This is a genomic window from Actinosynnema sp. NPDC023794, from assembly GCF_040639675.1.
Taxonomy (GTDB): Bacteria; Actinomycetota; Actinomycetes; order Mycobacteriales; family Pseudonocardiaceae; genus Actinosynnema; species Actinosynnema luteola.
Genome location: NZ_JBFAFR010000040.1, coordinates 1 through 55,307, shown reverse-complemented (window position 1 = coordinate 55,307; position 55,307 = coordinate 1). Strand labels below are relative to the sequence as shown.

The following is a 55,307-nucleotide window of genomic DNA, read 5'->3' as shown; positions in this document are numbered from 1 at the left end:
GGCCGGTCGGCTGGTCCTCCTGAGGGGCCTGGTCACCTCCGGGTCCGGGGCCGCCACGGCGGGGCTCGTCGGGCACCCGGTCTCCCTTCAGCTTCGGTCATTAGTCGGTCGTCATCACGAGTTGACGACAGCAAGGACACATTGGTTGCACCAACGGCGTGTCACTTGCCTTGGCGATACTACGGATGACGGCCAGTCCTGACGACCACTCCCGGTGATACAGGGGGCGGCAGTACTCGGTTGCGCGCAGCAGACTACGTCCGAAAGGGTGAGTGACGGTCAGGTGTCAGTAACCGGCGACCCGCGATTCGGCTATACCTCGTCGCCCGGAAGCGGCACCCGCCAGGAGGACGCGGCCGTTCTCGCGGTAGGCGACGGCGTTCCGTCCTGACTGCTTGGCGGTGTAGAGCAAGCTGTCCGCGCGCAGGAGTTGCTGCTCCGGGGCGACCGGCGGACGGCTCGGCGCGCCGGCCGGTGTCGGCTCATAGGCCAATCCGATGCTGACGGTCACTCGCAAACCGGGCGCGAGGGAAGCCCAGGCGTGACGCTCGACACGCAGCCGGGCCGACTCGGCGATCTCCACGGCCGGCGCGGGCTCGACGTCGGGCAGCACGAGGACGAACTCCTCGCCGCCGTAGCGGGCGCAGAAACCGCCCTCCGGCAGCTCCTCCTGCAACAGCTCGACCACGCGCTGCAACACCCGATCACCCAAGAGGTGCCCGAACGTGTCATTCACCTGCTTGAACCAGTCCAGGTCGATCAACGCGATGGCGAGGCCCGCCGCGGTGGAGCCGCGCTCGGCGACCATGTGGAGCAGTCGCTCGTCCAGGTACCTGCGGTTGTAGCTGTCGGTGAGGCTGTCGCGCAGGCTCTGCTCGCGCGCCTCGGCGTGCTCGCGGCGCAGCCGGTCGACCTCCCGGCGCAGCTGCTCGGGCACCTGCGGCGGGTCGTCCTGGTCGGCGTAGACCAGGTCGAACGCGGAGCGCAGGTGCTGGTAGGCCTGCCGCCACTGGCCTCGGGAGGCGAGCAGCGCGGCGATCGACTCGTGCAGTTGCACCAGGCCGGTGCCCTCGCTCTCGGACGCGGGCATGCCTCCTCCGGTCCGGCCGTCGCAGTCGGACTCCGCGACTTCAGGTCGTAGTGCGGTCATCGCGCTCACCTCCCTCCTTGCCAAGGTGTCGTCTGATCCGAGGCGACGCTTGAGCGGGCGGGACACGTCATAGAGGGATTTCCCTCGACTGGCTGACCGTGCACTGCTCCGAACTAGTGGCATTCGGTGATCGAAAGGCCGCGAAGTTCACCGAGCGTGGTCAACCGGGTCGGCGTCACCTCAATTGACGCACGGGGCGAAGCCGTAGGCCTTGCCGTTGAGCAGCACGACGTGCTGCGAGCCGATCTGGCTGCCGATCTCGGAGCCGTCCTGCACGACGGTCAGCGTGACCGCGACGACCAGCACCACGCCGCGCGGGTGCTCGTCCTCGCCGGGCGGCGCCCACGCCGGGTCCAGGCGCAGCGTCGACATGGTCGGCTGCACCTTGATCGTGCCCGCGGGCAGCTCGCAGTCCTCGTCGCGGAAGTCCGGGTGCTGGGTGTCCTTGAGCAGGTCGCGCTGCTCGGTCGTGCCCTGCCCGCCCGCCTCGTTGAGGTCGGCGAAGTAGCCGGACACGAGTTCCCGCTCCACGTCGGTGACCTGGAGCGGGCGGGCGGCGCCGGTGATCGCCGAACCGCAACCGGCCAGCAGGAGGGCACACGCCAGCGCCGTCGCGGCGCGCGCCACGTCAGCCACCCGAGTGCAGTTCGTCGGCGCCGACGGGCACGGTGGCGTCCTCGGGGTCGTCCAGCCAGCCCTCGGGCAGCACGACCTTGCCGGGCGAGCCCTGCCTGCCGCGCGGCTCGTCGGCGTTGTCCGGGAACTCCAGCGCCGGGTCGAGCCTGCCGACCAGGTCGTCCAGCTCGGCGAGGGTGGAGACCATGGCGAGGTTGCGCCGCAGCTCCGCGCCGACCGGGAAGCCCTTCAGGTACCAGGCCACGTGCTTGCGCAGGTCGCGCAGGCCCTTGTCCTCGCCGAGGAAGTCCGCGAGCAGCACGCCGTGCCGGCGCAGGATGTCGGCGACCTGGCCGAGCCGCGGCCCCGGTGGGACGGGTTCGCCCCGGAACGCCGCCTGCAACTCGCCGAACAGCCACGGCCGGCCGAGGCAGCCGCGGCCGACGACGACGCCGTCGCAACCGGTCCGGGCGACCATGTCCAGGGCGTCCCGAGCGCTGAAGATGTCGCCGTTGCCGAGCACGGGGATGCTGGTCACGGCCTCCTTCAGGCGGGCGATGGCGGACCAGTCGGCCTTGCCGGAGTAGCGCTGGGACGCGGTGCGCGCGTGCAGGGCGACCGCCTGCGCGCCCTCGTCCTCGGCGATGCGGCCCGCGTCGAGGTAGGTGAGGTGCTCGTCGTCGATGCCGATGCGGAACTTGACCGTCACCGGCACGCCGGCGGGCTCGGCGGCGCGCACCGCGGCGCGCACGATCTGCCGGAACAGCTGCCGCTTGTACGGCAGGGCCGCGCCGCCGCCCTTGCGCGTCACCTTGGGCACCGGGCAGCCGAAGTTCATGTCGATGTGGTCGGCCCGGTCCTCGTCCACGATGATCCTCGCGGCTTCGGACATCGACTTCGGGTCGACGCCGTAGAGCTGCATCGAGCGGGGGCTCTCGCCCTCGCCGAACGTGATCATCTGCATCGTCTTGGCGTCGCGTTCGACGATCGCCCGTGCGGTGATCATCTCGCAGACGTAGAGCGACGTGGGACTGCCGAACTCGCGGCACAACTGGCGGAAGGCCACGTTGGTGATGCCCGCCATGGGTGCGAGCACGACGGCGGGATCGACCGGGTAGCGGCCGATCTTCAGGGGCTTGGTGGCGTGCAAGGCGGTGGACATCGCCGTCCATTGTCGCCCAGCGCTGGTAGTGGTGGGTGCCACATCACCGAATCGCCCTCACCCGCCACGCCTGCTCCAGCGCCAGGACGTGCCCGGTCGTGGAGGTGATGTCGGCGTCCGCGCCGGCACGGGCACGCAGTCCGGGCACCTCGGCGGTGTACCGGCGGTGGGTCGACGCGTCGGGCCAGAACGTGGCGACGAGGTGGCGGTTCGCGGACAGTCGCGCGACCACGCCGCCGAGCACGCCCGCCGTCGCCATCGCCGGCGCCCACACCTCCCGCTGGACGTCGGTGAAGTGCTCCTCCGCGCCCGCGGCGAGCAGGCAGTCCGCGACGCGCAGCACCGGGCCGTCGATCGCCTCGGCCACGGTCGCCGCCGTGCCGGGCAGGGTGAGGACCGTCTCACCGACCGCGACCGCGATGCCCCGGTAGCCGCTCGCGTCGGCGATCGCGTCGTGCCGGTCGCGCAGGAACACCTCGTGGCTTGCGGCGTCCGCCCAGAGAGCGAGCACGTGCGCGCGGCCCGTTCGCGGGTCCCAGCCGCCGACCTGCCCGAGCAGCCCGGGCTGGTCGCCGATGACCGTCCACCTCGCTTGAGCGGCGCTGAACACGTCGCGCGATGCCGTCGGCACGTCACAGGTGATCCACTTGGCGAGCACGGGCGCCTCCGTCCGTCGAGGTCGTCATCCTGCGACCTCCTCCGCGCTGGAGGTCAAGCTCGCGGGGGCAGCAGCTCCAGCGCCCAGTCGTTGCACCGCATCCACCGGCCCGGCGGGTACTCGAAGTCGGCTTCACCGAGCAGGGTGAAGCCCGCCTTGCGGCACACCGCGTTGGACGCCGGGTGGTCCACCGCCGGGAACGCGTGCGCCCACCCGTGCGTGCCTTCCGCCCGTGCGGCCACCACCGTCGCCCGCGCCGCCGCCGAGGCCACCCCGCGCCCCTGGAACTCGGGCAACACGCTCCACCCGACCTCCCAGACCAGGTCGTCCCGCCACGACCTCTGCCAGAACCCGACGCTGCCCGCGGCCACGCCGTCCACCTCGACGCGGAACATCCGACCGTCGCCGACCTCGAGGTAGCGCCGGTGCCGGTCGACGACCCGGGCGTCGGGCTCGGGGCCGCCGAGGTGGCTGGTCAGCTCGGGCGCGTTGAGTCGGCGCAGCAGCGAGAGGTCGCCCTCGGACCACGGCTGGAGCGCGATGTTCGCGGTCATGGGGGCAGGGTGCCGGCGGGGCACGACAGTTCCGCGGGAGTTCGGTCAGAACGGCACGGTGAGGCAGCCGAGCCGGGCGCCCGCCGTGCCGGCGTGACCGGGTCCGGTGTGGGTGTGCTCCTCGTGCAGCACGACCGAGCCCGGCCTACGTTCGCCGAACTGCCACGCGACCCGCGTCATCGCCTCGCCCCGACCGTGCGCGTCGGTGGTGAAGTCGAGCCAGATCTCGTTGCGCGGGTTGGCGAACGCCGGGTCCGTAGCCCCACCCTGGACGTGCTGGTAGTGCGGCCCGGCGTCGGTCGGCATCGGCCCGCAGGGGTTCACGTGCGCGTGCGCGCCGTACTCGCGGTCAGGCAGCAGACCACTGGTGCGCAGCAGCACGACCGTCCCACCATCCCGCGGCACGACCACCACCTCCGCCCGCGCTCCGGCGGGCACGCGGGAGTCGTAGCTGGTCAGTTCCCCGGACGCGGTTATAACCGAGGCCGTGAGCGCGAGTGCCGCAGCGAGGTACATGGCACCTACTTAGCGCCCACCCGGGGCCAACGCCAGCACGATCACCCGTTCCGGTGGAGTCCACCCACATTCGCATTCCGGGGTGAAGTGCAATGGAAATGGTGGGCCGCCAGGGACTCGAACCCTGAACCCGAAGGTTGTGGATCTTACCTACTCGTCGTCTGTCGACAGCTTCCACTACCCGCCACTACCTGCAAGGTTCGCAGCTGCGAACGTCCATTGCAGACGATCGAACGCCATCGCTTGTTGTCGTTTGTCGGGGGTAGCTGAGGGCTTTGACTTGGTCGTCACGCGTGTCGATGAGCTGTGAGCGCGCTCCCTCTGATGGAGTCCACATTGGACGAGCGATGGTGGCCCGCCAGGTCAACACCGCGCTCGCCCGGTCATACCCTATAGGCTTGCGCCGACTTCAAGTCGAGAGCGACACAGGAGGTGTAAAGTGAGCAAAGCTTCACTCGACCCCTCCAACCCGAAGGTCGTTCACCAGATTGCGAACGCTGTCGCCGGCAGTCTGGCACTTCAGGCCGGACACGACATACACGTCTATTGCCATGTGCATGTGACGTCACCCCTCTTCAAAAAACCCACACAGATCGGCATTGGTACACGGTGTGATTATCACCTGACCAGCCGTTGACTAGCGTTGCGACCTGCGCACCACCACAGTCTTGCGTGGGGTGATCTTGCAAATCGTCCGGCATTGGTTCAGTTGGGCCAGCTATCGGTCGGGCGCGCTGCGCCGGCTACGGACCGTCGATCTACCGCACAAGCCACTCCCAGTAGCCCTGAGCGTTGGACACCTTCGTAGCGTCGTCAGGTAGGTAGACCTCGACGGCTCCGGCGTACTTTTTGTCAGGCAGCCAGTCCTCGTCGCCGAACCCCATGCGGCTGCCCTCTGGCGCACACTTCCAATAGGTGGACGGGTTGATCCTTCCGCCGGTGACGCCGTTCGCACTGATGGCCGTGAACTGTGTGAAGAGGCTGGATGGCAGGTCCGAGACATCGTAGGTACTACCCGTCTGCACCTCGATCCACAACAACTTGCGCGTCGTGCCACTGGGCGGGGGATCACCCTCGTAGCCGCCAGTGCAGTCCGACATCTTGCCGATGGTGAATTTCAGAGCACAGTCGGCCGCTGCGCATCCACCGCTTGCTTGCTCGCCGAGTCGGAACAGACTTGTCTTCGGAGTAGTCGACGTGGGTGGTGACGTCGTCACTCGCGTCGTAATGGTAGTACTGGTCGTGGTCGACGTTCCTGTGGACGTATTACTTGAGGTTAGTTCACCTTCGGAACAGCTGGCAAGGACAGCTAGCATCAGACCTGCAAGCGTAAGACGAGTGCGCATAGTGGCAAACCTCCGAGTCAGATCGGAAGTCGTGAACAATCGCCAATCCGTTAGCCGGTCACCACTTGCGTTCGCTTGGTAACAGTGCGTTGCCTCAAGTGTTCAAAGGCCATCATACTGCCGGTAACCAGCAGCCTCGCGACCCTCGACATTGTCGAGGTCGACCCTGATCGCGTGTGGTGCTGACAGGTGCTGCCGGTAGCGGTGGTTGCGGTCAGTCGAGCATAAATTCTCCCGCTTTCCCAGACGCTCTGGCCTGGCTAACTGCCGTCGCAGACCGGTGTAAGGTAACCCCACTCTCCGTTCCGGCCCTCTATCACTGCTTCCTGCGGCGAACCCGGATCTGTGACAGAGAATCCCACCGGCCAGTTCCTATTGGTCGTTTCAACTACATCGATTCGAACTCGTGCGTTGTCGAACACGGTGGGCCCTTTGAAAATTACCCTGTCGAACCTGACGTCCCCCTCGAACGTCGCCCTGCCGAACATGGCGACGCCTTCGAACGTCGTTCCGTCGAACCCGGCGTCCCCCGTGAACATCACCTCGACAAATCCGGCGACCCTCTCGAACGTCACCCCCACGAATCCGGCGAACGCTTCGAATGCCGCCCTACTGAACCCGCCGAATCCTCGAAACGTAGCCCCGTCGAACACGGCGTCCCCAATGAATTTCGCCCCGCCGAACCCCGCGGCCCCCATGAATTTTGCCCCACCGAAGCCGCCGAACCCTTCGAATGTCGCCTCGTCGAATCCGGCGTTTCCCTGAAATGTTGCCCCGTCGAACCCGCCGATTCCGCCGAACGTAGCCCCGCCGAACACGGCATTCTCCTCAAACGTCGCCCCGTCGAATCCGGCGTTTCCCTGAAACGTCGCCCCGTCGAACCCGCCGAACCCGCCGAACGTAGCCCCGCCGAACACGGCATTCTGCTCAAACGTCGCTCCATTGAACCCGGTCAGCCCGCCGAACGTCACCTCGTCGAACCTGGCGACTCTCTTGAACGTCGTTCCGTCGAACCCGGCGTCCCCCATGAACGTCACCTCATCGATCACGGCGATCCCCTCGAACATTACTCCGACGAACGCAGCATCCCCCTCGAACTTCGCCCCGGCGAACATGGCACCTCCCTCAAACGTCATGCCGATGAACCCGGCACCCCTCTCGAACTTCGCCCCGTCGAATTGAGCCGTCCCGACACGGCATCCATGAAGATCAAGCGCGATAAGTGTTGCCCCGGTGAGGTCAAGGTTGATGTGTTCCCAGAAGGTATCCGCCGGGTGGCCAGCGTCATACTGTGGGTGAAGATGCTCCGTGATGATGCGTTGCGCAGTAAGCCGTACCTCACGCTCCTGTATACGCCGTTCATTCTCGTCGCGATCCACGATCGGCTCCGCATTCCCGTCAACTGCTGACGTTTTCCACTGCTGCGGGACTATCAGCGCCTTGGCCGCTGTGGACTCGGCAGGCACGGCATCAAGGGCAATCGGCGACTGGAAAGGCATCCGAAGGTAGGAGCACAACACGTTTACAATGGTCTGGCGCTGGTCTGGCGCATTCTGCGCCAGGCGTTCAAGCGCGTACATCCCACCGAGGCGCACCGGTGCCTTCTCCGAGCCAAGCTGCTCCACCGCCTTGGTGTACAGCTCCGTAACCCGCCGCTCGGCAGCGTCCTGCTCCTGGTGCGCTTGGTCTGCGTCCTTCTGCCGCAGCGCTATCTCTGTGGCCTGCTGCCTCCGGGCCGCCAACCACAAAGCCGCGACTCCTCCAGTGCCCACCACGATGGTTCCGGCGGTCCTGATCGCGTCCAAGCGCGCCTTGTCGGCCTCGGTGCCAGCACCGTAGGACCGCAGTAGAGCCGCCGCCAGACCTGCGCCGACCACCACCAAAAGCACGCCGAACCAGACGATGGTCTTGGTGGACAGGACCTTGTAGGCAGGTCGGTCCCGCTGCTCTCCCATGAGAAGAGGATCGTCGGTCGACTACATGCAGTTACAACGGGGTTCTTGATCCGATAGAGGGGTTTCGCGCCATCCCGTCGACCTGGCGAAGCCCTATCACGGTTGCCGAGGGCCTGCGACATACCGGTCAGCTGGCGGCCGACGTGCCAGGCTCGCAGGCCCTCGGCAACCGTGATAGCCCTCTGGGAGGTCGACGGGATGGCGCGAACCCCGGCCCACGCTGGCACGCATGCGTGCGCTGCCCTCCGGCCATCCTGGAGACCTGCCGCGCGGCGAGCGCATCTTTGATCTTTTGCGGACGCCTTCGGGGGTCGCTGGCCGTTCCTCGGCGACGACGGGACCGGCGCCCTTCCTCGGCGGCGCGCCGGCGGGCCGCCAGGCCCGCTTGGGCGCGTCCGTACTACTGGGGCGTCGGTCCTTCGGCGTCGGCCTAGCACCAACGGCTAGCGGCCCCCGAAGGGGGCCGCCTTGATGAAGAAAAGAAACTCTGAACACGCAGCATGTAGGTGGAGCCCGATAGAGTGTTCACATGGAGCCTAGTGACGCGTTGCGATCTATCGAGACCGCGCTACGACTAGCCATTCGACAAATATTTGATGGCGATGAGTGGCTTGCGGTAACCGGTGCACCTGACAAGGAAAAACTGGTCGAGCGACAACAGGAAGAGCAGCGAAGGCGCGATGGCACGGTAGTTTCGTCCGACCTGCTTGACTACGTTGAGACGTATCACCTCACTGGCCTTGTTTCGAAGAACTGGGAGAAGTTCAAACCTATCTTCGATGACAAAGGTAGGACCGACGCCTTCTTTGGGATTATCATGGATGTGCGAAACTCGGTTGCGCACAGCCGCGACTTGGTGACTCATGAACGAGAACTCATATCAGGTATAGCCGGCATGATCAGGAATCAGGTCTCGCTGTTCCGGAGTAAGGCAAATTCTTCTGCTGTTTATTATCCGCTGATCGAAAGCGTCAAAGATGGCTTCGGTCTCGAAGGAGTGTACGGACATCGCTCACACGGAGGGCCGCGAGTCGAAGTTGGCGACGAACTGACATTCAGTGGTTCAGCATTCGGCGCTCGCGGTAAATCGGTGCGATGGAGGCTTCTGAAGTATCGAAGCTCGTACCTTGTCGATGTCTTGGAGCACGAAGTTCCCGTCGGCGACCAGGTTACATTTAGCTACACGGTAGTGGAAGATGACGTATCCGAACACTTCACCCTGGTCGTCCACATCCTTGCTGAGTCGCGCTTTCACCGTCATCGAGATGACATGGGTGTCCCAAGTCATGACGATTCCCGCATGTTCACTTATGCCGTGAATCCACCGATGGGAGAGTAGGTGGCACTAATTCGGGCGCACCCCCACTGGGGGATAGTTGGACGATGTAATATTAACAAAGTTGCACTATAAAGATTGACTAGCGGAGTGAAATTGTTTGCTGCAGTAGTGTTTGACGTGGGTGAGACGTTGTTGGACGACTCGCGGGAGTGGGGTGCTTGGGCGGACTGGGTTGGGGTGTCTCGGCATACGTTCTCGACGGTGCTGGGTGCGGTGACGGCGGCGGGGCGGGATAACGCGGAGACGTTCCAGTACTTCCGGCCTGGGTTTGATGTGGCCCGTGAGCGGCGGTTGCGGGAGGAGGCTGGGGTTGGGGAGCGCATCGAGGAGAGCGACCTGTACCTGGATGTGCGGGCTGGGTTGGCACGGTTGCAGGAGCTTGGGGTGTGGGTTGGGGTTGCGGGGAACCAGACTGCTCGGGTGGCTGAGTTGCTGCGTGGGTTGAAGTTGCCGGTGGATGGGTTGGCGACGTCTGGTGAGTGGGGTGTGGCCAAGCCTGCGGCGGAGTTCTTCGAGCGGGTGGTGGAGATGACGCCTGCGGCGGTGGCTGGTGAGGTGCTGTACGTCGGTGATCACCGGGACAACGATGTTGTGGCGGCGAAGGCGGCTGGGTTGCGTACCGCGTTGATCCGGCGTGGGCCGTGGGGGTACCTGTGGGCGGATGACCCGTTGGTGCGTCGGGATGCCGATTGGGTGATCGACTCACTGCACGATCTGCCGGAGCTCCTGGCGAGCGGCTGAGACGTAGCCGCTCAGCGAGCGCCCGCCCAAGCGGCCAGGTCGAGTAGGCCGGAGCTGAGTGACGGGTGGGTGCGCAGCAATACCGACAGGGCTTGGCGGACCTGTGGGTGGGCGCGGACGTGTTCGGGTGCGGCTTGGCGGGCGGCCTGCAGGCACAGGTAGGCGTCTTCGTGGCGTCCGAGGTCGAGTTGGGCGCGGGCCAGGTCGATGTAGTAGTGCGAGCGGCGCTCGGCGGGTAGTTCGGCTGGCGGGTGCCAGGTGGACGCTCGTTGGATGCCTGCTGCGTCGCGCAGCTCGGCGGCAACGGCCAGCTCGTGGATGCGGAGAGACGCCGGGCCGAAGGCGGTGCCGTGGTAGATGCCTTCGGGTGTGGCGTGGGCGGCGTAGCGGGCGGTAAGGAGGTGGTCGGCGGCGATGTCGGCTTTGCCTGCTCGGGCGGCGACGACTGCGGCTCGCATGTGGAGTGCGCCGAAGGCGGCTGCGGTAGGTGCCTGTTTCAGGTCGCGGGTGGGGAGTTGGTCCGCGGCGTGGTCGAGGGCGCGGGCGGCGGTGTGGAGGTCGCCGCTGGCGAAGAACGTTTCGGTGCGCACGTAGGCGACTGCTGCGGGCAGTAGCGGGTTGTCGGACTCGTTGGCTGTCGCGCGCATGAGGTCGATGAGGCGGGCCGACAGGTCGAAGTATCGGTACTTGTAGGCCACGCCGTCGGCGGCGCGTAGGGCCAGGGTCAGCAGGGACGCGACGTGACGGCGGTCTGCTGGATCGAGGAGTTGGCGGGCTCGGGCCAGTTCGCCGATCAGGGCGGGTAGGTGGCGGACGAGTTCGCCGTAGCGGGCTTCGAGGCGGTGCTCGTTCATTCGGGCGACGTCGGCGGCCAGCTCGGGAAGGCTTCGGGTGGGGCCGTCGTCGGGTAGGTCGAGGATGTCGAGGGCGCGGCGTAGGCGCGGGATGCCCACTTGCACGATGTCCAGCTCTTGAACGGGCTGGGGTGGTGGCTGGTCTACCGGCGCCCATGACTGGTGAGGCGAGTAGACCGGGCTCGGGTCGACGGTGCGGCTCGCGTACAGGTTGCGGACGTCGTGGACTTCGCGCGCGGTGCCGTCGAACCAGCGGAGATGACGCGGGACGTGGAGGGCGTCGCACCAGCGTTCGAGGCGATCGAGGTCGGTGACCGGGCGGCGGGAGCGTTCGACTTCGCTGATGCGGCCCTGGGTGAGGTCGAGCCAGGCGGCGAGGGTGGCTTGTGGGACGGTCGGGTTCTGGGCTTGGCGGTAGGCGCGGAAGACCTGGCCGATGTTGCGGGACTCGAACGCCTCGCGGATGGTGGGCTTGGCCCAGAACTCCGGCGGCAGCGTCGTGGCGTGGAGTGTAGAAGCCGCGGTGCATCGGCCACAGCGTTCGCCCCGGTTGTCACTGGCCAGCAAGGTGTCACACGTGCGGCAGCGTCGTTTGGACGTGGTCACGTGATCGTTCACCCCCTGGTCGAGCTGTGCTTACTTCGGAGTGTAACTCGCCGATTACCGGGCTGACCTGCGGTTAGTGGTGACGGCGATATCCGATCAGTCATTGGTATGGGATCGGTCTTCCTTCCGCGTGAATCTGGTCGAGCAAGTCCCAGGTGTACACGGAGGTCGAACCGATGGGGATGTACTTGCTCCTCCAGCCGGAGGAGGACGCCGAGTCGGCGTTGGTGGAACGGGCACAGGGGCATCCGTCCCTGGTGATCACGTCCGGTGACGCGCGGCTGACGGTGCAGATCGCCGGACGCGAGGGCGGGGCGCAGCTCGCGATCAGCTTCGCGCGTGAGCTGGCCGAGTCGGCTACGCAGTTCGCCGACCGGTGCGAAGCCCTCACCCAGCTCGCGCCGCTGGACTTCGAGCACTTGAGTGCCTTGGTGGGCACGACGCCCGACGAGGTGAACGCGCTGACGGTTCCCGTCAGCGACGACGCGAAGGAAGCCGGCCGGTGAGTGAGGTCGACGGCTTGAAGCCGTTGTGTGGTGAAGCGGAGTTCGCGGCACTGTTGGAGATGATGGCGGTGACGTCCGCGCCGCGGGTGTTCGCGGTGGTGCAGGAGTTCGGTGAACGCCTGGACGGCTGGGTCGTCGGGTGGGGCTTCGCCTTCGAGGACCGTGCGGAGGTCTTCGCGGTTCACGACCACTCCCGCATGAGTCTGGGCAAGCCGGAGAACGCACTGCACCTGTTCAGCAGCGCGCGCAATGAGTTGAGGGCGCGGCTGGTGTGGCTGCCCGACGTCGGTGAACGTCCGGAGGCGGCGGAGGTGGCTACCTGCTCGGTGTAGCGGTCCGGGTCCGGGGTTCGGCGGGAACGGCGAACTTCGGGCCTCTTCACCACTTTGGACGACCGATTCCGCTGCCGGACTGGTGCGCCGCCATGCTCGTGGAAAGGCGCTCGAAGGCGTTGAGTCTCGGCGGTCCGATCTCCTCCAGTTCGACCGGCACGATCCGTGAAGCAACCAACGTCCGCAATCGTGCATGGAAGCCGTTCATCACCCGAACCGGCTACGAATGGGTGACTTTCCGAACCTTTCGGCGGACGGTCACGACGCTGCTCGATGAGGCCGGCTTGACGGCGAGGCAGATCGCGGACCTGCTCGGTCACTCCCGGCCGTCGATGACGCAGGACGTCTACATGGGCCGCCGGTCACCCGGTCGTGCGGCGGCGGACGCGCTCGGGGCGGTCATCCCGTAAGTGAGGGGTAAATGAGGGCTTCGAAGTAGCTCGGCCTCCGACAGATCGTCGTGACCAGCGAGTCTGGTGGGCCGCCAGGGACTCGAACCCTGAACCCGAAGATTAAAAGTCTCCTGCTCTGCCAATTGAGCTAGCAGCCCGTGGCCGACAGCTTACCGAGACCGGGGCTCCCGGTGAGCCAGGTGGTCGACCGGGTGGTGTGGGTGGCGTCACGTTCCGCCGCGCACCGCGCGCAGAAGTGCTGGTCAGGGGGTTGGCGGTGCGTCCGGGCGCCGCACGCGGACTACGGTGGGGACGTGCGGGTGGCTACGTGGAACGTGAACTCGGTCAAGCAGCGGGTGCCGCGGTTGTTGCCGTGGCTCGACCAGAGGCAGCCCGATGTGGTCTGCCTGCAGGAGACGAAACTCGCGGACGACGCGTTCGCGGCCCTGCTCGGTGACGAGTTGTCCGGCCGAGGGTACGAGGTGGCGGCGCACGGCGAAGGCCGGTGGAACGGTGTCGCGATCCTGTCGCGGGTCGGGTTGGACGACGTGGTCGACGGCCTCGCCGACGGGCCCGGGTTCCCGCACCCCGAAGCGCGGGCGGTGGCGGCCACCTGCGGTGGGGTGCGGGTGCACTCCGTCTACGTGCCCAACGGGCGGACGCCGGACTCCGACCACTACCACTACAAGCTGGCCTGGCTGGCGGCGTTGCGGGACGTGGTGGCGGCCGGGCCGCGGGACGCCCTGGTCTGCGGCGACGTCAACATCGCGCCCGCCGACGCGGACGTGTTCGACCCGGCGGCCTACGTGGGCCACACGCACGTGACCGAGCCCGAACGGGAGGCGCTGGCGGCGCTGCGGGCGATCGGGCTGCACGACGTGGTCCGCGACCGGTGGCCGGACGAGCGGGTCTTCACCTACTGGGACTACCGCGCCGGCATGTTCCACCAGGACCTCGGCATGCGCATCGACCTCGTCCTGGCGTCCGGCCCGGTCGCCGCGCGGGTCGAGGCCGCCTGGGTCGACCGGCACGCCCGCAAGGGCACCGGGCCGAGCGACCACGCCCCCGTGATCGTCGACCTGGACGAAGCGCCCGACGGCGACATCGGCCCGGTCGTGCCGCCACCGTCCGCGCCGCGCACCCGCAAGGCGGTGAAGCTCCCGCAGTCCTAACCCGCGAACGCCAACGCCACCCGCAGACCCGCGTCGCGCACACCGGTGAACCGGCGCATCCGGGCCAGCCGGTTGAGCTGGAGCGACCGCGCGGCCAGCCGTTGCGTCACCCGGCGGCGCTTCGAGTCGTACGACCGCAACCCCGCGTCGACGTCATCACCCGCCAGGCACTCCGCCAGCACCACACCGTCGATGATCGCCTGGCACGCGCCCTGCCCGAGGTCCGGTGTCATGGCGTGCGCGGCGTCGCCGAGCAGCGCCACCCTCCCGGAGGTGTAGCTCGGCAACGGCGACAGGAACAGCAGCTCGTGCCGCAGCACGTCGGTGGCCGAAGCGAGCACGCGCGGGATCGGGTCGTGCCAGTCCGCGAACTGCGAGAGGTCCGACCCCATCGCGTACCAGTTGGTGCGCCCGTCGGCCTGTGGCGTGAGGCCGAACTTGCCGCCACGCCCCCACGTCTCGCCGCCCGCGTCGACCGGGATGTCCACGGTGCCGCGCCAACCGACCGCCCCCGACCGGCGGACCGATGCGTCGAACAGCTCGCCGCGCACCGCGCTGTGGATGCCGTCCGCGCCGACGACCACGTCGTAGCCGGCGCAGTCCGCCAAGCCCGCCGGCGTGCCGAACCGGACCACCCCGTCCGGCAACGCCCCCGCGAGCACGCCCAGCAACGCCGGCCGCGTCAGCAGGTGCACCGAACTCGCCGCGATGGTCCCGATCACCGTCCCGTCCGGCTTCCGCACCACCCCGTCCGCCTGCCGCCGCCCGACGCGCCGGGCCGCGTCGCCCAACCCCAACCGGTCCAACGCCGCCACCGCGTCGGGCCAGATCCCGAGCCCCGTGCCGACGTCCGGCAACGCCGCCGAACGCTCGAACACGTCCACCTCCCACCCGTGCCGCCGCATCCCGATGGCCGCGGCCAGGCCGCCGACCCCTCCACCGATCACCGCTGCGCGCCGAAGTCCCATGCGGCACACCGTACTACAGCTGTAGTGACAAACACTACGGGTGTAGTGTGCTGGTCGATGACCAGGCAACAGCAAGTGCTCGACGCCGCGATCCGCGTCCTCGGCACGGGCGGCATGCGCCAGCTCACCCACCGCGCCGTCGACACCGAAGCCGGCCTGCCGCAGGGCTCCACGTCCAACCACTTCCGCACCCGCGACACGTTGATCGGCGCCGTCCTGGGCCGCCTCCTCGAGCACGAGACCGCGCTGTGGGCGAGCGTGGCCGGCGACGTCGCCACCCCCGAGGCCTTCGCCGACGCCGTCGGCGCGCTGGTCGAGCGCCTGGCCGAGGACCGCGTCCTCACGCTCGCGCGCCACGCGCTGTTCGTCGAAGTCGCCCAACGCCCCGAACTGCGCGGCGACGTGGACAGGGCCCACCGCGAGATCGGGAGCTGGGCCCTGCCCCTGATCGCCGGCCTCGGCGCGGCCGACCCTCCCGCCGACCTGGCCCTGCTCCTGGCCGTGATCGACGGCTTGCTGGCCAACCAGCTCGCGAACCCGAACCCACGCTTCGACCCCGCCGCGGCGCTGCGCACGGTGCTCCGGGGGGTCCTCGCGGGCTGACCGCTCCGCCATCATGTGCGCCGACCCACGACCCGAGGAGCGGCGACGGTGACCGACCACGTGACGCAGGCGTACCTGGACGACGAGAGCCTGCACGGGGTGATGGGCCGGCTCGACCTGCCGCCGCACCTGCGCGCCGCCTACGCGCACCGGCTGGTCGACCGGCCGTTCTTCCTGGAGGAGTACACCGCGCACCGCGTCGCGGCGGACGTGATGGATTTCTTCGAGCTCCTCTTCTCCTTGCCGCGCAAGGTGTTCGACGGCAGCTTCACCCGGTTCGCGGACGCCCTGGGCATCCCGCCCGAGGAAGCCGCGATCATGGGCTCCGACCGCCCGCCGATGCACGGTCGCGCGGACATCCACCGGGTCGGCGACGGGTTCCGGCTGCTGGGGATCAACGCGGGCACGCAGGTCGACGGCCCGGACCTCGGCGAACTGGCCCGCGTCATCCACGAGGACCCCGGTTTCCAGCCGTTCGTGCGCGAGCACGAGCTGGCCTGCTACAACCCGATCGAGAAGCTGCTCGACGCCGTCGGTCGCGACCGCACCGTTGCGTTCCTCGCGGAGGGCGGGATGCCCCTGGGTTTCGCGAGCTTCAAGGAGACGTGCGCCCGGCTGGGCGTCGACGTGCTGCTCGGCGAGCTGCACGAGGTGACCGAGCGCAACGGCTTCCTGCACCTGCGCGGCACGAAGCTGGACGTGGTGGTGCGGTACTTCTCCGCCGCGCAAGCCGTGGGTCACGCGGACGTCCTGGCCAAGGGCCACAAGACCGAGCTCCACACGCCGTTGTCGAGTTGCTACTACGGCAGCAGGTCGACCCTCGCCCTGTTGTCCGAGCACCGCGAGGTGCTGACCGACGACGACAAGGCGCTGGTGGACCGGCTGGTGCCGTGGACGCGTCACGTGCGGGACGTGCCGCGCGACCGGCTGCGCGCGGACCGGGAGAAGCTGACCGTCAAGGCGGTGGGCGTGCACCCCGGCTGGCTCATGACCGACAGGGAATGGGTCGAGCTGCTGGACGACCTGGCCGGACAGCCTTGCGTCGTGCAGGAACGCGTGCGGCCGACGCCCGACGTCGTGCCCGGCGACGACCGGCCGTGGCTGACGACGTGGGGTTGGTTCGTGACCGACCAGGGCTTCGCGGGCATGGGCGTTCGGACTGCGCCGTTCGCCGACGGCGGCGTGGTCGGCCACGCGGGCGACCCGTCGACCAAGGTGTCCGGCCTGCTCGTGTACTGACCGGGGTGGTCCGACCGCGTTGAGTCATTCCCCGCGGTTCCCCGCCGAAAACGGGTTAAGGTCCCGCGAAAGGGGGGTACATGGGGGAGTTCTTCGCGGCGTCGCTGGGATTCCCGGTCGCCCCGCTCAGCGTCCTGCTGGTGATCGTGGTGGCCTTCTGGCTGCTGGTCGCCTTCGGCGCGGCGGACGCGGACTGGGTCGAGCTCGACGTCGGTGGCGTGCCGGCGACCCTCGGCGTCTCCCTGCTGATCGCGGTGTCCTGGTTCGCTTGCCTGTCGGGCGTCGTCGTCCTCGAACCGGCTTCGGTGCTCGCGGGCACCGGCGTGCTCGGCGGGTCGCTCGCCGTCGGCCTGGTGCTGACGCGGCTGGCGATGACGCCGTTGAAGCGGCTGTTCCCGGCCGACCCGCCCGCCTCGCGCCTGGACTTCATCGGCCGCACCTGCGTCATCCGCACGGGCCGCGTCACGCAGACCTTCGGTCAGGCGGAAGTCACCGCCGCGGACGGCTCGTCGGCCGTCGTGCAGGTGCGCCAACCGGGCACGGACGCGCTCACCGCGGGCACCACCGCACTCATCTTCGACTACGACGTGGACGGCGAGTTCTTCTGGGTCGCGTCCCTCGAAATCGGACACGACCCGACTCTCACACGGGGGGACCACTGATGGACGTCATCACCACCGGCTTCGGCATTCTCGTCGCCGTCGTCCTGGTCGTCGTCATCGGCCTGCTGATCCTGATCAGCCGCCTGTTCCGCAAGATCGACCAGGGCAAGGCGCTGATCATCTCCAAGGTGCGCAAGGTGGACGTCACGTTCACCGGCGCCGTGGTGCTGCCGGTGCTGCACCGCGCGGAGATCATGGACATCTCGGTGAAGACCATCGAGATCCGCCGCGCCGGCCAGGAAGGCCTGATCTGCCAGGACAACATCCGCGCCGACATCCGGATCACGTTCTTCGTGCGGGTCAACAAGACCGTCGAGGACGTCATCAAGGTCGCCCAGGCCATCGGCACCGCGCGGGCGAGCGACGAGCAGACGCTCCAGGAGCTGTTCAACGCCAAGTTCTCCGAGGCGTTGAAGACGGTCGGCAAGCAGCTCGACTTCATCGACCTCTACACCAAGCGCGACGAGTTCCGCGACCGGATCATCCAGGTCATCGGCACCGACCTCAACGGCTACAGCCTCGAGGACGCGGCGATCGACTACCTCGAGCAGACGCCGATGGCGCAGCTCAACCCGTCGAACATCCTCGACGCGCAGGGCATCCGCAAGATCACCGAGCTGACCGCGATCGAGCACGTCCGGACGAACGAGTTCACCCGGCACGAGGAGAAGGAGATCACGCGCCAGAACGTCGAGGCGCGCGAGGCGATCCTGGAGCTGGAGCGCCGCCAGGCGGACGCGGAGATCAAGCAGAAGCGCGAGGTCGAGACGATGCGGGCCCGCGAGGAGGCGGAGATCGCCAAGGTGCAGGCCGAGGAACGCCTCAAGTCGAACACCGCGCACATCCGCACGGACGAGCAGCTGGGCATCCAGAGCGAGAACAAGGCGCGCGAGATCGCGGTGGCGGAGAAGAACCGCGAACGCGTGATCGCGATCGAGACCGAGCGCATCGAGAAGGACCGGATGCTGGAGGTCATCGGCCGGGAGCGGGAGACCGAGCTGTCCCGCATCGCCGCGGACAAGGAGCTGGAGGCCGAGAAGCGGTCCATCGCCGAGGTGGTGCGCGAGCGCATCGCGGTGGAGAAGACCGTGGCCGAGCAGGAGGAGATCATCAAGCGGCTGCGCGTGGTCGAGGAGGCCGAGCGGCACCGCCAGACCGTGGTGATCAGGGCCGAGGCCGAGGCGCAGGAAGGCCTGGTCAAGGACATCAAGGCGGCCGAGGCCGCGGAGCAGGCCGCGAAGTTCAAGGCACGCGAGGAACTGCTGCTCGCCGAGACGCGGCAGCAGGCCGCCGAGCTGGACACCCGCGCCATGATCCGGCTCGCCGAGGGCAAGCAGGCGGAGGCGGCGGCGGCCGGTCTCGCCGACGTGCAGGTGCGCGAGCGCGACGCGGAGGCGATCGAGAAGGTCGGCCGCGCCGAGGCCGTGGTGGAGAAGGAGAAGGCGCTCGTCGAGGCGCTCGCGATCCGCGAGAAGCTGAAGGGCGAGGCCGAGGGCCTGGCCGACAAGGCGGGCGCTATGGCCGCGCTGGACGACGCCACCCGCGAGCACGAGGAGTACCGGCTGCGGCTGGAGGCCGACAAGGAGGTCCGGCTGGCCGGGCTCGGCGTGCAGCGGCAGGTGGCCGAGTCGCAGGCGCTGGTGCTCGCCGCGGGCCTGGAGAAGGCCGACATCGACATCGTCGGCGGCGACAGCGTGTTCTTCGACCGGATCGTCGGCGCCATCACGATGGGCAAGCAGGTCGACGGGTTCGTCGGGCACTCCGAGGTCGCGCAGACCCTCGCCGGGCCGTGGCTGAACGGGTCGGCGAGCTTCACCGACGACATCGGCAGGCTGCTCGGCTCGATCAGCACCGGTGACGTGAAGAACCTGACGGTGTCCGCCCTGCTGCTCAAGCTGATCAACTCCGGTGGGCCGGACGAGGGCAAGCTGCGCGAGCTGCTGGCCGCCGCGCAGCGCCTCGGCGTGGCCGAGCGGCCGGTCGCCTCGCTGTCGTGACGGCGCCAGTGGAGGCGGCGCCCGCGGCGACGTTGGAAGCGGGCACCTACGAGGTGCTGCGGGCCCGGCTGGCCGAGCAGGCCGCCGGGCTCGCCCGCCGGGCGGAAGCGCTCAACGCGCGCCGGCTGGAGGCGTTCGGCAGTGCCGAGCTGACGTTGCTGGGCACCGAGCGCATCCGCACCGAGCACAACTGCGTGCCGCGTGACGTGGTGCAGGTCGCCGGGCTCATGCTGTTCGGCTACAACGTCTTCATCGGCCTCAAGCCGGAGACGACGGTCGACGACGTGTTCTCGCTGCACCGCTTCACCCGCGACGGCGACGCGTTCCGGTTCGAGGACGCCACCTCCGGCGATCCGGCCGACGACGAGCTGCCCGGCCTGCTGCGCGACCCGCAGTTCGAGCGCGACTTCGCCGAGCTGTACCGGTACTACCGCGACACCAGGCTGATCCAGCTGCGCCGGGTCGAGGGCCGGTTGCTGGCGGTGTTCCAGACCGGCGCCCGCATCGGCGACATCCGGGTGCTGCGCTGGCAGGTCGACGTGGACGGCACGGTGAAGTACCTGGACAACCGGGGCGAGCGCGACCACGTGTTCCCGCCCTCGCACGACTTCGAGTGGGTCGTGACCGGCCGCGAGCACCACGTGCTCGGCCGGCACCCGCACATCTCGATCGAGGACGAGGTGTTCGTCGAGACCATCGGCGGCGACCTCACGATCAAGGTGGAGAACAACACCGAGACCGGCGAGGGCGTCTACACCGAGCCGGTGGACGAGCCGCTGCAGTCGCTGGCCGACGGCGAGGTGCAGTACGCGCGGGTCGGCTCGCTGATCCTGCTGCGCATCCGCCCGTACAACGAGACCGCGTGGCGGCACCTGGTGTTCAACACGCGCACCCGGTCCGTGGTGCGGCTCGACGGCATCGGCCAGGCGTGCCAGCGGCTGCCCGAGGACCAGGGCCTGATCTTCCCCGGCGGCTACTACCTGGCCACGGGCGTGAACAAGACCTTCGACACCCCGGTGGACGAGCTGGAGTTCGAGCGGGTCATCCGCTCCACCAACGGCGAGGACGTGCTGTACGTCTTCCACGCCCGCCGCGACGGCCGGTCGCTGCTGCTGCCGTACAACGTGATCCGCAAGGAAGTGGCGAACCCGCTGTCGTGCCACGGGTACTCGCTGTTCGACGACGGCACGCTGGTCGTCTTCCGCGCGATGAGCGACGAGCCGACCCGCGTGCACCCGATGCAGGTGTGGCAGACGCCGTACCTGTCCGACGCCTACGCCGCCGCGCAGCCCGTCGGCACGGGACCGCTGGAGCGGGTCGGGAACGCCGACCTGGTGCGCGGCATCTCCGACTGCCTGTCGGTGAGCCGGATGGTCGGCGAGATGGCGCCGTCCGTGCCGGTGTTCGAGGACCTGATCTCCTCGTGCACCAGGGTGTTCGACGCCTACCACTGGCTCGGCGAGCCGGAGCTGGAAGACCTGCGCACGCCGTTGACGCAGGTCCGGGCGACGGCCGAGCAGGTGCTGGACGAGTTCGAGACCGTGCAGGCGCTGACCGACCAGGCGGCGACGGCGGTGGCCGAGGCGGACGCGCGGATCGCCTCGATCCTCCGCCGGGTGCGCGGAGAGGTGCCGACGACCGCCGACGCGTGGGTGCGGCAGCTGGCCGACCTTCGGCAGGCGCAGGGGCACCTGGTGACGTTGAAGGAGATGCGGTACGCCGACGTGGCGCGCATCGACGCCCTGGTGGCGTCGCTGGACGACGAGCTGGGCGGCACGGCGCGGCGCGCGGTCGAGCACCTGCGGCGTGACGACGCGCTCGCGGGCTACCACGAGCAGGTCGAGGCGCTGGTCGGCGCGGCGGACGCGATCGGCACGGTCGCCGAGGCCGAGCCGGTGGTCGAGGAGCTGGCGCAGCGGCAGCGCGGCCTGGAGGTGCTGACCGAGGTCGTCGGCTCGCTCGACATCGCCGACGCCACCGTGCGCACGTCGATCCTGGAGCGCATCGGCGAGGTGCTCGGCGGGCTGAACCGGGCACGGGCCACTGTGGACGGTCGCAGGCGTGCCCTGCTGGCCACCGAGGGCCGGGCCGAGTTCGCCGCCGAGTTCGCGCTGCTCGGCCAGGCGATCACCGGCGCGCTGGCGGTGGCGGACACGCCGCAGCGGTGCGACGAGCAGTTGGGTCGGCTGCTGCTGCAGCTGGAGAACCTGGAGTCGCGGTTCGGCGAGTTCGACGACTTCCTGACCCGGCTCGGCGACAAGCGGACCGACGTCTACGAGGCGTTCTCGTCGCGCAAGCAGGCGTTGCTGGACGACCGGGCCCGGCGCGCCGACCGGCTCGCGTCCTCCGCCGACCGGATCCTCGTCAGCGTGACGAGGCGGGTCGCGTCGCTGGCGTCGCTGGACGAGGTCAACACGTACTTCGCGTCCGACCCGATGGTGGCGAAGATCCGCTCGGTGGCCGAGGAGCTGCGGACGCTCGGCGACCAGGTGCGGGCCGAGGAGCTGGACGGCCGGGTGCTGGCCGCGCGGCAGGAGGCGGGCCGCTCGCTGCGCGACCGGCTGGACCTGTTCGACGGCGAGACGATCCGGCTCGGCAGGCACCGGTTCGCGGTGAACACCCAGCCCGTCGACCTGACGCTGGTGCCGAAGGACGGCGAGCTCGCGTTCGCCATCACCGGCACCGACTTCCGCTCGCCCGTGCGCGACCCCGCGTTCGCGGACACCAGGCCGTTCTGGGACCAGTTGCTGGTGTCGGAGACGGCCGAGGTGTACCGGGCCGAGCACCTGGCCACGTCGATCCTGGCCACGCACCCGTTGGACGGGCTGCACGCCGCCGTCACCGAGGACCGGTTGCCGGACCTGGTGCGGCAGGTGGCCGAGTCGCGGCTGGACGAGGGCTACGAGCGCGGCGTGCACGACCACGACGCGGCACGGATCCTCGACGTGGTGCTGCGGCTGCACGCGGGCGCGGGTGTGCTGCGGTACCCGCCGTCCGCGCGTGCGGCGGCGCAGCTGTTCTGGGCTTCGGCGGACGAGGCCGACCGGGCCCTGATCGAGCGGCGGGCGGCGTCGCTGGGTCGGGCGCGGGAGGCGTTCGGGCACACGGCGGCGATCGACGAGCTGTGCGCCGAGCTGTCCGGGGCGGCCGGTGACCCGTTGGCCGGCGAGTACCTGTTCGAGGAGCTGTGCAGCGCGCCGTTCGGGTTCGCGACGAGCGCAGGAGCGCGCGCTCTGGTGGACGCGTTCCACCGGGCGTTGGGCGGGCGCAAGGAGTTCGACGAGGACCTGCGGGCGTTCAGCGACCTGGACGTGCGGCGGCGTTTGGTGGAGGGCTGGTACGAGGCGTTCCTGGGCGGCAGAGCCGACCCCGACCTGCCGGAAGCGGTGGCGCTGGAGCTGTGCCGGGACCTGCCGCGGCACGAGTCGTCGGCGCAGCTGACGGCCACCGCGGACGGCCTGCTCGGCACGCACCCGCGGATCGCCGACCGCGAGCTGGAGATCCGGCTGGACGAGCTGCTGACCCGCACGCGCCGGTTCCGCGAGGAACGCGTGCCCGCCTACCGGGCCTACCAGCGTCGGCGCAACGAGGTCGTGGCCGCCGAGCGCGCGCGCCTGCGCCTGGACGAGTTCCAGCCGAAGGTGATGAGCGCGTTCGTGCGCAACCGGCTGCTCGACGAGGTGTACCTGCCCCTGATCGGCGACAACCTCGCCAAGCAGCTCGGCGCGGCGGGCGACTCGAAGCGCACCGACCAGATGGGCCTGCTGCTGCTCATCTCACCGCCCGGCTACGGCAAGACCACGTTGATGGAGTACGTGGCCAACCGGCTCGGGCTGGTGTTCGTCAAGGTCAACGGCCCGTCGCTGGGCCACGACGTGACGTCGGTCGACCCGGCGGACGCGCCGAACGCCACCGCGCGGCAGGAGGTCGAGAAGATCTCGTTCGCGCTGGAGGCGGGCAATAACGTGCTGCTGTACCTGGACGACATCCAGCACACGTCGCCGGAGCTGCTGCAGAAGTTCATCTCGCTGTGCGACGCGCAGCGGCGGATGGAAGGCGTGTGGGACGGCGGCACGCGCACCTACGACCTGCGCGGCAAGCGGTTCGCGGTGTGCATGGCGGGCAACCCGTACACCGAGTCGGGGCGGCGGTTCCGGATCCCCGACATGCTCGCCAACCGCGCCGACGTGTGGAACCTGGGCGACGTGCTGTCCGGGCGCGAGGACCTGTTCGCGTTGAGCTACATCGAGAACGCGCTGACGTCGAACCCGGTGCTCGCGCCGCTGTCGACCCGGGACCGGGGCGACGTGGAGCTGCTCGTGCGGATGGCGCGGGGCGAGGACGTGCGGGCCGACCGGCTCGCGCACGCGTACTCGTCGGTCGAGCTGGAGCAGGTGCTGTCCGTGCTGCGCAAGCTGCTGCGCGTGCAGGAGGTCGTGCTGGCGAACAACCAGGCGTACATCGCCTCGGCCGCCCAGTCCGACGCCTCGCGCGTCGAGCCGCCGTTCCAGCTCCAGGGCTCCTACCGGAACATGAACAAGCTGGCGGAGAAGGTCGTGCCGGTGATGAACGACGCCGAGCTGGCCGCCGTGATCGACGACCACTACGCGGGCGAAGCCCAGACGCTGACCTCGGGCGCCGAGGCGAACCTGCTGAAGCTGGCCGAGCTGCGCGGCACGCTGACGCGGGCCCAGGCGGCCCGCTGGTCGGAGGTCAAGGAGTCCTACGTCCGCGCCCAGGCCCTGGGCGGCTCCACCGACGACCCGACCACCCGCACCGTCGGCGCCCTCTCGCTGCTGACGGACCGCGTCGGCACCGCCCTGGACCGCCTGGCCGACCGCTGAACTCACCGCCGCTGAACGTAGGACTCTCGCGAGAGTCCTACGTTCAGAACGCGCGTGTCGTACGTTCAGGTCCCGCGTGTCCTGCGTTCAGGACCCCCGAGTTCAACGCCCAGGTCGGCGCGGACCGTCAGTCGGCACGTTCGCAGGCGATCCCGTCATGGTCCCGGTCGAGGTAGTGGCGGTCCCAGCCGACCACCTCGATGCGCGTGATGCCCTGCTCGTACAGCCACTGGCACGGCCGCGACACACCGCGCGGGAACCGCCACGGCACGCAAGCGCCGTCGGTCACGTACGAGTGGTCGCAGTTGTCGCCCCACGACGGACGCGTGGACGTCGTGCTCGACGGCGGGCTGGACGACGGAGGCGGCTCGGACGTCGTCGTCACGGGGACGGTGCTGACCGTGGTGATCGGCGGCGCGGGCCGCTGCGCGGGCGGCAGGACCACCACGGGAACCGTCGTCGACCGCGCGATCTCCAGCGTGGTCGTGTACGTGGCGCTGAGCACGCCGGGCTCCACCGGGCTCAGGTGCACCTGGCGCGCGTCGACCGGCCGCGGCTCGTTCACCGTGAGCGCCAGCGTCACGAGAGCACCCGTCGCCAGTAACAGCGCCACGCCGGCGAAGGCGACACTCCTGCCACTGCTCATCCCAACACCCGTTCCAGGCTCCGCGGTGTCACGTGGAATCGTCCCCACCGCTGAAGGCGTTACGCCCCAGCCTGTTCCGGCAGGTCGCGAGGGGTGACGGAAACGGCACGCCATGACACGATCGAGTGGTGGACGTCGGGATGCTCGGGCCGGGAACCGTCACCTGGCAGCTGCACGCCGACCCCGCCATGTGGGTCGCCGGCATCACGAGCCTCTACCTCCAGGCGCTGCACCCGCGCGCCGTCGCGGCCGTCGTGCAGAACTCCGCCTTCCAGCAGGACCCGATCGGCCGCCTCCTGCGGACCGCGGACTTCGTCGGCACGGTCAGCTACGGCTCCACCGAAGAGGTCGAACGGGCCGCGGCACGCGTCCGGGGCGTGCACCGCACCCTGCGCGCCAAGGACGCCGCCGGCCGGAGCTTCCGCATCGACGACCCCGAGCTGCTGCTGTGGGTGCACTGCGCCGAGGTGCACAGCTTCCTCACCGTCCTGCGGCGGGCCGGCTACCGCCTCACCGACGCCCAGGCCGACCGCTACTACACCGAGCAACGCCGCACCGCCGCCCTCGTCGGCCTGCACGAGGACGAGGTGCCCGGCAGCGCCGGGGAGATGGCCGAGTACTTCGCCGCCACGCTGCTCGAGCTCAAGCGCACCCCGGACTCCGAAGTGGTGTACCGGTTCCTGCACCGCCCGCCCCTGGACGGCGTGCTGCGCCTCAGCCTGGACGCCTACGAGCCGCTGCTCGGCCACCTCGCGTACTCCGTGCTGCCCCCGTGGGCCGTCGCCCTGCACGGCCACCGCCCGTACCCCGAGCCCGCCGCCACGGCCCTGCTGCGGGCCGTCCGGGCCGCCGCGCTCATGGTGCCCGCACCGATCCGCTGGGGCGTGCCCGAAGGTCACGTGAACAAAGCGATACGGCGGCTTGGCCTGCGTGTTGCGCCGAGGCGAGCGCTCCTCCCGTCCTAGCCGGGAGTAGGCGGACTCACATCGCGGATTGGTCCGTACGGCGTAGTGGCATGGACCACTGCGACTTTTATCGCATCTGGAGGTCCGCTCGGTTTGCTTAGCATGGCCAACGTCCGGCGCGTCGATCCGCGCCGCTCCCCCGAGCACCCCGAGAGGTTCGCACCTCATGCTGTTCCGACGACTGCTGCCCGCGACCGCGCTGGTCGCGGCCCTCTCCCTGATCGCCGCGTGTGGCGGCGCGAGCGACGACACCCTGGCAGGCAAGGCCGACGACGGCGAGCTGACCATCGGCATCCGGTTCGACCAGCCGGGCCTCGGCCAGCGCAGGCTCGACGGCAAGTACGTCGGCTTCGACGTGGACGTCGCCAAGTACGTGGCCGCCCAGCTCGGCGTCGACGAATCCGGCATCACGTGGCGCGAAGCGCGCTCCGCCGACCGCGAGAAGCTGATCGCCGGCGGCGAGGTGGACTTCGTCGTCGCCACCTACTCGATCACGGACAAGCGCAAGGAGCAGGTGTCCTTCGCCGGCCCGTACTTCGAGACCGGCCAGGGCGTGCTCGTCCGCTTCACCGACGACGAGATCAGCGGCCCCGAGACGCTCAACGGCAAGAAGCTGTGCTCGGTCACCGGCTCGACGTCCGCGCAGAAGGTGAAGGAGCAGTTCGCCCAGGACGTGCAGCTGGTCGAGTACGGCCAGTACTCCGACTGCGTCGTCGCCCTGCTCGCGGCCAACGTCGACGCGGTCACCACCGACGAGGTGATCCTCGCCGGGTACGTGGCGGAGAACCCCGAGCTGCTCAAGCTGGTCGGCGCGCCGTTCACCACCGAGCGGTACGGCATCGGCCTGGCCAAGGGCGACACCAAGGGCCGGTCGGACGTCAGCGCCGCCATCGAGAAGATGGTCGGCTCCGGCGAGTGGCGGTCCGCGCTGGAGCGCAACATCGGTCAGGCCGACGTGCAACTGCCGGAACCACCCAAGGTGACGGAGAAGTAGCTGTCCGGTGGACCAATGACTTCGGGGGTGTAGTGCTGGGCGTCACCAACCGATACGCTCAGCCACGCAGGCCGTGGTTTCTGTGTTCGTGTCTCACGCTCGCGGAACGACACGCGGGCGTGCCGTCCCCACCCTGAGCGGTGGGGGAAACGCCCCGGGACGGCCGGGGCTGCACGGTGCAGCCCCAAGCTTTCCTGCGATGGAGGCAGGTACATGGCACTGGGCACTGTCAAGTGGTTCAACTCCGAGAAGGGCTTCGGCTTCATCGCCCAGGAGAACGGCGGGCCGGACGTCTTCGTGCACTACTCGGAAATCCAGGGCCAGGGATTCCGCACCCTGGAGGAGAACCAGCGGGTCGAGTTCGAGATCGGCCAGGGCACCAAGGGTCCGCAGGCCCAGAACGTGCGCAAGGTCTGATCGCGGCAGGTCGTTCCGATTCACCTCTTCCGCACCAACGGCGCAGGCCCCCGACCGGGATGGTCGGGGGCCTGTTCGCGTTCGGGCCCGGCTTCGGGTGCCGGGGCGTTTCGTCGTCGGGCGCGGGTCGCTGCTGGTAGCCGCGCTGGGCTAGTAGCCGCGCTGGCGGGCTTCCCACTCCAGCCGCTGCATGACCCACTCGGTGGCCAGCGCCTGGGGAGACGTCTGCCGCTCGGCGGCCAGTTCCTTCAGCTGCTCGTTCGCCATCAGCTGGAGGCGGAGCTGGTAGACCTGCGCGGTGCCGAAGCTCGTGCCGGCCGTCGTCTCCGGGTCCGTCGTCTCCGGGGCGAGGGCGGCCAGGTACGACTCCAGCTCCTCGTCGGCGGGCACGGCTTCTTCCTGTTCACGCGCGGGCGGGCGATGCCGGCCCGACTTCGACCGTCCAAGGGATCCAAGAGGCACGGCGACACGATAACGGTTGGATTGCGGAACCGGCCACACTGTGGCCTGGGTCACAGATGTGTGCATGGAGAGGCCCCCGCGCCAGGGGGAGGAACGCGGGGGCCGGAGGGGATCTCCACAGGCGCTGACCGGGGGTGTGTCAGCAATTCGGATTGTTGCACGCGCACGTGGGCCTGGGGAGTGGGTTGGGCCGAAATCTTCAGGTAGTCGATGGCTCGAACCCTGTGCTCAGCCCGTTTTCGCCCGTTGGCCGCGCCTGGGGTGCTACCCCTTGGGGGTATCGGACTCGTCCGGTGGCGCTTCGAGGTTGGTGATCTCGCCCTCCAGTCGCTGCACCAGGTCCTCCAGCCCCGCGAGCATCCCGTCGAGCTGGCTCATCTTGTCGCTCATCAGCCGGTCGATGTCCGCCTCGATCGCCGACAGCGACAGGCTGCCGAACAGCTCCTGCGGGTTCGCCGCCGCCGGTTGCGGCTCGTCGGCCCCGGCGGCGCCGGGCTCGCCCGCCGCGGGTCCCGGCTCGTCGGTTTCGGGCTCGCCTGCGGGCGGCGGCGTGGTGATCGCGTCGTCCGTCGCCGCTGGTTCCGGCGTCTGCCCCGGTACCGGTTCGGTCATGGGTTGCACCCTCCTCGTTCGCGTCAAGCACATCACGCGCCGCTTGACACCAAGTGGCCTACACGGAAAGTGACGCTGCGTCGCCCCTGAATCACTCTCCGGGGGGCTGCGGTGGTTCGATGGGCTCGCTTAGCCTCGCGCCAACCTCAAGTCGGGGAGGCGTCATGAGCGGGTCTCTAGAAGTGCGTCAGTTCCTGTGGAACCAGGACGAGACGATGTCCAGGCCGGGCGGCGGTGGGGTGCCTGCCCAGCGAACCGGTGAACCGTCGAGGATCTCGGACGAGCAGGTGCACCGGGCTCGGCTGTCGGTGGCGCGCGGCGCCACCAGTGCCGAGGACTGCCGGTTGCTGCTCGACATGCTCGGGCTGTCACCGGGCGAGGACGGGGGCGTGCCGCCCGTGCAGCGGTAGGACGACGAAGTCGCGGCCCCTTCGGGACTCGTCCGAAGGGGCCCGGCCACGCCCAGATGGTGCCGCGCGCCCGTCGAACGGCGGTGGAATCGCAGGTCAACACCATGTGCCACCCCCGTTTTGGAGGTGTGGACCCTCGTGCCCTATGCTTACGATGCTTCCACCGGACAGCGTGGAGGGCCTGGGAAAGAAGGTGGCCCAAGGGCTGCCGGAGGAACTGGGTCCCCATCGTCTAGCGGCCTAGGACCCCGCCCTTTCAAGGCGGTAGCGCGGGTTCGAATCCCGTTGGGGGCACGCAGTACAAGTGCAGTACAGTGACGATCGGCAAGATGAAGTAGTGCGCAAGGCCCAGTGGCGCAGTTGGTTAGCGCGTCGCCCTGTCACGGCGAAGGTCGCGGGTTCGAGTCCCGTCTGGGTCGCAAGGCAGTTCGGCCGGTTGGTCGATCCGCTACCTGGCCAGGTAGCTCAGTTGGTACGAGCGACCGCCTGAAAAGCGGTAGGTCGGCGGTTCGACCCCGCCCCTGGCCACCAGAACGTCAGAGAAAAGCCCCTCCGCTCACCGCGAGGGGCTTTTCTCATTTTCCGGCGGTGAATCGGATGACCGCCAGTGCCTGATCGTCGTGCACTTTCGGCCGGGGCCACTTCGTGCGATCCGCGTCACCCTCTTCGGCCGCGCGGATCTCGTCCAGCACGGTTTCCGGGCCCTTTTCCGACGTGATGCGCAACACGGTCCGCCAGTCCGCGAACAAGCCGTAGTCGTCCACGCCGCAGGACACGCCGTCGGTCGCCATCAGCACCGCGCGGACCCGGTCACGGGGCCAGCTCGCCCGCACGGCTTCGTGCGCGGAGGCCGGGTCCGCCTCGGCCACCCACCAGCCGTGCTCGCGGTTGCGCCAGTCGGTGATCCGGTCGACCCGGCCGCGCAGGTCGCGCAGCCGGTTGTCGGCGACGACCTCGACACCGGTGTCGGTGAACACCACGACCGGGCTGTCCGCGAGCACCAGGACGTCCACGGTGGTGTCGGTCCAGCGCGTGATCGCGACCGTGCTGGACGGTGAGTCCCCCGGCGTGAGGTCGTGTGCGGAGGCCAGCCGTGCGATGGCGCGGGCGAGCTGGTCGGCCAGGTCGTGGTCACCGGCGAGGTGGGTCAGCTCGGCGGCCAGGTGGCGGGAGTGCCAGCCGCCGTCGCGTTCACGAGGGGTCGGCGAGGTCGCGCCGTCCAGCAGCACCACGGCGTTCGGCAGGAGGACGATCCGGTCCTCGGTCGGGCGCGGCAGGCCGTCACGGCCCACTCCGGCCCGTTCGGCGGTGGTGATCTCCGGCATCGCCACCGAGCCTAGTGTGTCAACCCGGGTTGACAAGCCCGCGTGTGTCAACCAAAGTTGACGGCATGACGGAAGCGACCGAGCTCGCCTCGGCGGCGGGCGACCAAGACCCGAGGGTCGGACTGCGAGCGGTCAGCGCGCTGCGCCGCCTACTGGAAACACTCGAAGCCGTGCAGGTGCGCAACGCCCGCGCCCGCGGCTGGTCCTGGCAGGAGATCGCGGCCGAACTCGGGGTCACCCGACAGGCCGTCCACAAGAAGCACGGGGGACACCGATGATCGGGGAACGGTTCACCAGGGCCGCCCGCCAAGCCGTCCACGACGCCGTGGCGCAGGCCGAACGCCTCGACGCGCCGGAGATCGGGCCCGAGCACCTGGCGCTGGCGCTGCTCGACACGCCGGTCCTGGCCGAGTTCGAGCTGGTGCGCGACGAGGTGGTGGACGCGTTCGCCGCCGCACGCCGCAAGGGCGGGCTCAGCGACGCCGACACCGAGGCGTTGCGGCGGCTCGGCATCGACGTCGACCAGATCGTGGCGTCGGTCGAGCGCAGCCACGGCGAAGGCGCGCTGGCCGGTTCGCCGACCCGTCGCCGGCGGCGGTTCTTCGGCAACCACCTGCCGTTCACGGCGGCGGCCAAGAAGACGTTGGAGCGCAGCCTGGTCGAAGCGCGCGACCTCGGCCACAGCACGCTCCGCCAGGAGCACATGCTGCTGGCGCTGCTGGCGGAGCGCGGGCTGGTGGCCGAGGTGCTGGAAGCGCGTGGCGTGAACTACGTGGAGGTCAGGAAGCGGGTCGCTCGCTCACCCAGGTGACCACCGGGAGGAACAGCTGCGTCAACGGGCCGATGGCGAAGGCGTACAGGACGGTGCCGATGCCGATCGTGCCGCCGAGCAGCCAACCGATGCCGAGCACGACCACCTCGACCACCGTGCGCACCAGGCGCAACGAGATCCCGGTCCGCGCGCAGAAGCCGGTCGTCAGGCCGTCGCGCGGACCGGGGCCGAGGCGGGCGCCGATGTAGGTGGCGGCGGCCAGGCCGTTCAGCACGATGCCGGCGGTGAGGAACAGGATGCGCGGCAGGAGCCCGGTCGGGGTCGGCAGGAGGAACAGCGTGACGTCCACCGCCAGGCCGATGACGATCACGTTGGCGACCGTGCCGACGCCCGGCTTCTGCTTGAGCGGGATCCAGCAGAGCAGGACCACGGCGCCGACGATGGCCGTGATCAGGCCGAAGGACAGTCCGGTGATCTTGGTCAGGCCCTCGTGCAGCACGTCCCACGGGTCGAGGCCGAGGGTGGCGCGGATCTGCAGCGCCATGCTCGCGCCGTAGAGCCACAGCCCCGCCAGCAGTTGGGGGAGGCGGCGAACGGGCGAGACGGCGACCGGGACCTGGGTGAGTGCGGCGAGCATGTGGCCATCTTTCGGGCTGATTGGCCTTGTATTCCAGAGCCAATTGGCAATAATTGGCCTTATGAACTCCGACGTCCCACCAGGTGGACGTATATCCGGCTTCCGCCTGGCCCGACTGCTCGGCGAGTGGCGCCGCCGTGGCGCACGTCACGGCTCCGCGGACCTGGCCGCGGCGATCCGGATGCTGGTGCTGGACGGTCGGTTGCCCGCCGGCACCCGGCTGCCCGCGGAACGCGAGCTGGCCGAGGTGCTGCCGGTGAGCCGCACGATGATCACGGCGGCGTTGGACCAGCTGCGGTCGGAGGGGCTGGTCGCGAGCCGGCGCGGGGCGGGGTCGTGGATCAGCCTGCCGACCGGGACGTTGGGCGTCGCGCCGGACACCCCGTTGGTGGGGCACAGCATGGTCGACTTCGCGCGGGCGGCGCCTCCGGCGCTGCCGGGCGTGCTGGCGGCGTTCGACCAGGTGCGGCGGTACCTGCCGGAGCACCTGGCTGATCACGGGTACTACGAGCACGGGGTGCCTGAGCTGCGGGAACGCATCGCGGCCCGGTACGCGGCGCGCGGTCTGCCGACGTCGCCGGAGCAGATCGTGGTGACCAGCGGCGCGCAGCACGCGTTGGCGTTGACCCTGCGCCTGTTCACCGGTCCGGGTGATCGGGTGCTGGTGGAGCAGCCGAGCTACCCGAACGCGCTGGACGCGATCAAGGCCGTCTCCGCGATCCCGGTGCCGGTCGCGATGACGGAGACCGGCTGGGACCTGCCCGGGATCGCCGCCGCCCTCCGCCAAGCCGCACCGCGCATGGCGTACGTCGTGGTGGACTTCCACAACCCCACCGCGCACCGCCTGGACGCCGAGGGCCGCGCCGAACTGGCCGACACCGCCCGCCGCGCCCGCACGCCGCTGGTGGTGGACGAGACGGTCGTCGAACTGGACCTGGACGGCGACCCGCTGGACGGCCCGCCGCCGATGGCGACGTTCGCGGACGACCTGGTGGTGACCCTGGGCTCGGCCAGCAAGTCCCACTGGGGCGGCCTGCGGATCGGCTGGATCCGCGCGTCGACCGAGGTGGTCCACCGCCTGATCTCCACCCGCACCGCCCTCGACCTGGGCTCGGCGGTGGTCGACCAGCTGGTGCTGGCCGAGCTGCTGGCCGACCCCGAACCCGGGCTGCGCGACCGGCGGGCCCAGCTGGCGGCCCAGCGCGACGTGCTCATCGCGGGCCTGCGCGAACACTGCCCGACGTGGCGTTTCCGCAGGCCGGAGGGTGGGCTCAGCGTGTGGTGCGAACTGGACGCGCCGGTGAGCACGCGGATCGCCGTCGTGGCCCAGAACCACGGCATCCGCCTCGCGCCGGGCTCGCGCTTCGGCGCCCACGGCGGCTTCGAACGCTGGCTGCGCCTGCCGTTCGTGCAATCACCGGACGTCCTGCGCGACGCCGTCCGCCGCCTGGGCCTGGTCGCCGCATCCGTCACGGGCTCCACGCTGCCCACCGACGCCGACCTCGCCGTGCCGGTCGCCTAGTAGCGGGCCGGCGGCTTCGTGCGGGTCACGTGGCGGGGTGCCGGTGCCGGGGTGTCAGTGGCGGTAGGCCGGGTCGCGGCGGGCCGGGGGCGTGGTCGGGGGTTGGGGTCAGTCGCGGGCTGGGGTCGGGTTCCGGGTGGGCGGCGGTGGTCGGTGGCGGGGCGTGGGGTCGGGAGGGTTGGGGCGGTTGGGCGGTGGTCGGGGTGGGGGCGTGGACGTGGGGGGTGGTTGGCGGGGGTCCTCATGGTTTAACCGAGGGGCGGTAACGGTGTTTCCGTACATATTTCGGTGATGACCACTCGATCGTGTGAGTCCTGCCGTCGGGATCCGGCGCAGCCCCTCGTTGAGCCGGAGCCCGACGGCGGTTCGTGGACCTGCGGCGGGGACGCTCCAGGGAGTGGCGTCCCCTGCCGCAGGTTCCCGTTCGGTCCCAACGCTCGCGGGGGCAGCGCGGCGACGGGACCTGGCCCGTCCTGCCAGGGCGCGGTTGGCAGGACGGGAACCCTTGGGTGTTGCGCGACAGACGTCAGCAACCGTGATGTGCGCGAAAAGACCAGGTCAGGCGGTGTGTGGTCGCGCGTGCTCAGGGCACACGGATCCCGTCGGACCTCAGTCGGGTGACGTGCTGGGCAGCCCTGGAACGCTGCCCGGGGACCTGCCGTCGTCCCACCGCTCGGCCGACCACGCGGCGAACGGCTTGAGGTCCGCCTGCCCGGTCAACGACGCGATCACGCCGCCCCGGTGGCCACCGCCGCCGCTGTCCGCGCTGCCCGAGGACGCCGTCGGCGCGCTCGGCGCGGGCGCCTGCTTCGGCGTCGGCGCGGGAGCGCTCGGCTCCGGCACCTCCCAGATCACCTCGGCGTTCGGGGTGACCGGGGAGGCGGCCGGTGACGGTGGGGCGGTCGGTGCGGGCAGGACGTTCACGCGGGCCGGCGCGGCCACCGCAACTGGCTGCGGGGCCACCGACGCCTGAGCCCCGACGACCGCCGCACGCGCGGCGGCCTTCTCTGCCACCTTCGCCTCGTACAGCTGCGCGGGCATCGTGTTCGACGCCGTGCCCGAGTGGCTGTAGCCGCTCGAGTAGCTGTAACCGCCGGTGCCGGAGGACGACTCCGGGTAGAGCTCTTGATCGCGGCCGGCTTCCGGTTGCGGCTCGTCGATCATGACGGCCAGAGGCATGGACTCGACCGCGGCCGGTTCCCCACCACCGAGCGACGATGACCCGAGCGTCGGTGACCCGAACGGCTGAGACGCGACCGCGACGCCGGTGAACGGCGCCACCTCGGCGGGCACGGCCGACGCGAGCAGGTCGGCGGCTGCGGTCTGCTGCTCGTCGATCGCCACGTTCACCGTGTCGAGGGTCTTCACCGCCTCGTCCGGGTGGTCTTCGCCCGCTGACGCGACCCCGGCGCACACGAACCACGCCACCGCCGCCAACCCGCTCACGGCGAGCGTCCGGAGCAGCAGGGATCCACCCCGGCGCACCGCGTTGGGAGCTGCCACTGTGGATCACCACCGTTCCGGGTAAGGCGAACGGGACGGACCGTTCGAGGTCGACGTTCTGCTATGTCTAGCACTGGGAACCGCATTTTCGAACGTTCTCCGGCGGAACCCACTCGGAAGGGCGGTGCCGTGCGGCTGTCCGTGTCGCCCCACCCATCCGTGAACACAGTCCGTCGTGTCCACCTGATGGTGTGATGGCGTGAATTGTCCGTTGTGGACGCCTACCCGGTGTCCGCTGTGGACCGATACCGAACCGGGTGACCGGCGATGTCGGCGCCCGTGGCTCGAATCACCTATTTGGGCGTCACTCAAATAGGTGATGGACGGTCGCACGGTCACCCCGCGCCAACGCAGACGAAGCCGAGGTCACCGTGCCGGACCTGGGCGTCGGCAAGCGCTTGCGCCGGGCTCGCCAGGTTCGCGTGCAGGTCGACCATCAGGTCCACCACCCGGCCGTCCGACACCGCCCGCACGCTCTCCACGACGACCCGCGCGCCACGTCGCAACAAAACCCGCGCCAATCCCGACCCGCACGCCGAGAGCACCACCACCGAAGGCGCACGCGCCAAGCCGTCGAGGTCGTGCCCGTGCAACGGCCCGTCACCCAATTGCAGATACGAAAACAATTCGTCTTGGTGCACGCCATCGGCCGCGATGTGCACGACATCCGCCTCCACCATTCCCCGCAACGCGTCGTCCACCGCGGACCCGATCCGCCCGCCGTGCGCCCGCCGCAACGCCTCGACCTCCCGACGCGCGTGCGGGCGCGACGGCCCGGCCACCCAAAGGCGGTCCGCCAGCGCCAACGGCCGCGTGTCGGCCCGGAACCAGCAACTCACCGACGGCGCGACCGACAGCGCCCGCCCGCGGGCCGACGGGAGCGCCGCCCACGGCACCCGCGCCAACTCCGGACTCGGCACCACGACCAGCGCACGGTCGCCGGCCGGCCGCAGGAGGCGGTCCAGACCGGCCACCGCGTCGGCCGACGGCAGCGAACGGACGTGCCGCGCGACGGTCCGCGCCTCGCCGAAGTCGTGCAGCCCGACCCGTCGACCGGCGACGGACACGCCGACCAACCGCTCCCGGTGGCTGATGAAGACCAGCAACGCCCGCTCGCCCACCGCGTCGACCACGTCGTTCAGCGGCACGGCCGGCCGACCCACCGCCGCCGACCGCGACAGCACGCGGATCTCCTGTTCCAGCCGCGCGATCCGGTCCCGATCGATCATGCGACGAACCACGGCGTGGCGTGATCGCGGCCCACGCCGCGCAGCACGAACCTGACCGGCCCGAACGGCACCCGCTCGACGTGGAACCGGCCGACCTCGTCGACCTGCGCCGTCACCTGGCCACCCGGCCACCGCGCGACCACGAGCGCGCCCGCCCGAGCCGACCCGGTGACCCGCAGACCGCCGGCCACCTGGTCGAGCCGCAGGTCGAGCCCGGCGAACACCAACCGGCGAGGCCTCCCGGGATCGACGTGGACCGAGTCGGACAACAACCGCGCGGTGACCGCGTCGGTGCGTTCGACCAGCGCGGACCACGCCCGCGCGACCAGGGCTCGTGGCATCGGATCGAGGTCGTCCACCACCAGCGCCAGAGCGTCCAGCAGTTCCCGGTCGGTCATCGCGACGAGCGTCGGACCGGTCATCGGTTCACCTCCGCACCGAGGCGCCGGCGCAGCACGGCCAGGCACCGGCCGCGGGTGGCGCCCAGGCTGTTGACCGGGATCCCGACCGCCTCGGCGACCTGCGTGAACGACAGCTCCGGCGCGAACGCCGCCAACCGCAGGATCTCCCGGCAACGGTCGGTCAACGTCGCGTACGCGCGCCACAGCCCGGCGTCACGGGCCAGTGCGCGCTCCTCCGTCGTCGGCCCGTCGTCGGCCGCGTCCCACCGGTCGAGCGGCACCTCACGGCCGCGCAGCCGCAGCACGGTCAGCGTCTCGCGCCGGGTGGTCGTGACCAGCCACGCGCCCAGCCGCTCGGGGCGTCGGATGCGGGACAGGTTCTCGGCCAGCGCGAGCCAGGTGGCCTGGCAGACGTCGGCCGCGTCCTCCGGGCTCAGCCGGTGCGACCGCGGCACGGCCCACACCAGGCGCGCGTACCGGCGGACGATCTCGTGCCACGCGGCGGCGTCGCCACAGCCGGCGCGCACGAGCAGCTCAGTGTTGTTCCGATCATGCATGCTCCTTGAGAGCACCGGGTCTGACCTGGGGATACCGGTGCCGCTCGATGGTGTGGCCGGCGGAACCGACGATCGCTCGCGTGCGTCGCTACTCGGTTCGCAGACCGATCGGGCGGATCGCCGAGCGCAGCGCGGGCAACGTGCACAGCGACACCACGAGCACGACGACCGCAGCAGCGGCGACCGTGGTGGCGATCTCGGTCCAGTCGACCCGGAACCGCCCGGACGGCGCGACGAGCCACGCCGTGCCGAGGCCGATCGGGATGGCCAGCCCGATGCCGAGCGCCGCGGGTATCGCCGACTGCCACAGCGCGGACACCGCCAGGACCTTCGGCGGCACGCCGTTCGCGGCCAGCACCGCGGTGGGGCGGCGGCGCTCGAAGACCTGGTCGACGGCCGCCGCCGCGAGGCCGATCACGGCCAGCAGGGTGAGCAGCACCGACCCGCCGATCACACCGCTGCGCAGGGACGCGAACAGCTCGACCTGCCCGGCCTCGAACTGGCGGCGCAGCGTGACGCCCCGGTCGGCGCGGGCGGTGGCGGCCATCAGGCGGTCGCCGAACGACTCGTCCGGGTCGCCGCGCACGACCAGCTCGGTCGGCGGCACGGAGGCGAGCACGGGATCGCCGCCACCCGCCACGACCAGCCCCCACAGGTCGCCGCTCGCTTCCTTGTACTGCGGCACGACCCAGTCCTGCCCGTTGACGCTGACCCTGGCTCCGGCCTCCGGGCCCGTGCCGACCAGGTACGCGGCGCCGTTCACGCAGTCCCCGACGTCGAGGCGTTCGGTGATCTCGACGCAGTCGGTGCTGGTGACGACGCTGCCGCCCGCGATCGCGTGCTGTCGCACCTCGCTGACCTGCCGCACGCCACCGACCAGCGCGATCGCCTCCTCGAGCGACCGGACCGAGGCGCGCTCGGGCAGGTCGAGCACCCAGCGGTCCGGGGTGCCCACCGGCGGTCCGGCGGTGAACTGGGCCGCCACGCCGAGCAGGACCTGCAACGTCAGCGAGCCGGTCAGCACCACCACGACGCCGGACAGCACGCGTGGCGTGCCCGCGTCGAAGCGGAGGGTCCGCAGGGCGAGCAGCGGCGCGACGCCGTCCGGTTCGAGGCGGTGGGCGACCTGCCCGACCAGCCACGGCAGCACCGCGCCCGTGCCCGCGAGGACCAGTGCGATGCCGACGCCGAGCCCGACGGCCAGGCGCGCGTCGGCCATCACCTGCCAGTAGCTGCCGACCGCCGAGATCACCACGATCAGCCCGGCGCCGGCGCCGATCAGCCCGAACCGCCACCACGCGCGGTGGCGCGGCAGTTCGACGGCGCGGGACAGGCCGAGCGGGCCGACGTCCTCCGTGCGCAGGGCGAGCAGCGCCGACACGACGGCCACCACCGGCACGCCCAACGCGATCAGGGCGCCGAGCAGCGGGTCGGGCAGCAGGTCGGTCGGGAAGAAACCGACCCCTTCGACCTCGATGAACCGGGCGAGGGGCCGTGCGGCGAAGAACAGCGCCACGCCGACGAGCAGCCCGAGCACCGCGCCGGTCAACGTCTCGCCGCTCGCGATCCAGCGGATCTGCGTGCGCGACGCGCCGACCAGCCGGATCGCGGCCAGGCGCTGCGCCCGGCCGGTCGCGCCGAGGCGGGTGGCGACCAGGACGAAGATGCCGAGCGGCACGAGCAGCGCGCTGATCGCCGCGACCATCAGCAGCCGGTAGATCGGCAGCAGGGTGGCCGGCGGCTCGTCGCTGCCGAAGCCCGCGGCCGGCTGGGCGCTGTCGTGGTGGGCGTCGGGCAGGCCCGCGTAGAAGATCAGGGACTTCGGCCGCGGCAGGCCCGCGTCGGCGATCACGCCGATCACGCTCTCCGGGAACCTGGCGCGGACCGAGTCGTCGGTGCGCATGAGGTCGAGCAGCTCGGGTGAGACGACCAGCTCGCCCGGACCCGGGATGCGGCCGACACCGGGCGGCGGGGGCGCGTCCGGCGCGGTGGCGGCCAGTTCCACGCCGGTGATGAGCCGCCCTTGCCAGGAAACGCTGACGTGGCGGGCTCTCAGCTTCGCCTCACCCGTCGTCGAGTCGACCGACGCGGCCTGGACGCGTTGCGACTTGGCCTCCCGCGCGGGGCCGATCGAGGCGGCCAGCAGCAGGACGGTGACGCCGAGACCGACGCCGGCGGCGGTGAGCGCCAACCTGGCCCACGACGTCCGGCTGCCCCCGACGGCCAGTCGGATGCCGAGGACCAGGTCGGCGGCCCACCTCATCGGAGCCCTCCCGAGTCGGGGAGGTGGTGGGGGTGGCGGGGAAATGGGGTCACACCTCTTCAGACGTCTCGGAGCACCGGAACGTGGCTTCGGTGTGCCGACCGGGATGGCGTCGCCGCCCCGGGCTTGGGGGCGTCAGGGGCGGCGACGTCCGCCTCGGACCTACTCGGAACGCAGCCCGAGGGCGCCGGTGGCCCGCCGCAGCGACGGCAGCGACAGGAGCGTCACGACCACGACCATCAGGGCCGCCGCGCCGCTGAGCACCCCGATGCCCGCCCAGTCGAGCACGATCGGCTGGGAGATGATCCGCAGCAGCAGGACCGACAGGCCGCCGCCCACGCCCACGGCCACGACCAGCGCCAACAGCAGCGGCACGGCGTTCTGCCACAGCAGGGACCGGCTCAGCGCGCCGCGCGGCACACCGCTCGCCGCCAGCACGGCCAGCGGTCGCCTGCGTTCGCGGACCTGCTCCAGCGCCAGCACGAGCAGGCTCGCGCCCGCCAGCAGCAACGTGATCAGCGAACCGGCCAGCAGGGCCTGCCGGATGCTCTGGAACTCCTTCACGCGCTCGGCCACGTCGACCTGGCCGAAGTACGACGTGTAGGCGCGCCACGTCAGCGGGGCCAGGGCGTTGCGGACGTGCTCGGCGATGTCCGGCTGGTCCGGGTCGACCTGCACCAGCACGCTGGAGTTGTCGGGGTCGACGGGGAGGCCCCGCGCCGCCGACGGCGTGACCAGCAGACCCGCCCGGTACATGCCCGTGTCGTCCGGTGGCTTGACCACGGTGAACGGGGGAACCGTCCACTCCTCACCGGGCACCGGCCTGCCCTCGGAGTCCACGCGCGTCGTGACCTGTTGGCCTGCCACGAGCGTCTCGCGATCGGACTGGCGCGACGAGCCGGGGTCGACGTAGAACGTGTCGCCGTCCTGGCAGCTGGGCAGCACCGCGTGCGTCCGCAACGCCTCGCAGGTGCCGATCGTCGCCATGTGGAACTGGTCCGTGCCCGACCTGAGCGACGCGGTCCGCATCGGGTGCGCCTGCCGCACGCCGACCGACCGGGCCAGCATCCCGGCGATCCGCTCGGTCGCCTCGGGCGGCGAGTCCTGCAGGCTGACCACCATCTTGCCCTTGTCCGCCTCGGGGGTCGGCCGCTCCACGATCCTGGTCTGCGCGCTGGACATCACCGACTGCAGGGCGATCCCGCCCGCCAGGACCACGGCCACACCGCCGACCACGCGCGCCGCCGTGCCGCTCTCCAGCTGGAGCCTGCGGATCGCCAGCTGCCACGACGGCGCGCCGCCGCGCAACCGGCCCACCGCGCGTTCGACCACCCACGGCAGCAGCACCGGGATGCCGAGCAGGAGCAGGATGATCCCGCCGATCACGATCACGTCGGACCCCTGGACCGCGTCGCCGCCGAACGCGCCCGCCTGGGTGAGCAGCGCGACCACGCCGACGGCGATCGGCGCCACGCGCCACCACAGCACCCGCCGCACCGGCTTCGTGTGGCGCACCACGCCCAGCGGCTCGATCACCGTGCGGCGCATGGCGATCACCGACGTCACCACCGCCAGGACGGGCACCAGCACCGCGATCAGCACCGCCAGCGGCGGCCACGGCGTCAGGTCGCCGACGAACACGCTGATCCCGAGCAGCCTCACGTCCTCGACGAACTGCCGTGCGGTGAAGAACAGCGCCGCCCCGACGGCCAGCCCGACGAACGCGCCCAGCAACGCCTCACCGGCCGCGATCCGGCGCACCCGTCGCGAGCCCGCGCCGACCAGCCGCAACGCCGCCAGCCTGCGGTCCCGTTCGGCGCCCGCCAAGCGGGTGGTGATGCCGACGAACACCAGCACCGGGAACAGCAGCGCGACCGACCCGACCATGACCAGCAGGACCAGCACCGGCTCGACTTCGCGCTCGGTCACCTCGCCGCCGAAGCGGGCGATCGCGTTCTGCCCGTCCTCCCCGACGGACGCGTCACCGGCGTAGAACTTCAGGTCGTGCGGCGCGGCCAGGCCGGCCTCCTCGATCGTGCCGACCACCTTCTGCGGGAACCGCTCCCGCAGCAGCTCGCCGTCCGGCGCGGCCAGCAGGTCCGCCAAGGCGGGCGACACGAAGATCTCGCCGTCGCCGGGCACCCTCGACATGCCCGGCGGCACCGGCGCGCCGGGTCCGGTGCCGCGGACGAAGTTCCCGGTGACCGCCACGCCGCGGTAGTCGGTGTTCCAGAACGTCATGTAGAGCACGTCGCCCGACACCGTCTCGGCGTAGACGGGCCCGGCCGCGGACTGGCGCTCGGCGCGTTCGGTCAGCACGGTCGTCACCGACGACGCGGCCAGCAGCACGGCCACGCCGAGGCCGATGCCCGCGCCGGTCAGCGCCAGCCGGACCCACGACGTGCGCCCGCCGCCGACGGCCAGCCGGACGCCGAGCGCGAGGTCGGCGAACCACTGCCTCACGTGACGGGCTCCATCTCGCGGGACTTGCCGTCGCGCACCACGACCTCGCGGTCGGAGTAGGCGGCCACCCGCGCCTCGTGCGTCACCAGCACCACCGCCGCGTTGGTCTCCTTCGCCGCGGTGACCAGCAGCTGCATCACGCGTTCGCCGTTGAGGGAGTCGAGCGCGCCGGTCGGCTCGTCGGCGAACACCACGCGCGGTCCCGTGACCAGGGCGCGTGCCACGGCGACCCGCTGGCCCTGGCCGCCGGACGTCTCGCCGGGGCGCTTGTCCGCGACGTCGGCGACCTCCAGCCGCTCCAGCCACTCGCGGGCGCGGGACTCGGCCTCCTTGCGCTTCACCGAACCCAGTCGCAGGGGCAGGGCCACGTTCTCCAGGCAGGTCAGCTCCGGCACCAGCTGGCCGAACTGGAACACGAACCCGAAGTCGGTGCGCCGCAGTTCGCTGCGCGGGCCGTCGCCCATCGCGCTGAGCTCCACGTCGCGGTAGCGCACGGTGCCCCGGTCGGGCGTGAGGATGCCGGCCAGGCAGTGCAGCAAGGTCGACTTGCCGGAGCCGGACGGGCCCATCACGGCCACCACCTCGCCCGCGCGCACGCTCAGGCCGGCGCCGTCCAGCGCGGGCGTGGGGCCGAACGACTTGTGCAGGTCGACGGCCTCCAGCAGGGGCCGCGCGGCGCCCGCGCCGTTGATCAGGTCGCTGCCCATCGGGTCGCCGCTCACTTGGTCACCGCCGTCTTGAGCCGGCCGAGGCGCGCGGCGGTGAGCTCCAGCCAGCGCAGGTCGGCTTCGAGGTGGAACAGGGCGTGGTCGCAGATCAGCTGGTCGGCGAGGTCGCCCTCGGCCTTGCGCTTGGTCAGCTCGCGCATCGTGGTCAGGTGGGCGGCGCGCTGGACGTCGAGCACGTCGTCCGCGCTGCGACCGGACAGCAGGGCCAGCACGACCTTCGCGTAGAGCGTGTTCTGCAGGTAGGACTCCGGGCTCTCCGGCGTGCCGAGCCAGTGCTCCACGTCGGTCACGCCGGCGTCCGTGATCGCGTAGCGCTTGCGGTCCGGACCGTCGCCCGATTCGACGCCGGCCTCCTCGACCAGGCCGTTGCGGAGCAGGCGCGAGAGCGTGGTGTAGACCTGCCCGTAGTGCAGCGGACGGCCTTGGCCGAAGCGCTCGTCGTAGGCCTTCTTGAGGTCGTAGCCGTGCCGTGGACCCTTTTCCAGCAGTCCCAGCAGGGTGTGTCCGATCGACATGTCAGGCACTATACACACGAGGTATACACACGGTTCATAGCCCGATCGGCGCAGGGAGACCGCTGGTCCGACCGGGCAGCGGGAGTAACCGATCGTGATGGTTTGACGGTTACTTCGCCACATCGCGAGGCTGCGACGCCTACAGTGGAGGGGTGACTGGTCTGGCGGCCGGCTGGGACCACGCGGCTTTCACGCAGGGTCGAGCCGGCGATGCGGAACACGATGTGGAGCTGCTGCTCGCTTTCCTGAACACCCGAGACCTCGAACTCGGCACGGACGTCTTGGACAGCGCCGCCGCCTGGCGCGCGTGGGTCACCGAACGCGGCCTCGGCCGGGCGGGTGATCCGCAAGAGGTCCGCGCCGTCCGCGCCTCGCTGCGGGCCTCGCTGGGTGAACGGCACGACGGACCCGATCCGACCCCCGTCGCGGGCTTGATCCGCGTCGACCTCAGCCACGGCGTGCCGACGATGTCCAGCACCGACGCGCTCGGCGCGGTGCTCGGCGCGGCGGCGCGGCTGGCCGTGCTCGGGTCGTGGGAGCGGTTCAAGATCTGCCAGGCGGACGACTGCCGGTGGGCGTTCTTCGACCGCTCGCGCAACCGCTCGCGCACCTGGTGCTCGATGCAGACGTGCGGCAACCGGGAGAAGGCGCGCAACTGGCGGGAGCGGCGCGCGCTGAGCGTGACCTGAACGCGGAACCCGGGGTACCCGAACGTTCGACACGCGGTACCTGAACGTTCGACACGCGCGAGAGTCCTACGTTCACGCCGCGCGTGTCGAACGTTCGGAACGACCGTGTCCTACGTTCAGGTACCCCGAGTTCAACGCTCAGGTCACGTCACGAGCTGGCTGACGGTGTAGATCGCGAGGCCCGCGAGCGCGCCGACGACCGTGCCGTTGATCCGGATGAACTGCAGGTCGCGGCCGACCTGCAGCTCGATCTTGCGCGAGGTCTCCTCGGCGTCCCAGCGCTCGACGGTGTCGGTGATCAGCGTGGTGATCTCGTCGCGGTAGTTGGTCACCACGTACCCCGCCGCGCCCTCGAGCCACCCGTCGACCTTCTCGCGCAGCGACTCGTCCTCCACCATCCGGCGGCCGAACGCCATCAGGCCCTCGCGCACGCGCTTGCGCAGCTCCGACGACGGGTCCTCGGCCGCGTCGAGAAGCATCTTCTTCGCCGTGCCCCAGGCCGACCCGATGAGCCGCTGCACGTCCGGGTGCGTCACGAGCTGCTGCTTGACCTGCTCGGCCCGCTGCATGGTCGCCGGGTCGGTCCGCAGGTCGCCCGCGAACTCGATCAGGAACTGGTCCACCGCCAGCCGCATCGGGTGGTTCACGTCGGTCTTCACCGCCCACGCGAAGTTCAGCAGCTCGTTGTAGACCTTGTCGCCGAGCAGCGAGTCGACGAACTTCGGCGACCACGTCGGCGCCCGGTCCGACACCACGCCCATGACCTTGTCGTAGTTGTCCCGCACCCAGTCGTACGCCCGGTCGCACACCAGGTCGACGAGCTTGTGGTGCGCGCCGTCGGTGAGCACCTGGCCGAGCAGCCTGCCCAGCGGCGGGCCCCACGGCTGGTCGACCAACCGCCGCACCAGCGCCTGCTCGACCACGGCCTGCACGTCGTCGTCACGCAGCACGGTCACCGCGCCCTTCACGACGTTGGCCAGCTCGGACGTGACCCGTTCGGCGTGTTCGGGCCGCGCGACCCACTCGCCGAGCCGCCGTCCGATGCCCGCCCGCCGCAGCTTGTCCCGCACCACCGCCTCGGACAGGAAGTTCGTCCCGACGAACGACCCCAGCGCGTCGCCGAAGCTGTCCTTGCGGGTCGGGATGATCGCGGTGTGCGGGATGGGCAGGCCGAGCGGCCTGCGGAACAGCGCGGTCACGGCGAACCAGTCGGCCAGTGCGCCGACCATGCCCGCCTCGGCCGCCGCGCGGACGTAGCCCAGCCACGCCGGGCCGCCGTCCTCGAACAGCAGTGCCACGACGAAGATCACGGTCGCGGCCAGGAAGAAGCCGGTCGCCACGAGCTTCATCCGGCGCAGGCCCTGGCGCTTGAGCTGGTCAGCGGGGGTCAGTTGCTCCACGCCGCCATTGTCCGTGAAGATTCGGCCTTGTGCGGGCACCAGCGCTAGTCACCAGGATGAGGCCGTTCACCTCGACGATCTTCGCCGAGATGACGGCGTTGGCCACGCGCACCGGGGCGGTGAACCTCGGGCAGGGCTTCCCGGACACCGACGGCCCGGCCGGGATGCTGGCGGCGGCCAAGGCCGCCATCGACGGCGGGCTCAACCAGTACCCGCCCGGCCCGGGCATGCCGGAGCTGCGCCAGGCCATCGCCGAGCACCGCGCGCGCTACGGCACGCACTACGACCCCGACACCGAGGTCCTGGTGACGGTCGGCGCCACGGAGGCCATCGCGGCCACGTTGCTGGCGCTGGTGGAGCCCGGTGACGAGGTCGTGCTCATCGAGCCCTACTACGACTCCTACGCGGCGTCCGTGGCGCTGGCCGGCGCGACCCGCCGCACGGTGGGGCTGGTCGAGGAGCCGGGCACGGGCCGGCTCGGGCTCGACGTCGACGCGCTGCGCGCCGCCATCGGTCCGAAGACCAGGGCGTTGCTGCTCAACTCGCCGCACAACCCGACCGGGACCGTGTTCAACTACGTGGAGCTGGCCGCCGTCGCCGCGCTGTGCGTCGAGCACGACCTCGTGGCGATCACCGACGAGGTGTACGAGCACCTGGTGTTCGACGGCCTCGCGCACGTGCCGCTGGCCACGTTCCCCGGCATGGCCGAGCGGACCGTGACGATCTCCGGCGCGGGCAAGTCGTTCAACTGCACGGGCTGGAAGATCGGCTGGGCGTGCGGTCCCGCCGAGCTGGTCGGCGCGGCGCGCGCGGCCAAGCAGTTCCTGACCTTCGTCGGCGGCGCGCCGTTCCAGCCGGCCGTGGCGCACGCGTTGCGGCACGAGCTGGAGTGGGTCGAGGGCCTGCGCACGTCGCTGCAGGACAAGCGGTCGCGGCTGGCCGCAGGCCTGGCCGACGCCGGCTTCGCGGTGCGGCCGAGCGAGGGCACCTACTTCATCACCGCGGACGTCCGGCCGCTCGGCTTCACCGACGGCGCGCAGCTGTGCCGCGAGCTGCCGGGGCGGATCGGCGTGGCCGCCGTGCCGGTGCAGGTGTTCACCGACCACCCGGACCAGTGGCGGCACCTGGTGCGGTTCGCGTTCTGCAAGCGCGACGAGGTGCTGGACGAGGCCATCGGCCTGCTGCGCGGGCTAAGCGTCTGACGTGACCTGGGACGGGCGGGCGCCCGCCAACCGGTCCTGCACCAGCGCGTGCCGGAACTGGTAGACGGCGCCCGCCTGGCGCAGCACGCCGAGCTTGCGCGCGTCCTCCAGGAACACCATCAGCTCCCACGGCAGCTTGCCCCGCGCGGCCAGCCAGATCCGCGCCACGGTGAACCACCACCAGCGCAGGTGCAGCACGGACAGCGTGAAGCCGAGCATCAGCCCGCACGCCAGGCCGAGCCCGACCATGCCCGACTGGGTCGGCCCGAACACCAGCCCGGCCGCCGCGCCGAAGACCACGGCCAGCACCAGCGACCCGGTCCACACCGCGACCCGGTCCCGCGCCATCGTCCACTTCGGACTGGACGGGTGGCTCAGCTCGGCGGTGCTGCCCAGCGCGAACCGCAGCGCCGCCGCCACCGCGATGCCGAGGCCGACGACCAGGCCCGCGGACAGCCCGTACAGCGCGCCGAACACCAGGCCCGCCGCCGTGCCGAGCACACCGCTGACCACGACGAGGCTGCGCCACACGCCGAGCCGGGGCTTCGACGCGCGGTGCCCGGACGCGTACAGCGCGGCCACCGCGACCGCGAGCCCCGCGGCCAGGCCGGTGATCGGCGCCAGCTTCGGCGTGCTCGCGTAGGCCATCAGCCAGGCGACGCCGAAACCGCCGATCAGGCCGAGCGTGATCGCGCCGAGCAGCGCCAGCCACCTGCCGGCGACCGAACGGCGCAGGTCCCACCAGCCGAGCTCGCGCACGCCGCGCCGGCGCATCTCGCCGGCCAGGAACGCCAGCCAGCGGGCCGCCTTGTCCTTGGGCCAGACCTGGCTGGCCCTGGCCTGGTGCGCCACCCCGCGGTCGCCGAACGCGCCGTCGACGAGCAGGTCCGCCAGGTGGTTCTCGATGGCGGCGCGGTCGGGGAACCGGCCCCGGTCCAGCAGCTCGCTCGGCTCGCCGTACCCGTAGACGACGCCCGCCAGCCACACCGCCAGCGGCGTGGACAGCGCGTCGGCCAGCCGTCCGTCCGGCTCGTCGCGCAGGTGCAGGAAGATCGGCTCCCAGCGGGCGGCGGTCACCGGGTCCGACACCGACCGCAGGTAGCCCGCGACCTCCTCCAGGTCCAACGGCTGCAACTGCACGACCTGCGCGCCGGCCACCGTGCCGTTCACCTCGGCGAACTCGTCCGTGCGGCTGGTCAGCACCAGCGGGTGCGAGCCGGGGAACGCGCGGTTGATGCGGTCCAGCGCGTCGGCGCGGCGCGCGGGCGGGATCTGGTCGAGGCCGTCGAGGACCGGGAACACGCGGCGTTGCTCGACCAGCAGGTCGCCGGCGTAGCTGCCGTACAGCTCGGTGTTGCGCAGGGCCGGGTGGTCCTCGTACAGCCGCCGGGTCATCCAGGTGCGGACGTCCTCCGCCTCCGGGTTCCACGTGGACAGCGGCAGCAGGACCGGCACCGGGCCGTCCACGTGGCGGTCGAGCAGGCCGATCGCGAGCAGCATCGCCGTCGTGCTCTTGCCCGCGCCGGGTTCGCCGAGGAACACGATGCGCCGGTTGCGCTGGAACGCGCGGACGACGGCGTCGCTGTGCCCGGGGTCGCCCTGCGTGGCGCTCCAGTGCAGGTCGAGGGAGTGGTCCTCCAGGCCGCGGGCGCGGCACTCCTCGTTCCACTGCGCGTGCAGGGCGCGGGCCAGGGCGCTCGTGGCGGCGTCGAGGTTGTCGTCGGTGGACAGGCCGGCGGCCCGCCTGCGGTGCAGCCACGGGTCCAGCGCCGCGAGCAGCGCGAGGAAGCCGAGGGCGAGGCCGGACAGCCACAGCTCGGGGTCGATGCCGTAGTCGGTGACGAACAGACCGGCCGCGGCGAGCACGGCGGCCAGCACGCACCCCGTGAGCACGGCCCGTTGGCGGAATCTGGACACCAACGCATCATGACTGAACGATCACGGATGGTGGTGACGCGGCGACCCTTGTGTCGTGCGTACCCTCGAAGACGTGATCTGTCCGAAATGCCAGGACCTCATGCGGACCATCAGCCGTGGCTCCGTGCACATCGAGCAGTGCGAGAACTGCAAGGGCGTTTTCCTGGACGGCGGCGAGCTGGAGCAGATCATCGCCGCCGAGCGGGCGCACTACGCGCAGCCGTACCGGCCGGAGGGCGTGCCCGTGTCGGTCCCCGTGCCCGTCCCGGTGTCGGCGCCGGCCGCGGAGCCGACGGCGGTCGTGCCGATCGAGGGGACGTTGCCGGCTGACGGCGACGCGCCGGTCGAGGGTGAACCGCCGCCCGCCGCCGTGCCGCCCGCCGCCGTGCCGCCCGCGCCCGCCGCGGGTCCGCCGCCGCCCTACCAGCCGCCTCCCGGCACGCCGACCGGTCCGCCGCCGCCGTACCAGCCGCCGCCCGGCACCGCGCCGCCGCCCGCCGTGTACCCGGGCGGGTACTACGCGCCGCAGCCGCACTACCCGCGCCGCAAGCGCAGCTTCCTGGAGGAACTGCTCGACTGAACCGCCCCGTCGGCGCGTTCCGGGCGTTCGATTCGGGTGCTCCGAACGCAGGACACACGCGTGCTGGAGGTAGGACTCACGGGAGCGGCCAGGTCAGGTCCGTGCCGTCCAGGGCGAAGTGCTGGGACGTCGGCGTCGCGGTGAAGGTGAACTGGTGGCGGCGCGGTTCGCCCAGCGCGCGCCACTGCCGGTAGGCGTCTTCGGCCTCGTCCCACAGCGCGCGCGGACCGCCCTGGTCCACGACCGCGCCGCGGTGCCGGACCCACGAGCCGTCGGGGTGCACGAGGCGGATCGGGTCGGCCGCCACCGCCACCTCGGCCAGCGCCAGCCCGGCGAAGAACTCGAAGCCGCCGGCCGGGTCCAGCACGCTGCGCGAGGACAGCAGGGTCGTGCGGGCCGTCGTCGGCTCCCGGGTCAGGGCCTCCAGCAGCGCCTCGTCCGCCCACTCCTGCCGGTGCGCGCGCAACGGCATGAACCGGCCGTCCTCCAGCAGCACGCGACCGGTGGCCCGCCCGTCGCGCACGGTCAGCCGCACCAGACCGGCGCCGATGGCCCGGTTGAACGTGGTCACGATCGCCCCGCCGGGCGCGGTCTGCTCCAGCCACGCCGTGGGGATGCGGGACACGGCGCAGGTCCCGAGGATCCGGTCGTAAGGAGCACGTGGGGCGTGCCCCTGCTCGCCGTCGCCCAGCACGCACGTCGGGTGGTAGCCGGCGGCGGTCAACCGGGCCTCCGCACGCACCAGCACGCCGCGGTCGACGTCGATCGAGGTCACGCGGTCCTCGCCGAGCACGTGGCAGAGCAGTGCGGCGTTGTAGCCGGTGCCGGTGCCGATCTCCAGCACCCGGTCGCCCGGCGCGACGGCCAGGGCCTCCAGCATGATCGCCATGATCGTCGGCATGCTCGACGAACTGGTGGGTACCCCCGTCACGGCTCCCGTGACGAGTGCTTGCTCCCACGCCCGGTCGTCGTTGTCGAGCTGGGTCACGCAGACGTCGTCGCGGTAGACGAGCGCGAGGTGGTCCGGGTGGTCCGCGGTCACCGGCTCCCACGCGCCGTCGGGGCGCTGGGCGAAGAACCCCGGCAGGAACGCGTGCCTCGGGACCTGGCGAAACGCCTCCGCCCACCGCCGGTCGCGCAGCACGCCCGCGGCCAGCAGCGAGTCGGTCAGCCGTGCTCGCAGGTTCGCCGCAACGTCCACGTGCTCCACCGTAGCGCTGTGGGCGAGCACACGTCCCGATCGCTAGCAGAGCGCTTGCAGCAGCTAGCACCTCCGCGTACCGTCGACGGTGGATCGAGGAGGTGCCGCGAAGTTGGACAAGTCCATCGACGAGGCGGTGGCCGATCTCGGCCGCGACATCGGCGAGTACATCCGCCAGCAGCGCAACACGGCCAAGATCTCGTTGCGGCAGCTGGCCAAGCTCGCCGGGGTCTCCAACCCGTACCTGAGCCAGATCGAACGCGGCCTGCGCAAGCCGAGCGCGGAGATCCTGCAGCAGATCGCCAAGGGGCTGAGGATCTCGGCGGAGGCGCTGTACGTCGAGGCCGGGATCCTGGAGCAGCGCGAGGGCGGGGCCCTCGCGGACGCCATCGTCACCGCCCCCGACCTGACCGAGCGGCAGAAACAGGTGTTGCTCGACGTCTACGAGTCGTTCCGGCGGGAGAACACCGCCGGCAGAGCCGGCAGTCGGACGACCGCCGGTGGATCCGGCGACCAGACGACCGCACAGGCGGAGAACACCGCCGGCGGGGCCGGCACACCGGCCGCCGCCACCCAGACCAACGAGGAGTGATCTCCATGCCGAACCTGCCCACCACCGAAGAGCTCCGCAAGGCCGGCGAGCAGGCCGTGGCCGCCGCCCGCACGCCGCTGCTGGCCGCCCTCGGCGCCGGCGACCTGGCCGCCAAGGCGGTCATCGAGGCGTTGAACAAGGCCCGCGAGCGCGCCGAGTCGGCGAAGACCGCGGCCGAGTCCGCCGACCTGAAGAAGGACCTGCGCGACCGGCTGGACCCGGCCGAGCTGCGCAAGGTCGTGGACGCCTACACGCAGTCCGCGCTGAACCTCTACCAGTTCCTCGCCCAGCACGGCGAGGAGGCGCTGGAGAAGCTGAAGACCCAGCCGGGCCTGCAGAAGGCGCTGCACCAGGTCGAGGAGGCCGTCGAGACCGCGCAGAAGCGCACCGAGGCCGCCGCCGCGGACGCCCGCGTGCTGGCCGACGACGTGCTCGGCAAGGTGTCCCGCCGCACCCGCGCGGTGGGCGAGAAGGTCGCCGACGACCTGGACGACGCGAGCGAGAAGCTGGCCGAGACCGTGGTCGAGGTCGGCGGTGACGTCGCCGCCGAGGTGCGCGAGACGACCCGCAAGGCCGCGCCGCGCAAGCCCGCCGCGACGAAGCCGGTCACCACGACCAAGCCCGCCGGCACGGTGAAGCCCGCGAGCCCGACCAAGACCGCGGCCACCCGCTCGACCACGGCGAAGAAGCCGACCGACAGCGGCAAGTGACCCGACCGTGACGGGGCGTCCCACCAGGGGCGCCCCGTTTCGGCTGTACCACGACCGCGCCACGCACGTAGGCTGGAGACGTGTTGCCACCATTCCCGCCGTTCAGTCCTCTCTACCTGGACTTCTGGGTCATGTTCGCGGCGTACTACGCCGCGCTGGTCATGGGCGTGTTCGCCTTCGCGCACGCGCTCTCGCAGCGGGCCGACGCCTACACGGCGGCCGAGCGCATGACCAAGCCCGCGTGGCTCGGCATCACCGGCGGTGGCGCGTTCGCGCTGCTGCTGTTCCACCCGTTCTCCGCCGGCGGCATGTTCTGGCTCGCCGGGCTGGTCGCGGTCACGGTGTACGTGGTCGACGTCCGGCCCCGGCTGATCGAGGTCCAGCGCGGCCCGCGGTGGTGACGCACCGGAGCTTCGGCTCCGGCGCGCCCGTCACGCTCGTCGGCCACGGCCTGGGCGCGACACCCGGCGAAGCCCGCTTGCCCACGTCCGGGCTGCCGGGCACGAAAGTGGTGGTCACCCTCCCCTCGCACGGCGACGCGCCGGACGCGCCGGAGGGCTACTGGACCTACCGGCGCATCGCCGCCGACCTGCGCGCGGCGGCACGGGAGACCGGCGCGACCCGGGCGGTCGGCGTGTCGTTGACCGCCGGCGCGCTGCTGGCCCTGCTCGCCGACGAACCCGACGCGTTCGACCGCGTCGCCCTGCTGCTGCCCGCCGTGCTGGACGAGCCGAGGCGGCTGCTCGGCCGCGAAGAGGCGATCACCGCCGTCGGCGGACCGCCCGACTACCAGGCCGAACGGCGACAGGCGTTCACGCGGCTCGACGGCGCGCTGGGCGAGCTGCCCGGCCAGGTCGCCGTCACTGACCGCGCGGTGTTGGCCCTGGTCACGGCCCCGGTGCTGGTGATCGGCGCGACCGACGACCCGCTGCACCCCGAGGACGTGGCCAAGCAGGTGGCCGCCGCGTTCCCGAACGGCCGGCTGGAGCTCGTGCCGTCGTGGTCGACCCGTCGCGGTGACGTCCGCGGGTGGTTGGTCGACTTCCTGCGGGGGTAGCCGAACCCCATGGCCGAACAGAAGAGGATCGCATTCCTGGTCGACACGGAGGGCATCGAGCAGGTCGAGCTGACCGAGCCCTGGCAGCACGTGGAGAAGGCCGGTGCCGTGCCGAGGCTGCTCGCGCCCAAGCTGGGAACGGTGCAGGCGTACGACCACCTCACGCCGGCCGACACGTTCGACGTGGACGTGCCGTTCGCGCACGCGGATCCCATGGACTACGACGCCGTGGTGATCCCCGGTGGTGTCGCCAACGCCGACTTCCTGCGGATGGACCGCGACGCGGTGAGGTTCGTCAAGCAGCACGTCGCCGCGGGCAAGCCGGTCGCGGCGATCTGCCACGGGCCGTGGCTGCTGGTCGAGGCGGACGTGGTGCGCGGCAAGCGGCTGACCTCGTTCCCGAGCCTGGCCACCGACATCCGCAACGCGGGCGGCGCCTGGGCGGACGAGGAGGTGCGGGTCTGCGACGTGGCCGGGTGGACCCTGGTCACCAGCCGCAAGCCCGACGACCTGCCCGCGTTCAACCGCGAGGCGCTCAAGGCCTTCGGGCTCCAGGACATCTGACGCGTTCGCCGAGCGGGTCCACGGGGATGTGCACCTCCCCGTGGACGCGCTAGAGCCTGGCCGTCGCGTACGCCGCGATCGCGTCGCGGACGTACTCGGCGAAGCCCTCGGCGTGCGCGTCGAACTGCACCTTGAACTCCGGCGAGTCCACGTACAGCTGACCGAGCCCGGTGTAGGACTCCCGGTTCGGCGTCCAGCTCCGGCAGATCCACCGGTAGTGCCGGTCGGTCACGTCCAGCGCGCGCGGCGCGTCGGCCGCGACACCGGCGTCGAACAGCTCGGTGTAGGCCTTCCCGATGGCCTTCCACTCCGCCGTGAACCCGTCGGCGTCGGCCTTGGTCCAGCCCTTCATCCGGCGCTTGCTCCGGTCGACGTGCTCCTGGATGCCCTCGCCGTAGCGCTCCACCAGCTCCGCCTCGTAGCGGGCCTGGCGGTCGGCGTCGAAGCCGTCGAACAGCTCTTCCAGCTCCACTTCGTCACCTCCTTCCAGCTCCTCGATCGTGCGGGAGACGGTCCGGGCCAGCTTCGCCAGCCGTTCCTGCTCGGCGGCCAGCCACCGCGCGTGGTTGCGCAGCACGTCCACCGTCCGGTGCCGCCCGTCCAGGACCTCGGCCACGGTGTCGAGGCCGAGTCCCAGGTCGCGCAGCAGCAGGATGCGCTGGAGCCGGTGCAACTGCTCGCGCTCGTAGTAGCGGTAGCCGTTGTCGCCGATCCTCGCCGGCTGGAGCAGGCCGATCGCGTCGTAGTGCCGCAACGTCCGCGAAGTCACCTTCGACATCCGCGCGACCTGTGCGATCGACCAGGCCATGACCGTGCTCCCTCCCTGTGCCGACCACGGTAGGGGTTGACGTAGCGTCAACGTCAAGCGCGGCCGGCAGGATGGTCGGTGTGTGGACCATCGCAGGAACCCTGACCCCCTTGCCCGTGCTCGACCGGCTCGACCTGGTCGCGGACCCGGTCGCCGCGGCGTTGAGGTCGATGGCGGACGGCGCACGGCTCGCGGTCGCGGAGATCGACCCCACGCTGGCCGACACGGCCGAGTTCTGCGCGCACTACGGCTCGCCGTTGGCCGCGTCGGCGAACTGCGTCGTCGTCGCGGGCAAGCGCGGCGAGACCGTCCGGTACGCGGCGTGCGTGGTGCTGGCGACCACGCGCGCGGACGTGAACGGGGTCGTCCGGCGGCGGCTGGACGCGCGCAAGGCGTCGTTCGCGCCGATGGATGACGCGGTGTCGCTCAGCGGTATGGAGTACGGCGGCATCACGCCGATCGGCCTGCCCGAGGACTGGCCCGTGCTGCTGTCGCCCGAGGTGGCGGCGGCGCCGGAACTGGTCATCGGCAGCGGCATCCGGGGCAGCAAGATCCTCGTGCCGGGCGAGGTGCTGGCGAAGCTGCCGAACGCCGAGGTCGTGGAGGACCTGGCCCGCTAGTGTCCTCCGCCGGAAATCCGCCTATTAAGTCTAGTGTGGGTGGATGACGCGGATCGGACGGCCGCCTGCCGAGGTGAGGTTGAGCGAGCAGGAGCGCGAGACGTTGCTGCGGTGGGCGCGTCGGGCGAAGTCGTCGCAGGTGTTGGCGCAGCGGTGCAGGATCGTGCTGGCGTGTGCGGACGGCTTGTCCAACAAGCAGATCGCCGAGTACCTGAGGGTTCATCCGACGACGGTCACCAAGTGGCGCACGAGGTTTCTCAAGCACCGCTTGGACGGTCTGGCCGACGAGGCGCGGCCGGGCCGTCCGCCGTCGATCCCGCTGGACCGGGTCGAGGAGGTGATCGTGGCGACACTGGAGGAGATCCCGCGCAACGCCACGCACTGGTCGCGCACCTCGATGGCTGAACGCGCCGGTCTGAGCGCGTCGACCATCGGCAGGATCTGGCGTGACTTCGGCCTCAAGCCGCACCGCGCCGAGACCTTCAAGCTGTCCACCGATCCGTTGTTCGTGGAGAAGGTCGTCGACGTCGTCGGCCTCTACCACAACCCACCCGAGCGGGCGGTCGTGTTGTGCGTGGACGAGAAGTCCCAGATCCAGGCGCTGGACCGGTCCCAGCCGGTCCTGCCGATGATGCCCGGCATGCCCGAACGTCGCACCCACGACTACCACCGCAATGGCATCACCAGCCTGTTCGCCGCGTTCAACGTCGCAGACGGAACGGTCATCGCCCAGTTGCACCGCCAGCACCGCGCCACGGAGTTCCGCAAGTTCCTGACCACGATCGACAAGACGGTGCCGGCGGAGTTGGACGTGCACCTGGTCTGCGACAACTACGGCACCCACAAGACCCCGGCGATCAGGAAGTGGCTGGCGGCGCATCCGAGGTTCCACGTGCACTTCACCCCGACCGGCTCGTCCTGGATCAACCAGGTCGAGCGCTGGTTTGGATTCCTCACCGATCAGATGATCACCCGCGGGGCGCATCGCAGCGTCCAGGCGCTGGAACGTGACATCCGCGCCTGGATCGCCGACTGGAACGCCAATCCCCGTCCATTTCTGTGGACCAAGACCGCCGAAGAGATCCTGGAGTCACTCGCCCGATTTTGTAGGCGGATTTCCGGCGGAGGACACTAGTGCGTTGACCACATAGGTTCGCCGGGTTGGTCAGGCTGCTCGTGGTCGGCCCCAGCGTTGGTGGCGTTCGCTGCGGATGCGTGCTCGTTCGCGGCGTTGGGCGTGGAGGATGTCGGGGTGGCGGGCGTTGGCGTTGCGCCAGCGCAGATGCTGCTGGAGCTGTCTGGCCAGAACGGTGTGGTTGGGGTGGTTCGAGTTGG

The 55,307-nt window shown here is 70.6% G+C and carries 56 protein-coding genes, 4 tRNA genes and 1 pseudogene (1 of these 61 running past the window's edge); 31 read left to right on the top strand and 30 right to left on the bottom strand.

The annotated features are described in order from the left end of the window. The 9 genes from AB0H12_RS40870 to AB0H12_RS40830 all read right to left on the bottom strand — a co-directional run. Window positions 1-76: the start of an LCP family protein gene (locus AB0H12_RS40870; protein WP_499630745.1), read on the bottom strand. The gene continues 3,212 nt to the left of window position 1, outside the view; only the first 76 of its 3,288 coding nucleotides appear in the window; it begins with the start codon at window positions 74-76; the stop codon falls past the left edge of the window. A 210-nt stretch (window positions 77-286) separates the two neighbouring features. Then, a complete protein-coding gene (locus AB0H12_RS40865; RefSeq protein WP_499630742.1) occupies window positions 287-1,150 on the bottom strand; it encodes a GGDEF domain-containing protein in 864 nt (287 codons plus the stop codon). Window positions 1,151-1,330: 180 nt separating this feature from the next. Then, a complete protein-coding gene (locus AB0H12_RS40860) occupies window positions 1,331-1,777 on the bottom strand; it encodes a hypothetical protein (protein WP_230566290.1) in 447 nt (148 codons plus the stop codon). 1 nt (window position 1,778) lies between these two features. After that, entirely contained in the window at window positions 1,779-2,927 is a 1,149-nt protein-coding gene (gene dusB, locus AB0H12_RS40855) for a tRNA dihydrouridine synthase DusB (RefSeq protein WP_499630739.1), read from the bottom strand. 43 nt (window positions 2,928-2,970) lie between these two features. Then, on the bottom strand, window positions 2,971-3,585 hold the full coding sequence (locus AB0H12_RS40850; RefSeq protein ID WP_499630736.1) for a DUF4937 domain-containing protein: 615 nt from the start codon (window positions 3,583-3,585) through the stop codon (window positions 2,971-2,973). 53 nt (window positions 3,586-3,638) lie between these two features. After that, entirely contained in the window at window positions 3,639-4,139 is a 501-nt protein-coding gene (locus AB0H12_RS40845; RefSeq protein ID WP_499630733.1) for a GNAT family N-acetyltransferase, read from the bottom strand. A gap of 45 nt (window positions 4,140-4,184) precedes the next feature. After that, window positions 4,185-4,655 carry a superoxide dismutase gene (locus AB0H12_RS40840; RefSeq protein WP_499630730.1) on the bottom strand — a complete coding sequence of 157 codons (471 nt, stop codon included), beginning with the start codon at window positions 4,653-4,655 and terminating at the stop codon, window positions 4,185-4,187. A gap of 758 nt (window positions 4,656-5,413) precedes the next feature. After that, window positions 5,414-5,755: a hypothetical protein gene (locus AB0H12_RS40835; RefSeq protein ID WP_499630727.1), complete on the bottom strand. Its 342-nt coding sequence runs from the start codon at window positions 5,753-5,755 to the stop codon at window positions 5,414-5,416. 506 nt (window positions 5,756-6,261) lie between these two features. Continuing rightward, entirely contained in the window at window positions 6,262-7,956 is a 1,695-nt protein-coding gene (locus tag AB0H12_RS40830; RefSeq protein ID WP_499630724.1) for a pentapeptide repeat-containing protein, read from the bottom strand. Between the two features lie 529 nt (window positions 7,957-8,485). Here AB0H12_RS40830 and AB0H12_RS40825 point away from each other — a divergent pair. Both AB0H12_RS40825 and AB0H12_RS40820 read left to right on the top strand, forming a co-directional pair. Continuing rightward, window positions 8,486-9,295 (top strand): hypothetical protein, encoded by an 810-nt coding sequence (locus tag AB0H12_RS40825; RefSeq protein WP_499630721.1) that lies wholly within the window; start codon window positions 8,486-8,488, stop codon window positions 9,293-9,295. Window positions 9,296-9,388: 93 nt separating this feature from the next. After that, the gene (locus tag AB0H12_RS40820) at window positions 9,389-10,036 is read left to right on the top strand and encodes an HAD family hydrolase (protein WP_499630789.1); all 648 of its coding nucleotides are present in this window, start codon (window positions 9,389-9,391) and stop codon (window positions 10,034-10,036) included. 11 nt (window positions 10,037-10,047) lie between these two features. On the opposite strand, the gene AB0H12_RS40815 is transcribed toward AB0H12_RS40820, so the two are convergent. Further along, a complete protein-coding gene (locus tag AB0H12_RS40815; protein WP_499630718.1) occupies window positions 10,048-11,496 on the bottom strand; it encodes a helix-turn-helix domain-containing protein in 1,449 nt (482 codons plus the stop codon). A gap of 176 nt (window positions 11,497-11,672) precedes the next feature. On the opposite strand from AB0H12_RS40815, the gene AB0H12_RS40810 reads away from it, so the two are divergent. The 3 genes from AB0H12_RS40810 to AB0H12_RS40800 all read left to right on the top strand — a co-directional run bounded on the left by AB0H12_RS40810 (window position 11,673) and on the right by AB0H12_RS40800 (window position 12,744). Further along, window positions 11,673-12,002 (top strand): hypothetical protein, encoded by a 330-nt coding sequence (locus AB0H12_RS40810; RefSeq protein WP_499630715.1) that lies wholly within the window; start codon window positions 11,673-11,675, stop codon window positions 12,000-12,002. After that, window positions 11,999-12,334 carry a hypothetical protein gene (locus tag AB0H12_RS40805; protein WP_499630712.1) on the top strand — a complete coding sequence of 112 codons (336 nt, stop codon included), beginning with the start codon at window positions 11,999-12,001 and terminating at the stop codon, window positions 12,332-12,334. The genes AB0H12_RS40810 and AB0H12_RS40805 overlap by 4 nt, the downstream gene beginning before the upstream one ends. Window positions 12,335-12,426: 92 nt before the next feature. Continuing rightward, window positions 12,427-12,744, top strand: coding sequence for a site-specific integrase (locus tag AB0H12_RS40800; protein WP_499630709.1), 318 nt, complete (start codon window positions 12,427-12,429; stop codon window positions 12,742-12,744). A gap of 64 nt (window positions 12,745-12,808) precedes the next feature. Here AB0H12_RS40800 and AB0H12_RS40795 read toward each other — a convergent pair. Beyond that, window positions 12,809-12,884 (bottom strand) — tRNA-Lys (locus tag AB0H12_RS40795). A gap of 156 nt (window positions 12,885-13,040) precedes the next feature. On the opposite strand from AB0H12_RS40795, the gene AB0H12_RS40790 reads away from it, so the two are divergent. Then, complete coding sequence (locus tag AB0H12_RS40790) at window positions 13,041-13,898, top strand: exodeoxyribonuclease III (protein ID WP_499630707.1); 858 nt, start codon at window positions 13,041-13,043, stop codon at window positions 13,896-13,898. On the opposite strand, the gene AB0H12_RS40785 is transcribed toward AB0H12_RS40790, so the two are convergent. After that, window positions 13,895-14,866: an FAD-dependent monooxygenase gene (locus tag AB0H12_RS40785; RefSeq protein ID WP_499630704.1), complete on the bottom strand. Its 972-nt coding sequence runs from the start codon at window positions 14,864-14,866 to the stop codon at window positions 13,895-13,897. The two genes, AB0H12_RS40790 and AB0H12_RS40785, sit on opposite strands and share 4 nt — an antisense overlap. Before the next feature lie 57 nt (window positions 14,867-14,923). Between AB0H12_RS40785 and AB0H12_RS40780 the strand changes: the two genes are divergently transcribed. From AB0H12_RS40780 to AB0H12_RS40760, 5 genes are all read left to right on the top strand, one after another. Continuing rightward, window positions 14,924-15,469 (top strand): TetR/AcrR family transcriptional regulator, encoded by a 546-nt coding sequence (locus AB0H12_RS40780; RefSeq protein WP_499630702.1) that lies wholly within the window; start codon window positions 14,924-14,926, stop codon window positions 15,467-15,469. A gap of 48 nt (window positions 15,470-15,517) precedes the next feature. Further along, the gene (locus AB0H12_RS40775; RefSeq protein WP_499630700.1) at window positions 15,518-16,708 is read left to right on the top strand and encodes a hypothetical protein; all 1,191 of its coding nucleotides are present in this window, start codon (window positions 15,518-15,520) and stop codon (window positions 16,706-16,708) included. A gap of 80 nt (window positions 16,709-16,788) precedes the next feature. Continuing rightward, a complete protein-coding gene (locus tag AB0H12_RS40770) occupies window positions 16,789-17,370 on the top strand; it encodes a hypothetical protein (protein ID WP_499630697.1) in 582 nt (193 codons plus the stop codon). Further along, window positions 17,370-19,367: a flotillin family protein gene (locus AB0H12_RS40765; RefSeq protein ID WP_499630694.1), complete on the top strand. Its 1,998-nt coding sequence runs from the start codon at window positions 17,370-17,372 to the stop codon at window positions 19,365-19,367. The genes AB0H12_RS40770 and AB0H12_RS40765 overlap by 1 nt, the downstream gene beginning before the upstream one ends. Then, complete coding sequence (locus tag AB0H12_RS40760) at window positions 19,364-24,211, top strand: DNA repair ATPase (protein ID WP_499630691.1); 4,848 nt, start codon at window positions 19,364-19,366, stop codon at window positions 24,209-24,211. The genes AB0H12_RS40765 and AB0H12_RS40760 overlap by 4 nt, the downstream gene beginning before the upstream one ends. Before the next feature lie 127 nt (window positions 24,212-24,338). Here the strand turns inward: AB0H12_RS40760 and AB0H12_RS40755 are convergent, their stop codons facing one another. Continuing rightward, window positions 24,339-24,857, bottom strand: coding sequence for an excalibur calcium-binding domain-containing protein (locus AB0H12_RS40755; RefSeq protein WP_499630688.1), 519 nt, complete (start codon window positions 24,855-24,857; stop codon window positions 24,339-24,341). A gap of 128 nt (window positions 24,858-24,985) precedes the next feature. On the opposite strand from AB0H12_RS40755, the gene AB0H12_RS40750 reads away from it, so the two are divergent. The 3 genes from AB0H12_RS40750 (at window position 24,986) to AB0H12_RS40740 (ending at window position 27,233) form a co-directional block, all read left to right on the top strand. Next, window positions 24,986-25,822 (top strand): oxygenase MpaB family protein, encoded by an 837-nt coding sequence (locus AB0H12_RS40750; protein ID WP_499630686.1) that lies wholly within the window; start codon window positions 24,986-24,988, stop codon window positions 25,820-25,822. 166 nt (window positions 25,823-25,988) lie between these two features. After that, window positions 25,989-26,816, top strand: a complete 828-nt coding sequence (locus AB0H12_RS40745; RefSeq protein WP_499630683.1) for a glutamate ABC transporter substrate-binding protein — start codon at window positions 25,989-25,991, stop codon at window positions 26,814-26,816. 213 nt (window positions 26,817-27,029) lie between these two features. Continuing rightward, a complete protein-coding gene (locus tag AB0H12_RS40740; protein WP_015105489.1) occupies window positions 27,030-27,233 on the top strand; it encodes a cold-shock protein in 204 nt (67 codons plus the stop codon). Window positions 27,234-27,383: 150 nt separating this feature from the next. On the opposite strand, the gene AB0H12_RS40735 is transcribed toward AB0H12_RS40740, so the two are convergent. Together AB0H12_RS40735 and AB0H12_RS40730 are read right to left on the bottom strand one after the other, a co-directional pair. Then, the gene (locus AB0H12_RS40735) at window positions 27,384-27,623 is read right to left on the bottom strand and encodes a hypothetical protein (RefSeq protein ID WP_230566319.1); all 240 of its coding nucleotides are present in this window, start codon (window positions 27,621-27,623) and stop codon (window positions 27,384-27,386) included. Between the two features lie 336 nt (window positions 27,624-27,959). Further along, window positions 27,960-28,307: a hypothetical protein gene (locus AB0H12_RS40730; protein ID WP_499630680.1), complete on the bottom strand. Its 348-nt coding sequence runs from the start codon at window positions 28,305-28,307 to the stop codon at window positions 27,960-27,962. Window positions 28,308-28,471: 164 nt separating this feature from the next. Between AB0H12_RS40730 and AB0H12_RS40725 the strand changes: the two genes are divergently transcribed. The 4 genes from AB0H12_RS40725 (at window position 28,472) to AB0H12_RS40710 (ending at window position 29,248) form a co-directional block, all read left to right on the top strand. Then, window positions 28,472-28,717, top strand: a complete 246-nt coding sequence (locus AB0H12_RS40725) for a hypothetical protein (RefSeq protein WP_123745109.1) — start codon at window positions 28,472-28,474, stop codon at window positions 28,715-28,717. Between the two features lie 221 nt (window positions 28,718-28,938). Beyond that, window positions 28,939-29,011: transfer RNA gene (locus tag AB0H12_RS40720), tRNA-Glu, on the top strand. A 51-nt stretch (window positions 29,012-29,062) separates the two neighbouring features. Next, window positions 29,063-29,136: transfer RNA gene (locus tag AB0H12_RS40715), tRNA-Asp, on the top strand. Between the two features lie 35 nt (window positions 29,137-29,171). Then, window positions 29,172-29,248: transfer RNA gene (locus AB0H12_RS40710), tRNA-Phe, on the top strand. Window positions 29,249-29,292: 44 nt separating this feature from the next. Here AB0H12_RS40710 and AB0H12_RS40705 read toward each other — a convergent pair. Then, complete coding sequence (locus AB0H12_RS40705) at window positions 29,293-30,042, bottom strand: protein phosphatase 2C domain-containing protein (protein ID WP_499630786.1); 750 nt, start codon at window positions 30,040-30,042, stop codon at window positions 29,293-29,295. 65 nt (window positions 30,043-30,107) lie between these two features. On the opposite strand from AB0H12_RS40705, the gene AB0H12_RS40700 reads away from it, so the two are divergent. Further along, window positions 30,108-30,320 carry a helix-turn-helix domain-containing protein gene (locus AB0H12_RS40700; RefSeq protein ID WP_106616971.1) on the top strand — a complete coding sequence of 71 codons (213 nt, stop codon included), beginning with the start codon at window positions 30,108-30,110 and terminating at the stop codon, window positions 30,318-30,320. Next, a complete protein-coding gene (locus AB0H12_RS40695) occupies window positions 30,317-30,853 on the top strand; it encodes a Clp protease N-terminal domain-containing protein (protein ID WP_499630677.1) in 537 nt (178 codons plus the stop codon). The genes AB0H12_RS40700 and AB0H12_RS40695 overlap by 4 nt, the downstream gene beginning before the upstream one ends. Here AB0H12_RS40695 and yczE read toward each other — a convergent pair. Further along, window positions 30,822-31,451 carry a membrane protein YczE gene (yczE, locus tag AB0H12_RS40690; protein ID WP_499630674.1) on the bottom strand — a complete coding sequence of 210 codons (630 nt, stop codon included), beginning with the start codon at window positions 31,449-31,451 and terminating at the stop codon, window positions 30,822-30,824. The two genes, AB0H12_RS40695 and yczE, sit on opposite strands and share 32 nt — an antisense overlap. Window positions 31,452-31,512: 61 nt before the next feature. Between yczE and yczR the strand changes: the two genes are divergently transcribed. After that, on the top strand, window positions 31,513-32,973 hold the full coding sequence (yczR, locus tag AB0H12_RS40685; RefSeq protein ID WP_499630672.1) for a MocR-like transcription factor YczR: 1,461 nt from the start codon (window positions 31,513-31,515) through the stop codon (window positions 32,971-32,973). 609 nt (window positions 32,974-33,582) lie between these two features. On the opposite strand, the gene AB0H12_RS40680 is transcribed toward yczR, so the two are convergent. The 8 genes from AB0H12_RS40680 to AB0H12_RS40645 form a co-directional block, all read right to left on the bottom strand. Further along, complete coding sequence (locus tag AB0H12_RS40680) at window positions 33,583-34,476, bottom strand: hypothetical protein (protein WP_499630669.1); 894 nt, start codon at window positions 34,474-34,476, stop codon at window positions 33,583-33,585. 335 nt (window positions 34,477-34,811) lie between these two features. Beyond that, entirely contained in the window at window positions 34,812-35,705 is an 894-nt protein-coding gene (locus tag AB0H12_RS40675) for a CHAT domain-containing protein (RefSeq protein ID WP_499630663.1), read from the bottom strand. Beyond that, window positions 35,702-36,127 (bottom strand): hypothetical protein, encoded by a 426-nt coding sequence (locus AB0H12_RS40670; protein WP_499630660.1) that lies wholly within the window; start codon window positions 36,125-36,127, stop codon window positions 35,702-35,704. The genes AB0H12_RS40675 and AB0H12_RS40670 overlap by 4 nt, the downstream gene beginning before the upstream one ends. After that, on the bottom strand, window positions 36,124-36,663 hold the full coding sequence (locus AB0H12_RS40665) for an RNA polymerase sigma factor (RefSeq protein WP_499630658.1): 540 nt from the start codon (window positions 36,661-36,663) through the stop codon (window positions 36,124-36,126). The genes AB0H12_RS40670 and AB0H12_RS40665 overlap by 4 nt, the downstream gene beginning before the upstream one ends. An 88-nt stretch (window positions 36,664-36,751) precedes the next feature. Continuing rightward, on the bottom strand, window positions 36,752-38,926 hold the full coding sequence (locus tag AB0H12_RS40660; protein ID WP_499630657.1) for an FtsX-like permease family protein: 2,175 nt from the start codon (window positions 38,924-38,926) through the stop codon (window positions 36,752-36,754). Window positions 38,927-39,088: 162 nt separating this feature from the next. Beyond that, the gene (locus AB0H12_RS40655; protein WP_499630654.1) at window positions 39,089-41,389 is read right to left on the bottom strand and encodes an FtsX-like permease family protein; all 2,301 of its coding nucleotides are present in this window, start codon (window positions 41,387-41,389) and stop codon (window positions 39,089-39,091) included. After that, the gene (locus tag AB0H12_RS40650; protein WP_499630783.1) at window positions 41,386-42,096 is read right to left on the bottom strand and encodes an ABC transporter ATP-binding protein; all 711 of its coding nucleotides are present in this window, start codon (window positions 42,094-42,096) and stop codon (window positions 41,386-41,388) included. Before AB0H12_RS40650 ends, AB0H12_RS40655 begins: the two co-directional genes overlap by 4 nt. Before the next feature lie 11 nt (window positions 42,097-42,107). Beyond that, the gene (locus tag AB0H12_RS40645) at window positions 42,108-42,632 is read right to left on the bottom strand and encodes a PadR family transcriptional regulator (protein WP_499630651.1); all 525 of its coding nucleotides are present in this window, start codon (window positions 42,630-42,632) and stop codon (window positions 42,108-42,110) included. Between the two features lie 152 nt (window positions 42,633-42,784). Here AB0H12_RS40645 and AB0H12_RS40640 point away from each other — a divergent pair, with 152 nt between their 5' ends. Continuing rightward, window positions 42,785-43,321, top strand: a complete 537-nt coding sequence (locus tag AB0H12_RS40640; protein ID WP_230566333.1) for a CGNR zinc finger domain-containing protein — start codon at window positions 42,785-42,787, stop codon at window positions 43,319-43,321. A 143-nt stretch (window positions 43,322-43,464) separates the two neighbouring features. Here AB0H12_RS40640 and AB0H12_RS40635 read toward each other — a convergent pair whose 3' ends face one another. After that, complete coding sequence (locus tag AB0H12_RS40635) at window positions 43,465-44,721, bottom strand: DUF445 domain-containing protein (RefSeq protein WP_499630648.1); 1,257 nt, start codon at window positions 44,719-44,721, stop codon at window positions 43,465-43,467. A gap of 29 nt (window positions 44,722-44,750) precedes the next feature. On the opposite strand from AB0H12_RS40635, the gene AB0H12_RS40630 reads away from it, so the two are divergent. Beyond that, window positions 44,751-45,923: a pyridoxal phosphate-dependent aminotransferase gene (locus AB0H12_RS40630; RefSeq protein WP_499630645.1), complete on the top strand. Its 1,173-nt coding sequence runs from the start codon at window positions 44,751-44,753 to the stop codon at window positions 45,921-45,923. On the opposite strand, the gene AB0H12_RS40625 is transcribed toward AB0H12_RS40630, so the two are convergent. After that, window positions 45,912-47,840, bottom strand: a complete 1,929-nt coding sequence (locus tag AB0H12_RS40625; protein ID WP_499630642.1) for an NACHT domain-containing protein — start codon at window positions 47,838-47,840, stop codon at window positions 45,912-45,914. The genes AB0H12_RS40630 and AB0H12_RS40625 overlap by 12 nt on opposite strands. A 73-nt stretch (window positions 47,841-47,913) precedes the next feature. Between AB0H12_RS40625 and AB0H12_RS40620 the strand changes: the two genes are divergently transcribed. Further along, entirely contained in the window at window positions 47,914-48,420 is a 507-nt protein-coding gene (locus AB0H12_RS40620; RefSeq protein WP_499630639.1) for a TFIIB-type zinc ribbon-containing protein, read from the top strand. A gap of 76 nt (window positions 48,421-48,496) precedes the next feature. Here the strand turns inward: AB0H12_RS40620 and tgmC are convergent, their stop codons facing one another. Beyond that, window positions 48,497-49,621 carry an ATP-grasp peptide maturase system methyltransferase gene (gene tgmC / locus AB0H12_RS40615; RefSeq protein WP_499630636.1) on the bottom strand — a complete coding sequence of 375 codons (1,125 nt, stop codon included), beginning with the start codon at window positions 49,619-49,621 and terminating at the stop codon, window positions 48,497-48,499. Window positions 49,622-49,733: 112 nt separating this feature from the next. Between tgmC and AB0H12_RS40610 the strand changes: the two genes are divergently transcribed. The 5 genes from AB0H12_RS40610 to AB0H12_RS40590 all read left to right on the top strand — a co-directional run bounded on the left by AB0H12_RS40610 (window position 49,734) and on the right by AB0H12_RS40590 (window position 52,544). Further along, window positions 49,734-50,213 (top strand): helix-turn-helix domain-containing protein, encoded by a 480-nt coding sequence (locus AB0H12_RS40610; protein ID WP_499630633.1) that lies wholly within the window; start codon window positions 49,734-49,736, stop codon window positions 50,211-50,213. Window positions 50,214-50,218: 5 nt separating this feature from the next. Then, window positions 50,219-50,923 (top strand): hypothetical protein, encoded by a 705-nt coding sequence (locus tag AB0H12_RS40605; RefSeq protein WP_499630630.1) that lies wholly within the window; start codon window positions 50,219-50,221, stop codon window positions 50,921-50,923. A 116-nt stretch (window positions 50,924-51,039) separates the two neighbouring features. Next, window positions 51,040-51,324: a DUF2516 family protein gene (locus tag AB0H12_RS40600; RefSeq protein WP_372470446.1), complete on the top strand. Its 285-nt coding sequence runs from the start codon at window positions 51,040-51,042 to the stop codon at window positions 51,322-51,324. After that, window positions 51,321-51,980: an alpha/beta fold hydrolase gene (locus AB0H12_RS40595; protein WP_499630628.1), complete on the top strand. Its 660-nt coding sequence runs from the start codon at window positions 51,321-51,323 to the stop codon at window positions 51,978-51,980. Before AB0H12_RS40600 ends, AB0H12_RS40595 begins: the two co-directional genes overlap by 4 nt. Window positions 51,981-51,989: 9 nt before the next feature. Next, on the top strand, window positions 51,990-52,544 hold the full coding sequence (locus AB0H12_RS40590; protein WP_499630625.1) for a type 1 glutamine amidotransferase domain-containing protein: 555 nt from the start codon (window positions 51,990-51,992) through the stop codon (window positions 52,542-52,544). Window positions 52,545-52,593: 49 nt separating this feature from the next. Here the strand turns inward: AB0H12_RS40590 and AB0H12_RS40585 are convergent, their stop codons facing one another. Continuing rightward, window positions 52,594-53,352: a MerR family transcriptional regulator gene (locus AB0H12_RS40585; protein WP_499630623.1), complete on the bottom strand. Its 759-nt coding sequence runs from the start codon at window positions 53,350-53,352 to the stop codon at window positions 52,594-52,596. A gap of 71 nt (window positions 53,353-53,423) precedes the next feature. Between AB0H12_RS40585 and AB0H12_RS40580 the strand changes: the two genes are divergently transcribed. Together AB0H12_RS40580 and AB0H12_RS40575 are read left to right on the top strand one after the other, a co-directional pair. Continuing rightward, window positions 53,424-53,972: a YbaK/EbsC family protein gene (locus AB0H12_RS40580; RefSeq protein WP_499630620.1), complete on the top strand. Its 549-nt coding sequence runs from the start codon at window positions 53,424-53,426 to the stop codon at window positions 53,970-53,972. 43 nt (window positions 53,973-54,015) lie between these two features. Beyond that, complete coding sequence (locus AB0H12_RS40575) at window positions 54,016-55,107, top strand: IS630 family transposase (RefSeq protein ID WP_499630617.1); 1,092 nt, start codon at window positions 54,016-54,018, stop codon at window positions 55,105-55,107. Between the two features lie 30 nt (window positions 55,108-55,137). Here the strand turns inward: AB0H12_RS40575 and AB0H12_RS40570 are convergent. Next, window positions 55,138-55,307 (bottom strand): annotated as a pseudogene (locus tag AB0H12_RS40570) (IS630 family transposase); the annotation flags it as partial.

Excerpts from the sequence above, each read along its gene's own strand:
- AB0H12_RS40865 (WP_499630742.1), bottom strand. The coding sequence starts at position 1,150 with ATGACCGCACTACGACCTGAAGTCGCGGAGTCCGACTGCGACGGCCGG.
- dusB (WP_499630739.1), bottom strand. The coding sequence starts at position 2,927 with ATGTCCACCGCCTTGCACGCCACCAAGCCCCTGAAGATCGGCCGCTAC.
- AB0H12_RS40845 (WP_499630733.1), bottom strand. The coding sequence starts at position 4,139 with ATGACCGCGAACATCGCGCTCCAGCCGTGGTCCGAGGGCGACCTCTCG.
- AB0H12_RS40840 (WP_499630730.1), bottom strand. The coding sequence starts at position 4,655 with ATGTACCTCGCTGCGGCACTCGCGCTCACGGCCTCGGTTATAACCGCG.
- AB0H12_RS40835 (WP_499630727.1), bottom strand. The coding sequence starts at position 5,755 with ATGTCGGACTGCACTGGCGGCTACGAGGGTGATCCCCCGCCCAGTGGC.
- AB0H12_RS40830 (WP_499630724.1), bottom strand. The coding sequence starts at position 7,956 with ATGGGAGAGCAGCGGGACCGACCTGCCTACAAGGTCCTGTCCACCAAG.
- AB0H12_RS40825 (WP_499630721.1), top strand. The coding sequence starts at position 8,486 with ATGGAGCCTAGTGACGCGTTGCGATCTATCGAGACCGCGCTACGACTA.
- AB0H12_RS40810 (WP_499630715.1), top strand. The coding sequence starts at position 11,673 with ATGGGGATGTACTTGCTCCTCCAGCCGGAGGAGGACGCCGAGTCGGCG.
- AB0H12_RS40800 (WP_499630709.1), top strand. The coding sequence starts at position 12,427 with ATGCTCGTGGAAAGGCGCTCGAAGGCGTTGAGTCTCGGCGGTCCGATC.
- AB0H12_RS40785 (WP_499630704.1), bottom strand. The coding sequence starts at position 14,866 with ATGGGACTTCGGCGCGCAGCGGTGATCGGTGGAGGGGTCGGCGGCCTG.
- AB0H12_RS40780 (WP_499630702.1), top strand. The coding sequence starts at position 14,924 with ATGACCAGGCAACAGCAAGTGCTCGACGCCGCGATCCGCGTCCTCGGC.
- AB0H12_RS40770 (WP_499630697.1), top strand. The coding sequence starts at position 16,789 with ATGGGGGAGTTCTTCGCGGCGTCGCTGGGATTCCCGGTCGCCCCGCTC.
- AB0H12_RS40765 (WP_499630694.1), top strand. The coding sequence starts at position 17,370 with ATGGACGTCATCACCACCGGCTTCGGCATTCTCGTCGCCGTCGTCCTG.
- AB0H12_RS40755 (WP_499630688.1), bottom strand. The coding sequence starts at position 24,857 with ATGAGCAGTGGCAGGAGTGTCGCCTTCGCCGGCGTGGCGCTGTTACTG.
- AB0H12_RS40745 (WP_499630683.1), top strand. The coding sequence starts at position 25,989 with ATGCTGTTCCGACGACTGCTGCCCGCGACCGCGCTGGTCGCGGCCCTC.
- AB0H12_RS40740 (WP_015105489.1), top strand. The coding sequence starts at position 27,030 with ATGGCACTGGGCACTGTCAAGTGGTTCAACTCCGAGAAGGGCTTCGGC.
- AB0H12_RS40730 (WP_499630680.1), bottom strand. The coding sequence starts at position 28,307 with ATGACCGAACCGGTACCGGGGCAGACGCCGGAACCAGCGGCGACGGAC.
- AB0H12_RS40725 (WP_123745109.1), top strand. The coding sequence starts at position 28,472 with ATGAGCGGGTCTCTAGAAGTGCGTCAGTTCCTGTGGAACCAGGACGAG.
- AB0H12_RS40705 (WP_499630786.1), bottom strand. The coding sequence starts at position 30,042 with ATGCCGGAGATCACCACCGCCGAACGGGCCGGAGTGGGCCGTGACGGC.
- AB0H12_RS40700 (WP_106616971.1), top strand. The coding sequence starts at position 30,108 with ATGACGGAAGCGACCGAGCTCGCCTCGGCGGCGGGCGACCAAGACCCG.
- AB0H12_RS40695 (WP_499630677.1), top strand. The coding sequence starts at position 30,317 with ATGATCGGGGAACGGTTCACCAGGGCCGCCCGCCAAGCCGTCCACGAC.
- yczE (WP_499630674.1), bottom strand. The coding sequence starts at position 31,451 with ATGCTCGCCGCACTCACCCAGGTCCCGGTCGCCGTCTCGCCCGTTCGC.
- yczR (WP_499630672.1), top strand. The coding sequence starts at position 31,513 with ATGAACTCCGACGTCCCACCAGGTGGACGTATATCCGGCTTCCGCCTG.
- AB0H12_RS40675 (WP_499630663.1), bottom strand. The coding sequence starts at position 35,705 with ATGATCGATCGGGACCGGATCGCGCGGCTGGAACAGGAGATCCGCGTG.
- AB0H12_RS40670 (WP_499630660.1), bottom strand. The coding sequence starts at position 36,127 with ATGACCGGTCCGACGCTCGTCGCGATGACCGACCGGGAACTGCTGGAC.
- AB0H12_RS40665 (WP_499630658.1), bottom strand. The coding sequence starts at position 36,663 with ATGCATGATCGGAACAACACTGAGCTGCTCGTGCGCGCCGGCTGTGGC.
- AB0H12_RS40660 (WP_499630657.1), bottom strand. The coding sequence starts at position 38,926 with ATGAGGTGGGCCGCCGACCTGGTCCTCGGCATCCGACTGGCCGTCGGG.
- AB0H12_RS40650 (WP_499630783.1), bottom strand. The coding sequence starts at position 42,096 with ATGGGCAGCGACCTGATCAACGGCGCGGGCGCCGCGCGGCCCCTGCTG.
- AB0H12_RS40645 (WP_499630651.1), bottom strand. The coding sequence starts at position 42,632 with ATGTCGATCGGACACACCCTGCTGGGACTGCTGGAAAAGGGTCCACGG.
- AB0H12_RS40605 (WP_499630630.1), top strand. The coding sequence starts at position 50,219 with ATGCCGAACCTGCCCACCACCGAAGAGCTCCGCAAGGCCGGCGAGCAG.
- AB0H12_RS40590 (WP_499630625.1), top strand. The coding sequence starts at position 51,990 with ATGGCCGAACAGAAGAGGATCGCATTCCTGGTCGACACGGAGGGCATC.
- AB0H12_RS40585 (WP_499630623.1), bottom strand. The coding sequence starts at position 53,352 with ATGGCCTGGTCGATCGCACAGGTCGCGCGGATGTCGAAGGTGACTTCG.
- AB0H12_RS40580 (WP_499630620.1), top strand. The coding sequence starts at position 53,424 with ATGGTCGGTGTGTGGACCATCGCAGGAACCCTGACCCCCTTGCCCGTG.
- AB0H12_RS40575 (WP_499630617.1), top strand. The coding sequence starts at position 54,016 with ATGACGCGGATCGGACGGCCGCCTGCCGAGGTGAGGTTGAGCGAGCAG.